The sequence below is a fragment of the Streptomyces viridifaciens genome, from assembly GCF_001888885.2.
Classification (GTDB): Bacteria; Actinomycetota; Actinomycetes; order Streptomycetales; family Streptomycetaceae; genus Kitasatospora; species Kitasatospora aureofaciens.
On record NZ_CP090841.1, the window covers coordinates 5,430,493 to 5,487,373 of the forward strand.

General features: G+C 73.0%; 51 protein-coding genes and 1 riboswitch (2 of these 52 running past the window's edge). Of the genes, 36 read left to right on the forward strand and 15 right to left on the reverse strand.

Annotated features, from left to right (window positions below):
- The 3 genes from BOQ63_RS31465 to thiO form a co-directional block, all read right to left on the reverse strand.
- On the reverse strand, positions 1 to 9 hold the 5' portion of the coding sequence (locus BOQ63_RS31465) for a thiazole synthase (RefSeq protein WP_030282842.1). Its footprint begins 798 nt before the window's first position; 9 of the gene's 807 nt are visible here — the first part of the coding sequence; the start codon lies at positions 7 to 9; the stop codon falls past the left edge of the window.
- Between the two features lie 3 nt (positions 10 to 12).
- Entirely contained in the window at positions 13 to 252 is a 240-nt protein-coding gene (gene thiS / locus BOQ63_RS31470; protein WP_030282844.1) for a sulfur carrier protein ThiS, read from the reverse strand.
- Positions 249 to 1,433 (reverse strand): glycine oxidase ThiO, encoded by a 1,185-nt coding sequence (gene thiO / locus BOQ63_RS31475; protein ID WP_030282846.1) that lies wholly within the window; start codon positions 1,431 to 1,433, stop codon positions 249 to 251. The genes thiS and thiO overlap by 4 nt, the downstream gene beginning before the upstream one ends.
- A riboswitch (TPP riboswitch) is annotated at positions 1,428 to 1,540 on the reverse strand. It overlaps the preceding gene by 6 nt.
- Before the next feature lie 95 nt (positions 1,541 to 1,635).
- Between thiO and BOQ63_RS31480 the strand changes: the two genes are divergently transcribed.
- Genes BOQ63_RS31480 through thiE form a run of 3 tightly spaced genes read left to right on the forward strand, consistent with a single transcriptional unit; the run spans position 1,636 to position 3,899 of the window.
- Complete coding sequence (locus BOQ63_RS31480) at positions 1,636 to 2,850, forward strand: NAD(P)/FAD-dependent oxidoreductase (RefSeq protein WP_150476191.1); 1,215 nt, start codon at positions 1,636 to 1,638, stop codon at positions 2,848 to 2,850.
- A 33-nt stretch (positions 2,851 to 2,883) separates the two neighbouring features.
- Positions 2,884 to 3,249: an Rv2175c family DNA-binding protein gene (locus BOQ63_RS31485; protein WP_030282851.1), complete on the forward strand. Its 366-nt coding sequence runs from the start codon at positions 2,884 to 2,886 to the stop codon at positions 3,247 to 3,249.
- Positions 3,249 to 3,899, forward strand: a complete 651-nt coding sequence (gene thiE, locus BOQ63_RS31490; RefSeq protein ID WP_030282852.1) for a thiamine phosphate synthase — start codon at positions 3,249 to 3,251, stop codon at positions 3,897 to 3,899. Before BOQ63_RS31485 ends, thiE begins: the two co-directional genes overlap by 1 nt.
- A 21-nt stretch (positions 3,900 to 3,920) precedes the next feature.
- Here thiE and BOQ63_RS31495 read toward each other — a convergent pair whose 3' ends face one another.
- A complete protein-coding gene (locus BOQ63_RS31495) occupies positions 3,921 to 5,027 on the reverse strand; it encodes a polyprenyl synthetase family protein (RefSeq protein WP_030282854.1) in 1,107 nt (368 codons plus the stop codon).
- 184 nt (positions 5,028 to 5,211) lie between these two features.
- On the opposite strand from BOQ63_RS31495, the gene metF reads away from it, so the two are divergent.
- Together metF and BOQ63_RS31505 are read left to right on the forward strand one after the other, a co-directional pair.
- Positions 5,212 to 6,129 (forward strand): methylenetetrahydrofolate reductase [NAD(P)H], encoded by a 918-nt coding sequence (gene metF / locus BOQ63_RS31500; protein ID WP_030282856.1) that lies wholly within the window; start codon positions 5,212 to 5,214, stop codon positions 6,127 to 6,129.
- Positions 6,130 to 6,292: 163 nt separating this feature from the next.
- Entirely contained in the window at positions 6,293 to 7,183 is an 891-nt protein-coding gene (locus tag BOQ63_RS31505; RefSeq protein ID WP_072655338.1) for a hypothetical protein, read from the forward strand.
- Positions 7,184 to 7,193: 10 nt separating this feature from the next.
- Here the strand turns inward: BOQ63_RS31505 and BOQ63_RS31510 are convergent, their stop codons facing one another.
- Positions 7,194 to 8,693, reverse strand: coding sequence for a phytoene desaturase family protein (locus BOQ63_RS31510; protein ID WP_072655339.1), 1,500 nt, complete (start codon positions 8,691 to 8,693; stop codon positions 7,194 to 7,196).
- 22 nt (positions 8,694 to 8,715) lie between these two features.
- Positions 8,716 to 9,333: a DUF4126 domain-containing protein gene (locus BOQ63_RS31515; RefSeq protein ID WP_030282862.1), complete on the reverse strand. Its 618-nt coding sequence runs from the start codon at positions 9,331 to 9,333 to the stop codon at positions 8,716 to 8,718.
- Positions 9,334 to 9,914: 581 nt separating this feature from the next.
- Here BOQ63_RS31515 and BOQ63_RS31520 point away from each other — a divergent pair.
- From BOQ63_RS31520 to BOQ63_RS31530, 3 genes are all read left to right on the forward strand, one after another.
- Positions 9,915 to 10,496 carry an SAV_6107 family HEPN domain-containing protein gene (locus BOQ63_RS31520; protein WP_050366823.1) on the forward strand — a complete coding sequence of 194 codons (582 nt, stop codon included), beginning with the start codon at positions 9,915 to 9,917 and terminating at the stop codon, positions 10,494 to 10,496.
- A gap of 45 nt (positions 10,497 to 10,541) precedes the next feature.
- A complete protein-coding gene (locus BOQ63_RS31525; protein WP_079183833.1) occupies positions 10,542 to 11,294 on the forward strand; it encodes a methyltransferase domain-containing protein in 753 nt (250 codons plus the stop codon).
- A gap of 443 nt (positions 11,295 to 11,737) precedes the next feature.
- Positions 11,738 to 12,127, forward strand: coding sequence for an SCO2097 family morphological protein (locus tag BOQ63_RS31530; protein ID WP_030282866.1), 390 nt, complete (start codon positions 11,738 to 11,740; stop codon positions 12,125 to 12,127).
- A gap of 118 nt (positions 12,128 to 12,245) precedes the next feature.
- Here the strand turns inward: BOQ63_RS31530 and BOQ63_RS31535 are convergent, their stop codons facing one another.
- The 4 genes from BOQ63_RS31535 to BOQ63_RS31550 all read right to left on the reverse strand — a co-directional run bounded on the left by BOQ63_RS31535 (position 12,246) and on the right by BOQ63_RS31550 (position 17,825).
- Positions 12,246 to 14,684 (reverse strand): transglutaminase TgpA family protein, encoded by a 2,439-nt coding sequence (locus BOQ63_RS31535; RefSeq protein WP_150476192.1) that lies wholly within the window; start codon positions 14,682 to 14,684, stop codon positions 12,246 to 12,248.
- On the reverse strand, positions 14,681 to 16,003 hold the full coding sequence (locus tag BOQ63_RS31540) for a DUF58 domain-containing protein (protein ID WP_223886088.1): 1,323 nt from the start codon (positions 16,001 to 16,003) through the stop codon (positions 14,681 to 14,683). The genes BOQ63_RS31535 and BOQ63_RS31540 overlap by 4 nt, the downstream gene beginning before the upstream one ends.
- A 1-nt stretch (position 16,004) precedes the next feature.
- Complete coding sequence (locus BOQ63_RS31545) at positions 16,005 to 16,976, reverse strand: AAA family ATPase (protein WP_037829251.1); 972 nt, start codon at positions 16,974 to 16,976, stop codon at positions 16,005 to 16,007.
- Between the two features lie 306 nt (positions 16,977 to 17,282).
- Entirely contained in the window at positions 17,283 to 17,825 is a 543-nt protein-coding gene (locus BOQ63_RS31550; RefSeq protein ID WP_030282876.1) for a beta-class carbonic anhydrase, read from the reverse strand.
- A gap of 540 nt (positions 17,826 to 18,365) precedes the next feature.
- Here BOQ63_RS31550 and rsmH point away from each other — a divergent pair.
- The 16 genes from rsmH to BOQ63_RS31630 all read left to right on the forward strand — a co-directional run bounded on the left by rsmH (position 18,366) and on the right by BOQ63_RS31630 (position 36,992).
- The gene (gene rsmH, locus BOQ63_RS31555; RefSeq protein WP_030282878.1) at positions 18,366 to 19,340 is read left to right on the forward strand and encodes a 16S rRNA (cytosine(1402)-N(4))-methyltransferase RsmH; all 975 of its coding nucleotides are present in this window, start codon (positions 18,366 to 18,368) and stop codon (positions 19,338 to 19,340) included.
- A 132-nt stretch (positions 19,341 to 19,472) separates the two neighbouring features.
- The gene (ftsL, locus tag BOQ63_RS31560; RefSeq protein WP_191093603.1) at positions 19,473 to 20,021 is read left to right on the forward strand and encodes a cell division protein FtsL; all 549 of its coding nucleotides are present in this window, start codon (positions 19,473 to 19,475) and stop codon (positions 20,019 to 20,021) included.
- Positions 20,018 to 22,270, forward strand: a complete 2,253-nt coding sequence (locus tag BOQ63_RS31565) for a peptidoglycan D,D-transpeptidase FtsI family protein (protein ID WP_046386218.1) — start codon at positions 20,018 to 20,020, stop codon at positions 22,268 to 22,270. Before ftsL ends, BOQ63_RS31565 begins: the two co-directional genes overlap by 4 nt.
- A gap of 6 nt (positions 22,271 to 22,276) precedes the next feature.
- Positions 22,277 to 23,929, forward strand: coding sequence for a UDP-N-acetylmuramoyl-L-alanyl-D-glutamate--2,6-diaminopimelate ligase (locus BOQ63_RS31570; protein ID WP_079183835.1), 1,653 nt, complete (start codon positions 22,277 to 22,279; stop codon positions 23,927 to 23,929).
- Positions 23,926 to 25,329 carry a UDP-N-acetylmuramoyl-tripeptide--D-alanyl-D-alanine ligase gene (locus BOQ63_RS31575; RefSeq protein WP_030282882.1) on the forward strand — a complete coding sequence of 468 codons (1,404 nt, stop codon included), beginning with the start codon at positions 23,926 to 23,928 and terminating at the stop codon, positions 25,327 to 25,329. The genes BOQ63_RS31570 and BOQ63_RS31575 overlap by 4 nt, the downstream gene beginning before the upstream one ends.
- The gene (gene mraY / locus BOQ63_RS31580; protein WP_030282883.1) at positions 25,329 to 26,390 is read left to right on the forward strand and encodes a phospho-N-acetylmuramoyl-pentapeptide-transferase; all 1,062 of its coding nucleotides are present in this window, start codon (positions 25,329 to 25,331) and stop codon (positions 26,388 to 26,390) included. The genes BOQ63_RS31575 and mraY overlap by 1 nt, the downstream gene beginning before the upstream one ends.
- Positions 26,387 to 27,841 (forward strand): UDP-N-acetylmuramoyl-L-alanine--D-glutamate ligase, encoded by a 1,455-nt coding sequence (murD, locus tag BOQ63_RS31585; RefSeq protein WP_030282885.1) that lies wholly within the window; start codon positions 26,387 to 26,389, stop codon positions 27,839 to 27,841. Before mraY ends, murD begins: the two co-directional genes overlap by 4 nt.
- Before the next feature lie 106 nt (positions 27,842 to 27,947).
- Positions 27,948 to 29,288, forward strand: a complete 1,341-nt coding sequence (ftsW, locus tag BOQ63_RS31590; protein ID WP_030597102.1) for a putative lipid II flippase FtsW — start codon at positions 27,948 to 27,950, stop codon at positions 29,286 to 29,288.
- A gap of 6 nt (positions 29,289 to 29,294) precedes the next feature.
- Positions 29,295 to 30,401 (forward strand): undecaprenyldiphospho-muramoylpentapeptide beta-N-acetylglucosaminyltransferase, encoded by a 1,107-nt coding sequence (gene murG / locus BOQ63_RS31595; protein ID WP_030282889.1) that lies wholly within the window; start codon positions 29,295 to 29,297, stop codon positions 30,399 to 30,401.
- Positions 30,394 to 31,170, forward strand: a complete 777-nt coding sequence (locus BOQ63_RS31600) for a cell division protein FtsQ/DivIB (protein WP_072655346.1) — start codon at positions 30,394 to 30,396, stop codon at positions 31,168 to 31,170. Before murG ends, BOQ63_RS31600 begins: the two co-directional genes overlap by 8 nt.
- A gap of 363 nt (positions 31,171 to 31,533) precedes the next feature.
- A complete protein-coding gene (gene ftsZ, locus BOQ63_RS31605) occupies positions 31,534 to 32,769 on the forward strand; it encodes a cell division protein FtsZ (protein ID WP_030282894.1) in 1,236 nt (411 codons plus the stop codon).
- On the forward strand, positions 32,766 to 33,497 hold the full coding sequence (gene pgeF, locus BOQ63_RS31610) for a peptidoglycan editing factor PgeF (RefSeq protein WP_030282896.1): 732 nt from the start codon (positions 32,766 to 32,768) through the stop codon (positions 33,495 to 33,497). Before ftsZ ends, pgeF begins: the two co-directional genes overlap by 4 nt.
- Positions 33,497 to 34,309: a YggS family pyridoxal phosphate-dependent enzyme gene (locus BOQ63_RS31615; protein WP_078867245.1), complete on the forward strand. Its 813-nt coding sequence runs from the start codon at positions 33,497 to 33,499 to the stop codon at positions 34,307 to 34,309. The genes pgeF and BOQ63_RS31615 overlap by 1 nt, the downstream gene beginning before the upstream one ends.
- Positions 34,310 to 34,606: 297 nt before the next feature.
- On the forward strand, positions 34,607 to 35,215 hold the full coding sequence (locus tag BOQ63_RS31620; RefSeq protein ID WP_030282899.1) for a cell division protein SepF: 609 nt from the start codon (positions 34,607 to 34,609) through the stop codon (positions 35,213 to 35,215).
- A gap of 98 nt (positions 35,216 to 35,313) precedes the next feature.
- Positions 35,314 to 35,595: a YggT family protein gene (locus BOQ63_RS31625; RefSeq protein WP_030282903.1), complete on the forward strand. Its 282-nt coding sequence runs from the start codon at positions 35,314 to 35,316 to the stop codon at positions 35,593 to 35,595.
- 59 nt (positions 35,596 to 35,654) lie between these two features.
- Positions 35,655 to 36,992: a DivIVA domain-containing protein gene (locus BOQ63_RS31630; protein WP_030282905.1), complete on the forward strand. Its 1,338-nt coding sequence runs from the start codon at positions 35,655 to 35,657 to the stop codon at positions 36,990 to 36,992.
- Between the two features lie 284 nt (positions 36,993 to 37,276).
- On the opposite strand, the gene ileS is transcribed toward BOQ63_RS31630, so the two are convergent.
- Positions 37,277 to 40,405, reverse strand: coding sequence for an isoleucine--tRNA ligase (gene ileS / locus BOQ63_RS31635; protein WP_030280369.1), 3,129 nt, complete (start codon positions 40,403 to 40,405; stop codon positions 37,277 to 37,279).
- 551 nt (positions 40,406 to 40,956) lie between these two features.
- Between ileS and BOQ63_RS31640 the strand changes: the two genes are divergently transcribed.
- The 6 genes from BOQ63_RS31640 (at position 40,957) to BOQ63_RS31665 (ending at position 47,825) form a co-directional block, all read left to right on the forward strand.
- Positions 40,957 to 41,505 (forward strand): TraR/DksA family transcriptional regulator, encoded by a 549-nt coding sequence (locus BOQ63_RS31640; RefSeq protein ID WP_094742833.1) that lies wholly within the window; start codon positions 40,957 to 40,959, stop codon positions 41,503 to 41,505.
- Positions 41,506 to 41,632: 127 nt separating this feature from the next.
- Positions 41,633 to 42,307, forward strand: a complete 675-nt coding sequence (gene lspA, locus BOQ63_RS31645) for a signal peptidase II (RefSeq protein WP_063737910.1) — start codon at positions 41,633 to 41,635, stop codon at positions 42,305 to 42,307.
- Between the two features lie 65 nt (positions 42,308 to 42,372).
- Positions 42,373 to 43,311, forward strand: a complete 939-nt coding sequence (locus tag BOQ63_RS31650) for an RluA family pseudouridine synthase (RefSeq protein WP_030280373.1) — start codon at positions 42,373 to 42,375, stop codon at positions 43,309 to 43,311.
- A 1-nt stretch (position 43,312) separates the two neighbouring features.
- Positions 43,313 to 43,774, forward strand: a complete 462-nt coding sequence (locus BOQ63_RS31655) for a GNAT family N-acetyltransferase (protein WP_030280375.1) — start codon at positions 43,313 to 43,315, stop codon at positions 43,772 to 43,774.
- A 332-nt stretch (positions 43,775 to 44,106) separates the two neighbouring features.
- Positions 44,107 to 46,926 (forward strand): alpha/beta fold hydrolase, encoded by a 2,820-nt coding sequence (locus BOQ63_RS31660; protein ID WP_043387713.1) that lies wholly within the window; start codon positions 44,107 to 44,109, stop codon positions 46,924 to 46,926.
- Positions 46,927 to 47,042: 116 nt separating this feature from the next.
- A complete protein-coding gene (locus BOQ63_RS31665) occupies positions 47,043 to 47,825 on the forward strand; it encodes an ABC transporter permease (RefSeq protein ID WP_078657088.1) in 783 nt (260 codons plus the stop codon).
- 21 nt (positions 47,826 to 47,846) lie between these two features.
- Here the strand turns inward: BOQ63_RS31665 and BOQ63_RS31670 are convergent, their stop codons facing one another.
- Positions 47,847 to 48,530, reverse strand: coding sequence for a TetR family transcriptional regulator (locus BOQ63_RS31670; RefSeq protein WP_072655348.1), 684 nt, complete (start codon positions 48,528 to 48,530; stop codon positions 47,847 to 47,849).
- 184 nt (positions 48,531 to 48,714) lie between these two features.
- Positions 48,715 to 49,977 (reverse strand): MFS transporter, encoded by a 1,263-nt coding sequence (locus BOQ63_RS31675; RefSeq protein WP_079183837.1) that lies wholly within the window; start codon positions 49,975 to 49,977, stop codon positions 48,715 to 48,717.
- Positions 49,978 to 50,130: 153 nt separating this feature from the next.
- Between BOQ63_RS31675 and BOQ63_RS31680 the strand changes: the two genes are divergently transcribed.
- Entirely contained in the window at positions 50,131 to 50,514 is a 384-nt protein-coding gene (locus BOQ63_RS31680) for an ArsR/SmtB family transcription factor (RefSeq protein ID WP_223886090.1), read from the forward strand.
- A 65-nt stretch (positions 50,515 to 50,579) separates the two neighbouring features.
- The gene (locus BOQ63_RS31685; RefSeq protein WP_318299385.1) at positions 50,580 to 51,176 is read left to right on the forward strand and encodes a dienelactone hydrolase family protein; all 597 of its coding nucleotides are present in this window, start codon (positions 50,580 to 50,582) and stop codon (positions 51,174 to 51,176) included.
- A 43-nt stretch (positions 51,177 to 51,219) separates the two neighbouring features.
- Here the strand turns inward: BOQ63_RS31685 and BOQ63_RS31690 are convergent, their stop codons facing one another.
- The gene (locus BOQ63_RS31690; protein WP_030280390.1) at positions 51,220 to 51,666 is read right to left on the reverse strand and encodes an Lrp/AsnC family transcriptional regulator; all 447 of its coding nucleotides are present in this window, start codon (positions 51,664 to 51,666) and stop codon (positions 51,220 to 51,222) included.
- Positions 51,667 to 51,759: 93 nt separating this feature from the next.
- On the opposite strand from BOQ63_RS31690, the gene BOQ63_RS31695 reads away from it, so the two are divergent.
- The 3 genes from BOQ63_RS31695 to BOQ63_RS31705 are packed head-to-tail and all read left to right on the forward strand — an operon-like array spanning position 51,760 to position 53,957.
- Positions 51,760 to 52,575, forward strand: coding sequence for an LLM class flavin-dependent oxidoreductase (locus BOQ63_RS31695; RefSeq protein ID WP_030280392.1), 816 nt, complete (start codon positions 51,760 to 51,762; stop codon positions 52,573 to 52,575).
- Positions 52,572 to 53,009, forward strand: a complete 438-nt coding sequence (locus BOQ63_RS31700; RefSeq protein ID WP_030280394.1) for a nucleoside deaminase — start codon at positions 52,572 to 52,574, stop codon at positions 53,007 to 53,009. The genes BOQ63_RS31695 and BOQ63_RS31700 overlap by 4 nt, the downstream gene beginning before the upstream one ends.
- A gap of 54 nt (positions 53,010 to 53,063) precedes the next feature.
- Complete coding sequence (locus BOQ63_RS31705; protein WP_072655351.1) at positions 53,064 to 53,957, forward strand: DUF2268 domain-containing putative Zn-dependent protease; 894 nt, start codon at positions 53,064 to 53,066, stop codon at positions 53,955 to 53,957.
- Between the two features lie 139 nt (positions 53,958 to 54,096).
- On the opposite strand, the gene BOQ63_RS31710 is transcribed toward BOQ63_RS31705, so the two are convergent.
- A complete protein-coding gene (locus tag BOQ63_RS31710) occupies positions 54,097 to 56,193 on the reverse strand; it encodes a transglycosylase domain-containing protein (protein ID WP_223886091.1) in 2,097 nt (698 codons plus the stop codon).
- A gap of 461 nt (positions 56,194 to 56,654) precedes the next feature.
- Here BOQ63_RS31710 and BOQ63_RS31715 point away from each other — a divergent pair, with 461 nt between their 5' ends.
- A protein-coding gene (locus BOQ63_RS31715; RefSeq protein ID WP_030280400.1) for a VOC family protein crosses the window boundary here: on the forward strand, positions 56,655 to 56,881 show its 5' portion. It continues 160 nt past the right edge of the window; the window shows 227 of its 387 coding nt (coding positions 1-227); its start codon is at positions 56,655 to 56,657; its stop codon lies beyond the right edge, outside the window.

Below are 56,881 nucleotides of genomic sequence, written 5' to 3' on the forward strand. Positions count from 1 at the left end.
GTCGGCCATGGTTCAGCCTCCCTGGACGGCGGTGAGGATCTCGATCCGGTCGCCGCTGTGCAGTGCCGTCGCGGACCACGAACTGCGCGGCACCACGGCCTCGTTGAGGGCGGCGGCGACACCGGTGTTGGCGGCGCTGACGGTGGCCACCAGTGCGGCGAGGGTGGTGGCGGCGGGCAGCCGTCGGGGCTCGCCGTTGACGGTCAGGGCGATGTCGGTCGGCGCGGTCTCGGCCGGAGTGGTCTCGGTCATGCGGAGGCCTTCGTGGTGGGGGCGTCGGGGGAGAACCGGGTGGGAGTGAACGGCTTTGCCAGGTCCGGGACTTCGCCGGTCGCCAGGTAGTCGGCGAGCAGGTCGGCGGTCACCGGGGTGAGCAGCACGCCGTTGCGGTAGTGGCCGGTGGCGGCGACCAGCCCGGGCAGCGAGGTCGGGCCCAGCAGCGGGGCGTTGTCCGGCGAGCCCGGGCGCAGCCCGGCCGAGGTCTCCCGCAGCGGGAGTTCGGTGATGCCCGGGACCAACTCGTGTGCGTCGCGTAGGAGTTCGTACACACCGCCGGCGGTGACGGTGGTGTCGTAGCCCTGCTCCTCGGTGGTCGCGCCGACGACCAGTTCACCGTTCTCCCGGGGCACCAGGTACAGGTGTTGGCCGCGCACCACCGCGCGGACGTTGCGGGAGAGGAACGGCCGGTAGGCGTCGGGGACCTGGAGCCGCAGCACCTGCCCCTTCACCGGGCGGACCGGGGGCAGCACCCCCTCGGGCAGGCCCGGCAGCCGGTGGCTGTGCGGCCCGGCGGCCAGCACGACCTGGTCGGCTCCCAGGCTCTCCCCGGTGCTCAGCCGGGCGCCGGTGGCGCGGCCGCCGTCGACCAGCAGCTCGGCGGCCTCGGCCCGGTGCAGCAGCACCCCCGCCCGCTCGCAGGCGGCGACCAGGGCGGCGAGCAGCCGTCGCGGATCCACCTGGTGGTCGTCCGCGACGTGCAGGCCGCCGCGCACGCCGGGGGCGAGCATCGGCTCCAGCCTGCGGGCCTCCCGGCCGGTCAGCCAGCTGGATTCCAGGCCCAGCCGCTGGTGGAAGGCGTGCAGTTCGCGCAGTTCCTCGCGGTCGTCGGAGTCCAGTGCGACGGCGATGGTGCCGCAGCGGCGGTAGCCGGTGTCCAGGCCGCCGCTCGCCTCGGTGAGTTCGGCGGCGAAGGTCCCGTACCGCTGGTTGGAGGCCGTCCCGAGGCGCAGCAGCGGCTCCTCGCCGTACTGCAGCTCGGTGACCGGGGCGAGCATCCCGGCCGCGACCCCGGCCGCGCCCCCGCCGTGGCAGGGGTCGACCACGGTCACGTTCCGCAGCCCGCGCTGCGCGGCGCGCCAGGCGACGGCGAGGCCGATGACGCCCCCGCCGATCACCAGCACGCCGGCGCGGCTGCCCGATGACGAGCGTGACAAAGCTGCTTTTCTCCCTTCGCCGGTATGACCCGGATCAGGTTCGGACGGTCGCGGGCCGTGCCAGCCCGCCTCTCAGCCCGGTTCGCCGGGCTCCCGTGTGGTGCCCCCACCTTAACGCCGGGGGGCGGCCCGGCCGAAGGGCCGTACGAGGAGTGGACGAGGGCCGGGACGGCCGCCGGGGCCCGCCCGGGCACTGAGTACAGTGACGGGCGTGGCAGAGCTGAGCGGAACGGACCAGGTGGTCGTCGTCGGAGCCGGGCTGGCCGGGGCGCAGTGCGCCCTGGAGCTGCGGCAGGGCGGGTGGCGGGGGCGGATCGCCGTGGTGGGCGAGGAGCCGCACGCGCCGTACGACCGGCCGCCGCTCTCCAAGGACGTGCTGCTCGGCAAGGCCGACGCCACCACCCTGGACATCGACTACGAGGGGCTCGGCATCGAGCTGCTCACCGGCCGCCGCGCCACCGGCCTCACCCCCGGCGTGCTGCACACCGACGGCGGCGACCTCCCGTACGACTCCCTGGTGATCGCCACCGGTGCCACTCCGCGCGTCCTGCCCGGGGCCGAGCGCGCCCACCTGCTGCACACCCTGGACGACGCCCTGGCGCTGCGCGCGCTGCTGCGTCCCGGCCTGCGGCTGGTGCTGGTCGGGGCGGGCTGGATCGGCGCCGAGGTGGCCACCGCCGCGCGCCAGGCGGGCTGCGAGGTCACCGTGGTCGAGGCCGGTCCGGCGCCGCTGCCGGGCGCGCTGCCGACCGAGATCGGCTCGGCGATGGCCGCCTGGTACGCCGAGGCCGGGGTCGAGCTGCGCTGCGGCGTCGGCGTGGCCGCCGTCGAGCCCGGGGCGGTGCTGCTGGCGGACGGCTCCCGTCTGCCGGCCGACGAGGTGGTGGTCGGCATCGGCGCCCGGCCCGCGACCGGCTGGCTGGCCGGTTCGGGCGTCGAGCTGGACGCCTCCGGCGCGGTCCTGGTGGACGGGCGGCTGCGCACCACCCTGCCCGGGGTGTTCGCGGCCGGGGACTGCGTCAGCTACCCGTCGGCCCGCTCCGGCGCCCGGCTGGCCGTCCAGCACTGGGACCACGCGCTGCAGTCGGGCGGGGCCGCGGCCGCCGCCGTGCTCGGGGCGGACGAGCCGTACGACCCGGTGCCGTACTTCTGGTCCGAGCAGTTCGGGCGGATGGTCCAGTACGCGGGCCGGCACGCCGAGGGCGACGAACTGCTGTGGCGCGGCAGCCCGCAGGACGCCGGCTGGTCGGTGCTGTGGCTGCGCGACGGGGTGCCCGGCGCGCTGCTCGCGGTGGACCGGCCGCGCGACCTCACCCAGGGCCGGAAGCTGATCGAGCGGGGGGCGGCGCTGGACCGGGCCCTGGCGGCGGACCCGTCGGTCGCGCTCAAGTCGGCGCTCAGGGGGGCCACCGCTTAGCGCCGGGCCGCGCCGAGGTGGCAGTCTGGTGGCGTGAGCGAGATCGAAAGCAAGATTGAAGCCCTGGTCCCCGAGTGGATGTACCTCCCCGACATCTCCGAGCAGTGGGGGGTGCTGGTCACCGAGGTCCGGAACATGGTCAAGAAGGGCGAGCTGATCGCCGTCCGGCGGGGGCCGAACAAGTCGCTGCAGGTCCCTGCGGCGTTCATCGACGGCCCGGGCCTGGTCAAGCACCTGCCCGGCACCCTGACCGTGCTGCGCGACTGCGGGTACAACGACGTGGAGATCCTGGAGTGGCTCTTCACCGAGGACCCGTCGCTGCCCGGCAGCCCGATCCAGGCGCTGCGGGAGAACCGTGGCACCGAGGTCAAGCGTCGCGCCCAGGCGATGCTGATCTGATGGCGACGGACCCACTGCGCGCCCGCCTGGCCGACGCCCGGCTCTACCTGTGCACCGACGCCCGCCGCGAGCAGGGCGACCTGGCCGAGTTCCTGGACGCGGCGCTGGCCGGCGGGGTGGACATCGTCCAGCTCCGCGACAAGGGCCTGGAGGCCAAGCAGGAGCTCGCGGCGCTGGAGGTCTTCGCCGACGCCTGCCGCCGCCACGGCAAGCTGCTGTCCGTCAACGACCGGGCCGACGTCGCCCACGCGGCCCGGCCGGACGTGCTGCACCTCGGCCAGGACGACCTGCCGGTGCCGGCCGCCCGGGCGATCCTCGGCGAGGACGTGCTGATCGGACGCTCCTGCCACGCCGAGTCCGAGGTGGACGCGGCGGTCGCCGAGCCGGGCGTGGACTACTTCTGCACCGGCCCGGTCTGGCCGACCCCGACCAAGCCGGGCCGCCCGGCGCCGGGCCTCGGCCTGGTGTCGTACGCGGCGAAGCAGGCCACCGACCGCCCGTGGTTCGCGATCGGCGGGATCGATCTCGGCACCGTGGACGAGGTGCTGGCCGCCGGCGCCCGCCGGATCGTCGTGGTCCGGGCCATCACCGCGGCGGACGACCCGCGGGCCGCCGCCGCCGAGCTCGCCCGCCGGGTGCGCGCGGCTTAGCGCCCTTCGGGGCCGCCGCCGTCAGTACTTGCGGACGGTGGCGGCCTCGGCCAGCGCCAGCAGCACCGTACGGGCCCGCTCGTCGGCGAGCGGCGCCGCCGCCAGCGCGGCCAGCGACTGGCCCATCAGCTCCTCGATCCGCTGCTCCACCAGCTCGGGCGCGCCACTGCGGGCGACCAGCCCGCGCAGCTCGGCGACCTCCTCGGCGGCCAGGTCCGGCGCGCCGAGCCGGGCGTCCAGGTGCCGGGCGTCGGCCTGCGGCAGGGAGCGCATCGCGTGGGCGACCAGCAGGGTGCGCTTGCCCTCGCGCAGGTCGTCCCCGGCGGGCTTGCCGGTGACGGCCGGGTCCCCGAAGACGCCGAGCAGGTCGTCCCGCAGCTGGAAGGCCTCGCCCAGCGGCAGCCCGAACGCCCCGAGCGCCTCGACCAGCTCCGGCCCGGCCCCGGCGAGCAGGGCGCCGACCTGCAGCGGCCGCTCGATGGTGTACTTCGCCGACTTGTAGTGCAGGACGGTCCGCGCCCGCTCCAACGCGCCCTCGTCGGCCGAGTCGCCGGCCACCGGCTCCAGCACGTCCAGGTACTGGCCGAGCATGACCTCGGTGCGCATCAGGTCGAACACCGGCTTGGCGGCCAGCACGGCGGCCGGGTCCAGGCCCGAGCGCAGGAACAGCTCGTCGCACCAGATCAGCAGCAGGTCGCCGAGCAGCACCGCGGCGGAGGCGCCGTACTGCTCGCGGTCGCCGCGCCAGCCGCTGTCCCGGTGCAGCGCCTCGAAGCGGCGGTGGACCGAGGGCAGGCCGCGGCGGGTGTCGCTGCGGTCCATCAGGTCGTCGTGCACCAGGGCGCTGGCCTGCAGCAGCTCCAGTGCGGCCGCCGCGTTGGCGATCCCCTCGCCCCCGGCCGCACCGCCGGCGGCGCGCCAGCCCCAGTAGCAGAAGGCCGGGCGCAGCCGCTTGCCGCCGTCCAGCAGGAAGTCGCGCAGGGCGTCGGCGGCGGGCACCAGCTGCGGCGAGATCTTGCCGAGCAGCGCGGACTGGCCGTCCATGAACGCGGCGAGGGCGGCGTTGACGCGCGTGCGGACGTCCTCCACGTCAATGGGGTTGGCCGGCCGGTTGCTGGACGAGGTCACGATGAGGCTCCGCTGGTTCGCTGGGGGTGCAGCAAGCGTAGCGGGGCGGCCGGGAACGGGCGTGCGAGCGGGCCGGTGGGGCCCGGGAGGCCGGACGGAACGGAACCGGAAGGGCGTCCACTACTTGTCCCGAATCGTGGAATCGAGTTGTCCGGCCCCTTCGGGGGCCGGATAACCTGCCAGCATGGCACTCGGCATCGCTTCCACGAGACCGGACCGCGCACTCACGGTCCGCGAGCTCCTGGCGGCCGGAAAGCGCTCCTTCTCCTTCGAGTTCATGCCGCCCCGCACCGAGGTCGGCGAGCAGAAGCTCTGGGACGCCATCCGTCGACTCGAACCGCTGGACCCGAACTTCGTCTGCATGACGTACGGCGCCGGCGGCTCCTCGCGCGAGCGCACCGTCAACATGGTCGGCCGGATCGCCACCGAGACCACGCTCACCCCGGTCGCCCACCTGACCGCGGTGGACCACTCGATCGCCGAACTGCGCAACATCATCGGCCAGTACGCCGACCAGGGAGTGCGGAACGTCCTGGCGGTCCGGGGCGACCCGCCCGGCGACCCGATGGGCGAGTGGGTCCGTCACCCGGAGGGCGTCACCTACGCGTACGAGCTGGTGGAGCTGATCAAGGGCATCGGCGACTTCTGCGTCGGCGTCGCGGCCTCGCCCAACATGCACCCGCGCTCGACCGACTGGGACGAGGACATCCGGCACTTCACCGCCAAGATCCGCTCCGGCGCCGACTACGCGATCACCCAGATGTTCTTCGAGGTGGACGACTACCTGCGGTTCCGCGACCGGGTCACCGCTGCGGGCTGCGAGACGCCGATCATCCCGGAGATCATGCCGGTCACCAACGCCAAGCAGCTGGAGCGCTTCCCCCAGCTCAGCGGCTCCGCCTTCCCGGCCGACCTGGAGGCCCGGCTGCGGGCCGTCGTCGACGACCCGGCGGCGCTGCGGGCGATCGGCATGGAGCACGCCACCGCGATGGCCGAACGGCTGCTCGCCGAGGGCGCGCCCGGCCTGCACTTCATCACGCTCAACCACTCGACGGCGACGCTGGAGATCTACCAGAACCTGGGGCTGCACCAGCGCCCGTAGGGCCGCGTTCACGAGCCCGTCATCGTTTCGCGGTGGCGGGCTCGGTCGTGTGCGGCCGGTGCCGTCGACGGCGGGAACGCGATGCGGTACCCCGGCCGTTGAACCGGTACAGTCGCCGCACACGCGCGGCGCGCGCGGGCACGCGACTGGAGGTAGCGCGCGGATGGGCATCGGATACCTGCTGCTGTACGTCGCGTTGGCGGTGGTGGCGCTCTGGCTGGTGGCCGAGGTGCTGCTGCAGAACCGGGCGCCGCTGCACTGGCGGGTGCTCGCCCTGGCCGGCTTCCTCGGCGTCGCCGTCGGGATGGGCCTCGGCTCGGTCGTGGTGATCGGCGCCGGAGCGGGCCTGTTCGCGGTCGGCCAGGCCTTCGTCACCCTGTCGGTCAAGAAGGGCTACCAGGCCGGCTGGTCCCTGCGGAAGGCCGACGGCAGCCTGCCCGGGCCGCTCGCCAAGGTGCCCCTGCTCGGCGCCCTGACCGGCGGCGCGGCGGTCGCGGCCACCGCGGCCGCGGAGGAGAAGCGGGTCGGCGAGGTCAGCGCGGTCGAGGAGGCCCCGGCCCCGGTCGCGGCTCCCGTCGAGGAGCCGGAGGCGGGGTCGGTGCCGGGCACCGAGGAGACCCCGGTCGAGCAGACCGCCGCCTTCGAGATGCAGGAGCTGGCCCAGGACGGCATCTACGCCCCCGCCTACTACGAACAGCAGCAGGCCCAGCAGCCGCAGGACCCGTACGCCGCGGCCTACCAGTCCGGCTACGACCAGCAGCAGTGGCAGACCCAGCAGCAGCCCGCCTACGCCTACGACCAGCAGGACCCCTACGGCGGCTACTCGCAGCAGCAGGACCCGTACGGCGGCTACCAGCAGCAGCCCCAGGACCCGTACCAGGGCTACCCGCAGCAGGCCTGGGACCCGAACGCCCAGCAGCACCAGAACCAGCAGCAGAACCAGCAGCACTGGCAGCCCCAGCCGGACCAGCAGGGCCACGGCATCCCGCAGCAGCCGGCCTACGACCGGAGCGGCTACGGCCACCAGCAGCAGAACACCTGGCACCAGGGCTGAGGAGCGCCTCCTACGCCGGGCCGATGAGGTTGGCCGTGATGCAGGCCGACATGCCGACCCGGGCGAGCCCGCCACCGGGGTGGGCGGCGCCGCCGATCAGGTAGTGGCCCGGGTACTCCTCCGTGGCGGCCTGGAGGTAGGCACCGCGGGCGCCGGGCAGGGCCGGGCGGGGGACGGAGCCGAAGAGGGAGCCGTGCTCGCGCCGGGTGTCGGCCGGGGTGCGGACCACCCGCCACAGCACGCGCTCGCCGAGGCCGAGACCGGCCGCGTCCGCGTGGGCGAGCAGCCGGTCGGCGAACCGGTCGGCGGCGCCGGGGGCCGCCCAGTCGTAGGCCCTGGTGGAGGGGACGGTCGCGGTCAGGACGGCGGTGTGGTGGCCCGCCGGGTGCAGCGAGGGGTCGTCCGGTCGGAGCACCTGGACGGTCGGGCGTTCGGCGAGCGGGGCGCCCCGGTCGAAGATCCCGGCCCGTTCGGCGGCCGGATCGGCCGCGTGGACGACGGTGCGGTGCACGGTGCCCGCCGGGCGCTCCCCGCGCAGGGCCAGCAGCACCACGAACCGGCCGGGGATGTCGTCGGCGTGGTGCGCCGAGGCCGGCCGGTCGTCCGGGGTCCCGGCCGTGCCGGTCAGCTCGTGGTGCCGCACGTTGGCGTCCAGTGCGCAGATGACGACGTCCGCCTCGACCGGGCCCGCGGTGGTGTCGATCCCGCGGGCGCGGCCGTCCGCGGTGAGCACCTCCTCGCACCGGGTGTCGAAACGGAACTCGACCTTGCGCTGCTCGCAGCGGCGGTACACCGCGTCCGCCAGCGCGCGCAGGCCCCCCTTGACGTACCAGACGCCGAAGGACTGCTCCATGTACGGGAGCACGGTGGCCGATGCCGGGGTGCTCCGCGGGTCGAAGCCGAAGCGCAGCGCGTGCTCGGCCAGCAGGGCGGTCAGGCCCGGGTGGCCGCCGAGCTCTCGGGCGGCGACGTCGGAGAGCGTCCATCGGCCGGTGGGCCGCAGCCGGGCCAGGCCGCGCCGGGGCGGGACGGGGTACGGGTCGGTGTGCAGCGGCGTGGGGTCGGCCGGGAGCGGCTCCTCCAGCAGGGGGCGGCGGGTGGCCTCCCAGACCGTCCGGCCGCGGTTGATCATCGCGTTCCAGCGCTCGCCCGAGCCGGCCCCGAAGGCGGCGTCCAGGGCCTGGCCCACGCCGCCGCGGGAGGCGTTGGGCAGGGCGAGGTCACTGCCGTCCGGGAACAGATGCCGGCTCTCCGGGTCGACCGGCGCCAGGTCGACCAGGTCCTCCAGCGGCTCCCGGCCGGTCTTCAGTGCGAGGTCGCGGTAGACCGCCGGCAGGGTGAGCAGGCCCGGCCCGGTGTCGAAGGCGAAACCGTCGCGCTCGTACCGGCCGACCATGCCGCCGTACGTGCCGCTCGCCTCGCAGACCGTCACCCGGTGACCGAGGGTCGCCAGCCGGGAGGCCGCCGCGAGCCCGCTCATTCCTGCGCCGATGATGACGATCCGTGCCATGGCACCCGATCCTAGGGCGCCGCTAGCGCCGGCCTGCGAAAGCCCCCTCGGCGGCCGCCTTGGCTGCCCTGCGCTCGCGGCGGCGGGCCCGGAACGCCCGGACCCGGCTGATCGCCAGCCGGACCAGCAACAGGCCGACCGCCAGCAGCACCGCGGCGATCGAGGCGGCCACCCACGGGTGGAAGATCGCCAGGGTGACCAGGCCGGCCACCGAGAGGTCCTCCAGCAGGCTGACCACGATGTTGCTGGCCGGTTCGGGCGAGGTGTTGACGGCCATCCGCAGCGAGGCCTTGACCAGGTGGGTGACCAGGGCCGTGGTGCCGCCCATCGCCCCGGCCGCGACCTCGCTGAGCGAGCCCGGGTCGTTGCCCGCGATCAGCACGCCGACGACGGCGCCGGCGATCGGCCGGATCACGGTGTGCACGGCGTCCCACACAGTGTCCACGTACGGGATCTTGTCGGCGACCGCCTCCAGCAGGAACAGCACGGCCGCCGCGGCCAGCACGTCGGTGCGCTCCAACGCGTGCGGCACCGACTCCGCCCCGGCGAACCGGCCCAGCAGGCCGAGCAGCAGCACCACCGCGTACGCGTTGATGCCGCTGGCCAGACCACTGGTGAAGATCAGCGGCAGGACCGTCATCGCGTCCCCCTCCTCGCTCTCCCGGGTGCTCCGGCCCCGGCCGGGACCGCCCGGCCCCGGCCGTACCGTACCGGGACCCGGGACGCCGCGGACCACCGCCGCGGTTCCGCGCCCGGCGGGAACGGGGCCGACTGAGTACGGGTACTCAGATCCGCGGTTGAGTACGTCAGCGGATGGCCTCCGACCTGCTGGGACGGGAGAGTGGTGGCACCCGGGAGGACGGCGCGTCGGGCGCCGGCCGCCCGGGTGGCGGATCCGTCCGTTCCCCCGGCCGGGAGGGCTCGGGGGGACGGCTGCCGGATCCGCGAACGGGCGCCGGTCTCGGGCCCCGCACCGCCGGCACGGGGCGGCGGAGCGGGCAGGGGGGAGGCCGGTCACCGAACGGGGGAGAACGGGGGGAGTTCGCCACCGCCGCCCGGTGGGAGGTGGGCGGGGCGACGGCAGACGGCGGCGGCGCGGACCGGGGGGACCGCGTCCGCCGCCGGTACGCCCGTTCCCGGGGCCGGATTGTCAGTGGTGCGGTTCACGATGGGAGAGCACGGACCACCCGGTCCGCGCGCTGCCTCGGAACGGGGGAGACCATGACCATCAGCCATCCTGAGCCCGTCACCGCCCGCCTCCACTCCGCCGCCCTCCCGCACGTCCCCGGCCCCGCCGGTGTCCGCCCCGCCGGGCGGGACGTCCACCCGGTGCTGCGCCGGACCGCCGCGCCGCCCGCCGCCCTCGACCTGCTCGCCGACGCGCACCGGACGCTGGCCCGCGCCCGCGCGCTGGAGGACCCGCTGGAGCGCTACGCCACCGCCCACCTGGCCGCGCTGCGCACGGTGGCGGCCGTACTGGCCGTCCGCGGACGGCCGGAGAAGAACCCGCGACGGCGCAAGGCCATCCGCAGCGCCTGGGAGGTGCTGCCCGAGGTGGCCCCCGAACTGTCCGAATGGGCGCTCTACTACGGCGCCGGAGCCCGCCGCCGGGCCGCCGCGGAGGCCGGCATCCGAAGCGCCGCCACCACCCGCGACGCGGACGACCTGATCCGCAACTCGGCCCTGTTCCTGCGCCTGGTCGAGCGCCTGCTCGGCCTGCACCCGGCCCCGCCCGCACCCCGGCTGCCGCTCGACGGCGAGGAGCCGGGCGGGGCGGGCGAAGCCGCCACCCGTCAGGCATAAGGTGGAGACAACCTGATCGATCTGCACGTGCCAAGGAGCCCCACCTTGTACCCGACGCGTCCCCGCAGCGCCCTGCGTACCGCCGTGGTCTGGGAGGTGGTGCGGACAGCCCTGGAGAAGCGGGCGGCCGAGCTGGACCAGCCGGTGCTGGACGTGGTGGACACCGGCGGCGGCACCGGCAACTTCGCCGTGCCGGTGGCCAAGCTCGGCCACCGGGTCACCGTGGTCGACCCGAGCCCGGACGCCCTGTTCGCGCTGGATCGCCGGGCCGCCGAGGCCGGGGTGACGGACCTGGTCCGGGCCGTCCAGGGCGACACCCAGACGCTGCCCGAGCTGGTCGCCCCCGGCACGGTGGACGCGGTGCTCTGCCACGGCGTGCTGGAGGTCGTGGACGACCCGGCCGAGGCGCTGGGCAGCCTGGCCGCCACCCTGCGCAAGGGCGGCCTGGTCAGCCTGCTGGCCGCCAACCGCAACGGCGCGGTGCTGGCCCGAGCGCTGGCCGGCCACTTCACCGAGGCCCGTACGGTGCTCTCCGCCGTCGACGGCCGCTGGGGCGAGCAGGACCCGATGCCGCGCCGCTTCACCGGCGAGGAGCTGGGCCGGCTGGCCGAGGGCGCGGGCCTGCGGGTCGAGTCGGTGCACGGGGTGCGGGTCTTCGCCGACCTGGTGCCCGGGATCCTGGTGGACACCGAGCCGGGTGCCATGGAGGCGCTGCTGAAGCTGGAGGAGGCCGCCGCCGCGCAGCCCGCCTTCCACGCCGTGGCCACCCAGCTGCACCTGCTGGCCACCCTGGCCTGAGCCCCCCTCGCGGAGCGCTCCTGAACACCCTGGGACCCCCGCCCGCCGCCGTACGGTTCGCACCCCGTACGGCGGCGGTTCGCTTCCCGGACGGCCGTCGGACTCCCTCCCCCCGCACGGGCGCGCCCGCGAAGCTCCCCAGCTCCGGACCGATTCCATCGGACCGGGCACTTGTCCGAGTCGTCCGGCGTTCAGCAGGGTGCGGCCCCGCCCGGTCGAAGTGGCCCGGCCCACGCGGCGCAGACCACCCCGTAACGGGCCCACGGACCGTATGATCTGGGTAAAGCCGGAAAGCATGACAGCCGGACGCGTGGGGCATATGGACGACACGGGCCGGGTCCCCCGCACGGGCGTCCCACCGCATGCCCAAGGCTGATTGGACTGGCCTCCCCGACCGGGGTGGCGGACCGGTCGCACCCGCGACCGACGAGTAGGAGGACTCCGTGCCGCTCTCGGAGCACGAGCAGCGACTGCTCGACCAGATGGAGCGAGCGCTGTATGCCGAAGATCCCAAATTCGCGTCGGCGCTCGAGGGAACCGGGCTGCGCACCTACACCCGTCGGCGGGTCTACCTGGCCGTCGCCGGATTCGTGGTGGGGGTCGGCCTGCTGATGGGCGGCATGGTCGTTCCGGACCAAATCTGGGTCAGCGTCGTGGGGTTCCTGGTGATGCTCGGGTGCGCGGTGTTCGCCGTGACCGGCTGGCGCCGCGGGCCCTCGAGCCAGGGCTCCGGCCCCCGCCAGGCCGCCGCCCCGCGCCGCAAGGCCGGGATGATGGACCGGGTGGAGCAGCGCTGGCAGCGCCGCCGGGACGAGCAGACCGGCGGCTTCTGAGCCGTACGAGTCAGGGCGGGGAGAACAGGACCGCGTCAGGGCCACTGAGGACCGTTGCGAACGAGAGCCGGGGCGGGGCAGTCGATCGACTGCCCCGCCCCGGCTCTCGTATGTCCCGTCAGGCCCCGGGACCGGACCGCTTGCGCCGGGTGAACACCCGCCGCACCGGCCCGGTGACCGCCTCCACGGCCCGGCCGGTGCGCGTGGCGACGGCCGTCCGGGCCGCCCGCACCGCGTCGGAGATCCGCCACCACAGCTGGGCCGAGGACGGCGGCAGCAGCAGCGCCCGGATCCGGCCGCGGCGGCCGGCGTCGGCCTGCAGTGCGCGCCGGGCGGTGCGGACGTCGGCGGCCAGCGGCGCCGTGGTGACCTGCCCGGCCGGGGCGTAGAGCACCCGCTCGGTGGCCAGCGCCAGTCGTCCGGCGGCGGCCGCCGCCTCCGCGTCCAGGTGCGCCGTCTCGGTGATCCGCCGGGCGGCCGAGCGCGGAGTGCGTGACTCGTCCGGGGGAATTCCGAGGTCCCAGGCGGAGTCGACCAGCTCGTCCCAGGCGGCCAGCACCTGGGCGTCGGTGAGCTCGGTCGGGCCGTCCCCGCCGGGCCGGCGCCGCCCACCACCGCCGAGCCGGCGACGGCGTACGGCGGTGCGCCAGAACATCGGGATGAGCAGCAGGGCGATCAGTGCCAGCACCACCCCCAGGGTGCCGAGCACCTGCCCGGACAGCAGCCAGGACTCCTCGGCGGCCTGGCTGACGGCCTTGCCCTTGGGGCCGCAGTCGCCCAGCTGGCGCTGCTTGGCGGTGCAGTCCGAGCTGCTGGACGGCGCCGGGGCGGCGGCCGCGCTGGTCGCCGCGACGGTCGGCTGCTGGGTGGGCGCAGTGGTCGGGGCGCTGGACGCCTCGGTGTACCGGGCCGGGACGCCCCGGCTCGGGGTCGGTTCGAAGCGCATCCAGCCGTAGCCGGAGAAGTACAGCTCGGGCCAGGCGTGGTACATCCGGCCGGTGACCGAGTAGTTCTTGCCGTCCTTGGTGTCGCCGGGGGTGAAGCCGACCGCGACCCGGGCCGGGATCTTCAGCACCCGGGCCATCGCCGCCATGGTGGAGGCGAAGTGCACGCAGAAGCCCCGGCGGTCGCGCAGGAAGACGGCGATCGCGTTGCTGCCGGTGCCGCCCTCGACCGAGGTGTCGTACTTGAACTGCGGGCCGGTGAACCAGTTCACCAGGGCCGTCGCCCGGTCGTAGTCGGTGCGGGCGTTGGCGGTGACGGCCCTGGCCTGGTCGGCGACCACCGACGGCAGGTCGGAGGGGAGGGCGGTGTAGTGCTCCCGGACGTCCTGGGGCGCGGGCGGCGCGGCGCGCAGTTCGTCGGCGGTGGGCCGCAGGTCCAGCGCGCTGACCTGGTAGTGCAGCCCGCGGATCGGCTTGTCGTTGGCCGGTACCACGGTGCGGGTCATCGGGTCGAGCTTCCAGTCGTCGCGCTCGGGGACCTTGACCGAGGCGGCCGGGTACGGCATCGGCAGCCAGCTCTTCTCCAGCTGGTCGCTGACCCGGAAGTCGCCCTCGATGTGGGGGACGTTGGGGTCGTGCAGGCCCTCGGGGGCGGGCAGGGTGGCCGGGAGGGCGGTGACCACGGTGCTGCTGAGCTTCCAGTTGGTGCCGTCGAACTGGTCCAGCGAGCCGGTGCGCAGGTAGGTCTGCTCGGCGAGGTCGCTGTCCAGGGTGTAGCTGAGCAGCTCGTTGTTGCTCGGCTTGGTGATCGCGGACTCCAGGCTGACCAGCGGGTCGAGGCTGGTCGCCACGGTGCCCCCGGTGCCGCCGCCGGACGACCCGCCGGAGCCGGAGTCCAGCAGTCCGAGGTCCCAGCGGGGCAGGAAGACCGGCAGCAGCAGCGCCAGCGCCAGCGCCAGGACGCCGACCTGCTGGCCGCCCAGGCTGACCTGGCTGGAGGTCACCGTGCCGCGTGCGCCGCCGCGGAAGACCCGGCCCCAGCGGGAGACCCGGTCCTGGCCCTCGGCGAACAGCAGCGCCAGGTAGCCGGCCGCGGCGAGGCAGAACCAGACCCAGCTGCCGTGCTCCCCGGCCAGGCCGTTGCCGATCGAGAACAGCGCCAGCAGCGGCAGGCCGGCCAGCGCCGCCCGCCGGTAGGTCACCGCGATGGTGTCCACCAGCACGGCGATCAGGCCGACCGCGGAGACCAGGATCAGCCGCAGGCCGGCCGTCGGCGGGGCCGGGATGGCGTACTGCCCGATGTCGTCGACGCCGGAGGAGAACACCCGGCCCAGCACGCGCAGCGCGTCCGCCCCGGGGAGCACACCCGCGGTCATCCCGGAGCCGGCGAAGCCGATCAGCATCAGCAGGAGCAGCACCAGCAGCTGGGCCACCGGCACCGACCAGCGGTACAGCGGGGAGCGGCGCATGCCCACGCCGACCGCCGAGACCACCCCGACGACCAGGACGGCGTGGGTGAGCCAGCTGCGGGTGGTCAGCAGCGGCAGCATGCACAGCGAGGCGAGGGCGGTGGCCAGCGCCGAGTAAACGGTCAGTTTGGCCCGGGTGGTCACGCGCCGGCCTCTTCTCGGTAGGGGGCGGTGGTCTTGGCGCCGTCGGCGGCCCGCCACAGGTCCGGCAGGGAGTCGCCGGCCCGGACCGGCAGGACCGTCCAGCCGGCCGCGCGCAGCTCGCGGACCCGGTCGCGGAACGGGTCGCCGCCGGTGTCGGGGGCGATCATCCGCAGGCCGGCCCAGGTGCCGGTGTCGAGGAGGAAGGCGATGGCCCCGCCGGTGCGGCTGCGCAGCCGGGCCAGCCGGGCGGCCTGCGCCCCGTCCAGGTCGCCGAGGACGGCGACCAGCAGGCCCTCACCGCCGGCCCGCAGCGGCTCCTCGGCGCGGGAGAGCCCGGCGCCGTCGGACAGGTCGGCGACCGCGAGGGCGTCCAGGATCAGCCCGGAGGTGTCGGCGGCGAGGTTCTGGCCGCCGGTGCCCGGCCCGGGCACCCACTGCCCGGTGTCGGTGAGCAGCTGGGTCTGGTAGCCGCGCTCCAGCAGGTGCACGGCGACGGAGGCAGCGCAGCTGACCGCCCACTCGAAGGAGGAGGCCGGGCCGCTGCCCCGGTGGCCCACCTCGCGGGTGTCCAGCAGGACGGTGGCGCGGGCCTTCTGCGGCTGCTCCTCGCGGCGAACCATCAGCTCGCCGTACCGGGCGGTGGAGCGCCAGTGCACCCGGCGCAGGTCGTCGCCGGGACGGTACTCGCGCAGGATCACGTCGTCGTCCCCGGCCAGCGCCAGCGTACGGGCGTGGCTCTCGCCCTGGCCGATCCACTCGCCGGTCAGCCGCACCTGCGGCAGCGCCTGGACCTGCGGGACGACGGTGAGCACGTCGGAGGCGGAGAAGCCGCGGTTGACCTCGCACATCCCGAACGGGTCGGACAGCCGCAGCTGCAGCGGCCCGAGCGGGTAACGGCCGCGCATGTCGGAGCGGACCCGGTAGGAGACCTCGCGGAAGCCGCGCGGCTCCACCCGGTCCAGCACGAAGCGCGGGCGCGGCCCGAGCACGTACGGCACCTTGTCCTCCAGGAGCAGCAGCCCGGTGGGCACCCGGGAGACGTTGTCCACCCGCAGGTGGACGCGGGCCTCCTGGCCGGCGATCGCCCGGTGCGGGCTGAGCCGGCGTCCGCTGGCCACCCGGTAGCGGGTGTTGGCCACCACCAGGGCGGCGGCCAGCGGCAGCGCGGCGAGCAGCACGCCGACCCGCAGCAGCGCGTCCTGGTCGAGCACGTAGGCGCAGACCACCGCCGTCAGACCGGCCGCCAGGAAGGAGCGGCCCCGGGTGGTGAGGCCGCGCAGCCCGGCCCGCAGTCCGCCGGTCTGATCGGATGAGGCCACCTCAGCCCCTCCGGACGGCCGGGCCGCCCTGGGGACGCGGCAGCGGCAGCCGGGCGACCAGGTCGGTCACGATCTGCTCGGCGCTGCGGCGGCCGAGCTGGGTCTCGGCGGTCGGCATCAGGCGGTGGGCGAGGACCGGGACGGCCAGGCGCTGGATGTCGTCCGGGGTGACGTAGTCGCGCCCGTCCAGCGCGGCGGCGGCGCGGGCGGCCCGGACCAGGTGCAGGGTGGCGCGCGGCGAGGCGCCCAGCCGCAGTTCCGGGCTGGTGCGGGTGGCGCCGACCAGGTCGACGGCGTAGCGGCGGACCGGGTCGGCGATGTGCACGGTGCGGACCAGCTCGACCAGCTTGAGGATGTCGGCGGCGTGCGCGACCGGCTGGAGGTCGTCCAGCGGGTTGGCGCCGCCGTGCACGTCGAGCATCGCGAACTCGGCCTCGGGGCTGGGGTAGCCGATCGAGATCCGGGCCATGAAGCGGTCCCGCTGGGCCTCCGGGAGGGGGTAGGTGCCCTCCATCTCGACCGGGTTCTGGGTGGCCACCACCATGAACGGCGAGGGCAGCTCGTAGCTGGTGCCGTCGATGGTGACCTGGCGCTCCTCCATGGACTCCAGTAGCGCGGACTGGGTCTTGGGCGAGGCGCGGTTGATCTCGTCGCCGACCACGATCTGGGCGAAGATCGCGCCCGGGCGGAACTCGAAGTCGTGCCGCTGCTGGTCGTAGATGTTGGTGCCGGTGACGTCCGAGGGCAGCAGGTCGGGGGTGAACTGGATGCGGCGCACGGTGCAGTCCACGGACCTGGCGAGCGCCTTGGCCAGCATGGTCTTGCCGACGCCGGGTACGTCCTCCAGCAGCAGGTGGCCCTCGGCGAGCAGCACGGTCAGGGCGATCCGGACCGCCTCCGGCTTGCCCTCGATCACGCTCTCGACGTTGGCGCGGACCCGGTCCACGACCGCGGCGAGCTCGGGGAGCCCGATCCGCTGGTGCCCGTTCGCCCTCTGTTCGCCCCCCGCAGGACTGCCGAGACCGGCCTGATCGCTGTAGCTCGTCACCCGTTTACGCTCCCTGGCACGCTGCGCCCGCCCCACCCGAGGCCGGACCCCACCCCATGCTTGACGCGACCGCCCCGGGGGCGGTTCCGATGGAGGATCCGGCGCCGGGTTGGCGGCCTGCGGCCCGGCCGCCCCAGGTGGTTCGGGGTCTGACCGGCAGGCGCATTCTCCCCCGCGCGGCGGCCAGAAGTCACCATTCGGCCGCCGCCGAATGCCGGCGGGCGGAACGCGTCAGCGGATCTCGCGCAGCAGCCCGGTGTGGACGTCGAAGACGAAGCCGCGGACGTCGTCGGTGTGCAGCAGGAAGGGGGAGGTGCGGACCCGCTGCATGGACTGGCGGACGTCGCCGTCCAGGTCGACGAAGGACTCCACCGCCCACTGCGGGCGCTGGCCGACCTCCAGCTCCAGTTCGCGGCGGAAGTCCTCGGTGAGCCCGAGCAGGCCGCAGCCGGTGTGGTGGATCAGCGCGATCGAGCGGGTGCCCAGGGCGCGCTGGCTGATGGTCAGGGACCGGATGGTGTCGTCGGTGACGACCCCGCCGGCGTTGCGGATGACGTGGGCGTCGCCCAGTTCGAGGCCGAGCGCCGCGAACAGGTCGAGGCGGGCGTCCATGCAGGCCACCACGGCGATCTGCTGGACGGGGCGGGCGTCCATGCCGCCGTCCCGGAAGGTCACCGCGTACGCGCGGTTGGCCGTGACGAAGCGGTCGATGATGGTCGGTCTCGGGGAGTCGGCAGCGGCGTTCGGCGTTGGTCCGTCGGGAGTCACTGTCATGGTGGCGACGTTAGTGCGAACCGGGGCCGCACGGTGGGGCTGAGGGCTACAGAACGCGCCGCTGTGATCGAGCGCATAGCGACAACGGCACGGTTTGTCCGGTCTGGTCCCGGAGTGGGTTCGTGCCCGGTCGCTCGACGGGGCGCGCGGCGGTCGCCGGGGGCCCCCGGCCGGCGGCCCCGCCGGGCCGCCCCCATGGCCCGCGACCTGCGGTGATCCGTACCGCCGCCCGGGTGGTGCGCCGGAGCGGACCATTGACTCGAAGGGCCCGCGCGATAGAGTTGCGGCGCGTTGGAGCACACCCGCCGGAACCCGTCAACCGGGCGTCGTCCGTGCGGTGTGGCCCGTCCGATGCGGCCCGTGGCCTCCACCCGCTCCGTGTTCACCTGGCGCACCTTCCCCGGTGCCGGGCGGTCACGACCTTCCCCCTGAGCGGGCGGGGACCACGGGCCGCGTCGTCGTGCCGACGGGCGGTGGGCGAGAATGGTCGGAGCTCCCGGACGACGGGCTGCTCCGCACCGAGGAAGGGCGCCACCGCGCATGACCACCAACGAACCGGGTCCCAAGCACGTTCCGGTGATGCTGCAGCGGTGCATGGACGCGTTGGCCCCGGCGATCTCGCGGCCCGGCGCCGTGGTGGTGGACGCCACCCTCGGCCTCGGCGGTCACAGCGAGGCGCTGCTGACCCAGTTCCCGGAGGTCCGGCTGATCGCGGTGGACCGCGACCCGCAGGCGCTGAAGCTGTCCGGTGAGCGGCTGGCCCCGTTCGGGGACCGGGCGACCCTGGTGCACGCGGTGTACGACGAGATCCCCGAGGTGCTGGAGCGGCTGGGCATCGACCGGGTGGACGGCGTGCTGTTCGACCTCGGCGTCTCCTCGATGCAGCTGGACGAGGCCGACCGCGGCTTCGCCTACGCGCAGGACGCGCCGCTGGACATGCGGATGGACCAGACCCGGGGGATCAGCGCGGCGGAGGTGCTGAACACCTACAGCCACGGCGACCTGGCCCGGATCCTCAAGGTGTACGGCGAGGAGCGGTTCGCCGGGAAGATCGCCTCGGTCATCCTGCGGGAGCGGGCCAAGGAACCGTTCACCAACAGCGCGCGTCTGGTCGAGTTGGTGCGCAACGCCATTCCGGCGGCGACCCGCCGGACCGGCGGGAACCCGGCCAAGCGGACCTTCCAGGCGCTGCGGATCGAGGTCAACGGCGAGTTGGAGGTCCTGGACCGGGCGATCCCGGCCGCGCTGGACGTCCTCGCGCTCGGCGGCCGGATGGTGGTGATGTCGTACCAGTCGCTGGAGGACCGGCTGGTGAAGCAGTACTTCGCGGCCGGGGCGACCAGCACCGCCCCGCCGGGGCTCCCGTTCGTCCCGGAGGAGCATCAGCCCTGGCTCAAACTGATCACCCGCGGTGCCGAGCTGGCCACCGAGGAGGAGATCGAGGAGAACCGGCGCGCCGCGCCCGTGCGGCTGCGGGTGGCGGAGAGGATCAGGGACCGAAGCAAGCGGGGCTGAGGATCGGTTCCGGCGGGGTCCGAAGGGCGGAGGAGAGCAGTGGGGCCGGTGGCCGGTGAGGTCCGGGCGGGGCGGGGAGGACTCCCCGGGCAGGGCAGGGCGCGGATCACGGTCCGGCCGGGGCGGCGCCCGGTGCGGGGGCGCACGCCGTTCGCGGTGCTCGTGGTGGTGCTGCTGGCGGCGGGGCTGCTCGGGCTGCTGGCGCTGAACACGGCTCTCAACGAGGGCTCCTTCGAACTGTCCCGGCTGCAGAAGCAGACCACCAAGGCGACCGACGAGCAGCAGAGCCTCCAGCTCGAGATCGACCAGAGTTCGGCGCCGGACGCGCTGGCCAAGCGGGCCGGCGAGCTGGGCATGGTCCCGGCCGGTGGGATGGCCTTCCTGGACGTGCCGAACGGCGGCAAGGTGGTCGGCACGCCCGGCCCGGCGCAGGACAGCCCGCCGGTGAAGAAGTCGACGGTCGATCCGTGGCCGGTGAAGCCCTCGCCCGGGGCCCAGGGCCCGGCGCAGGCCCAGCCCCCGGCGCAGTCCTCGGCCCAGCCGAGCGGCTCCCCGAGCCCCCAGCCGTCGACGCAGCAGGCGCCCGCGCCGCCGACCCCGGCGGCCTCGGCCGGGGACTCGGTGATCCAGCTCAACCCGGTGTCACCCGCGCCGGCCCAGCACGGGGGTGGTACCCGATGACGACGCCTCGTCAGCCGTCCGGTTCTGGCTCCGGTTCCGGATCGGGCTCCGGCCGTCGGCAGCCGCCGCGCGCCGGTGCGGCCCGGCCCGCCGCCGGGCGCGGCCAGCCCGCGAAGGGCCAGAGCGCCGCCCGCGGCCAGGCCGCCAAGCCTCAGGCCCCGAAGGGTCAGCCGGCGAAACCCCAGCCCGCGAAGGCCCAGCCCGTGCGGAGCCAGTCCGCCAAGGCGCAGCCCGCCAAGTCCGCCGCCGTGGGCCGTACCCCGCGCGCGCCGCAGCAGCGCCGCCCGGAGGGCCGTCCGCCGGCCCGCAGCCAGGCGGCGGTGCGGCCGCGCCCGAAGTCCCGGCTGCCGCAGCGCCCGAGACCGCTGAAGCTGGCCGAGCCGAAGCGCCGGCTGCGGGTGATCACGGTGGCGCTGTCGCTGGTGTTCTCGGTCTTCGCCGGGCGGCTGGTGCAGCTGCAGCTGGTGGACGCCGACGCGCTGGCCGCCGACGCCAACACCAACCGCTACCAGAACATCCCGATCACCGCCGAGCGCGGCTCGATAATGTCCTCCGACGGCGTCGCGCTGGCCGCCACCGTGGACGCGTACGACATCACCGCCGACCCGGCGATGTTCACCCCCGCGGCGACCGGCATCCCGGACGCGCCGGAGCAGGCGGCCGCCCTGCTGTCGCCGATCATCGGCGTCGCCAAGGACCGGATCGCCGCCGACCTCCACACCCCCAAGACCCGCTACAAGCGGCTCGCCTCCCAGCAGACCCCGGCCGCCAAGAACCAGATCAGCGACCTCAAGTCGAGCCTGGAGAAGCAGGCCGGCTCGCGCGCCTGCCAGGCCCAGAAGAAGCTGCTCGGCAAGCCCGCCGACCAGGGCGGGCGCACCCGGGTGGACAACGAGTGCGCCAACCCGCTGGCCGGGGTGTTCAACCGGGAGACCCAGAAGCGGATCTACCCGGCCGACGGGCTGGCCGCCAACCTCGTCGGCTTCGTCAACGGCGAGGGCGAGGGCGCCGGCGGGCTGGAGCTGCAGTACCAGAAGCAGCTGGCCGGCAAGGACGGCCACAGCAGCTACGCCCAGGCGGGCGGCCGGCTGGTGCCCACCGCCGGCGGCTCGATGGACCCGGCCGTGCCCGGCAGCGACGTCAAGCTGACCATCAACCGGGACGTCCAGTGGGCGGCCCAGCGGGCGATCACCGACCAGGTGGCCAACTCCGGCGCGGAGAAGGGCTACGTGGTGGTCCAGGACGTGAAGACCGGCCAGGTCATCGCGATGGCCAGCGCGCCCGGCTTCAACCCCAACGACCTGAGCCTCTCCAAGCAGTCCCAGATGGGCAACCCGGCCCTGGTGGACGCCTACGAGCCGGGCAGCACCGCCAAGCTGATGAGCCTGGCCGCCGTCCTGGACTCGGGGAAGGCCAACTGGGACACCAGGGTCACCGTGCCCAACCGGCTGGTCCGGGCCGGGCAGCAGTTCAAGGACGATGTCGAGCACGGCGACTGGTACCTGACCCTGGCCGGGGTGCTTGCCAAGTCCTCCAACATCGGCACCATCGAGGCGGTCGAGACCCTCGGCGACGGTGACCAGCTGAAGGCCAACCAGATCCTCGACGGCTACATGCGCAAGTTCGGGGTGGCCCGGCCGACCGGCCTGAACTTCCCCGGCGAGACTCCCGGGATGCTCAAGAAACCGGAGGACCTGGTCGCCTCGGAGAAGTACAACATCTCCTTCGGCCAGGGCCCGCTGCAGATGAACGCGTTGCAGGCGACCTCGGTGTACTCGACCATCGCCAACGGCGGGGTCCGGGTCGCGCCCAGCATCGTCCAGGGCATTACCGGGCCGGACGGCAAGTACACCGCGACCCCGCCCGGCGAGCAGACCCGGGTGGTCAGCGAGGAAACCGCGAAGACCCTCACCTCGATGCTGGAGTCGGTCGTCGACGACGAGCAGGGCACCGGCGGCAAGGCCGCCATCCCCGGCTACCGGGTCGCCGGGAAGACCGGCACCGCCAACCGGGGCGCCGCCGACGGCAAGGGCTACGACGGCTACACCGCCTCCTTCATCGGCTTCGCCCCGGCCGACGCCCCCCGCTACACCGTCTCCTGCACCCTCCAGGGGCCGGTCAACGGCCACTTCGGGGGACAGCTGTGCGGCCCGGTGTTCAAGCAGGTGATGGAGTTCACCCTGAAGACCATGCAGGTCCCGCCGAGCGGCAGCCAGGCGCCGAACCTGCCCGTCGAGTGGAAGCCGTGAGCGAGGATGAGCAACCAGCGGGCCGGTCTGGACAGCGGCGCGGAGGAGGCCCGGTTTGGCCCTGGGCACCCTTCGGCGGATAGCCTTCCCGCCGTGCCGAAACCCGATCAAACCACCGTGAGTCCGCCCCGCCCGACCGGGACCGCCGCCCTGCCGCTCGCCGAGCTGGCCGGCCGGCTGGGTCTGCCGCCCGTCGAGGGCGGCGCCGTCACCGGTGTCACCCACGACTCCCGCGCGGTGCGCCCCGGTGACGTGTACGTGGCCTTCCCGGGCGCCAACCACCACGGCGCGGCCTTCGCCGGCAAGGCCGCGGAGGCCGGCGCGGTGGCCGTGCTGACCGATCCGGCGGGCGCCGAGCTGGCCGCCCCGACCGGCCTGCCGCTGCTGGTCGTCGACCGGCCGCGGGCCCGGATGGGCGAGCTGGCCGCGATCGTCTACGGCCACCCGTCCGAGCGGCTGCTGATGATCGGGCTGACCGGCACCAACGGCAAGACCACCACCTCGTACCTGGTCGAGGGCGGTCTGCGTGGCGCCGGGCGCAGCCCGGGCGTGATCGGCACCGTCGAGATGCGGGTCGGCCAGGAGCGGATCAAGAGCGAGCGCACCACCCCCGAGGCCACCGACCTGCACGCGATCCTCGGCGTGATGGCCGAGCGCGGCGCGGACGCGGTGACCATGGAGGTCTCCAGCCACGCCCTGGTCTTCGGCCGCACCGACGGGGTGGCGTACGACGTCGCGCTGTTCAACAACCTCACCCCCGAGCACCTCGACTTCCACCCGGACATGGAGGACTACTTCCAGGCGAAGGCCCGGCTCTTCCAGCCCGGCAAGTCCCGCCACGGCGTGGTCAACCTGGACGACGGGTACGGGCGCCGGCTCGCCGCCGAGGCGAAGATCCCGGTGACCACCTTCTCCGCGACCGGCGACGCCGGTGCGCACTGGCGGGCCCTGGACGTCCAGCTCGGCCCGACCGGCTCCACCTTCCGGGTGGTCGGCCCGGACGGCGCCGGGGCGGATGCCTCCGTCCCGCTGCCCGGCCCGTTCAACGTCGCCAACGCGCTGGCCGCGATCACCGTGCTGGTCACCGCCGGGCTGCCGCTGGAGCGGGCCGTGGCCGGTGTCGCCGCCGTGGCCGGCGTGCCGGGCAGGCTGGAGCGGGTGGACGCCGGACAGCCGTTCGTCGCCGTGGTGGACTACGCCCACAAGCCGGACGCTCTGGAGGCCGTCCTCGGATCGCTGCGCGAGGTCACCAAGGGCCGGCTGCACGTCGTCGTCGGCTGTGGCGGCGACCGTGACCCGCACAAGCGCGGCCCGATGGGCGCCATCGCCGCCCGGCTCGCCGACACCGCCCTGCTGACCAGCGACAACCCGCGCAGCGAGGACCCGCTGACGATCCTCGCCAGCATGCTGACCGGCGCCGCCGCGGTGCCCGAGGCCGAGCGCGGGGACGTCCTGGTCGTGCCCGACCGGGCCGAGGCGATCGAGCACGCGGTGGCCCGCGCCCAGGCGGGGGACACCGTGCTGGTGGCCGGAAAGGGCCACGAGCTCGGCCAGTACGTACGAGACGAGATCCGCCCCTTCGACGACCGGGAGGTGCTGCGCGAATCCATCGCGCGGACCACGGCCGCGCGGGGCGACCGAGGAGTAGAGCAGCAGTGATCGCACTGACCCTCGCCGAGGTGGCCGCCGCCGTCGGAGGCACCCTGGACGGCGCCGACCCGGACACCGTGGTCACCGGCCCGGTCGAGGTCGACTCGCGGAAGGTGAGCCCCGGCGGCCTGTTCGCGGCCTTCGTCGGCGAGAACGTGGACGGCCACGACTACGCCGCCACGGCGGTCGAGGCCGGCGCCGTCGCGGTGCTGGCCTCCCGCCCGGTCGGCGTGCCCGCCGTCCTGGTCGACAGTGTGGTGGAGGCGCTCGGCAGGCTGGCCCGGACCGTGGTCGCCCGCGCCGAGGGCACCGCCGTGGTCGCGCTGACCGGCTCGGCCGGCAAGACCAGCACCAAGGACCTGATCGCCCAGCTGCTCCGGCGCCACGGCGAGACCGTCTTCCCGCCCGGCTCGTTGAACAACGAGATCGGCCACCCGATGACCGCGCTGCGGGTCGAGGAGAGCACCCGGCACCTGGTGATGGAGATGGGCGCCCGGCACAAGGGCGACATCGAGTACCTCACCTCGATCACCCCGCCGCGGATCGGCCTGGTGCTCAACGTCGGCACCGCCCACGTCGGCGAGTTCGGCTCCCAGGAGGCGATCGCCGAGGCCAAGGGCGAGCTGGTCGAGGCGCTGCCCGCCGACGGCGCCGCGATCCTGAACGCGGACGACCGGCTGGTGCGCGCGATGGCCTCGCGCACCAAGGCGAAGGTGGTCCTGTTCGGGGAGTCCCCGGACGCCCACGTCCGGGCGACCGACGTTCGCCTGGACGCCACCGGTCGGCCGTCGTTCACGCTCACCACCCCGGCCGGTTCCGCGCCCGTGCAGCTGCGCCTGTACGGTGAGCACCACGTCTCGAACGCCCTCGCCGCCGCCGCGGTGGCGACGGAGCTCGGGATGACCGTCGACGACACCGCGGCAGCCCTGGGCGAGGCGGGTGCGCTGTCCCGCTGGCGCATGGAGGTCGTCGACCGGGCCGATGGTGTCACCGTCGTCAACGACGCCTACAACGCGAACCCCGACTCGATGCGGGCCGCGCTGCGGGCGCTGGTCTCGATGGGCGGCCGCGGTCCGGAGCGCCGCCGCACCTGGGCGGTGCTCGGCGAGATGCGGGAGCTCGGCGAGGACAGCCTGGCCGAGCACGACGCCATCGGGCGGCTCGCCGTCCGGCTGGACGTCACCAAGCTGGTGGCGGTCGGCGGACGCGAGGCGGCCTGCATGGAACTCGGCGCGAGGAACGAAGGTTCGTGGGGTGAGGAGTCGGTGCTGGTGTCCGACGCGGACGCGGCGGTCGAACTGCTGCGCAGTCAGCTTCGGCCGGGGGATGTGGTCCTGGTGAAGGCGTCCCGTTCGGTGGGGCTGGAGAAGGTGGCCGAGGCCCTCCTGGCGGACGGTGCTGCCCGATGATGAAGCAGATCCTCTTCTCCGGGATGATCGGCCTGATCCTCTCGCTGGTCGGCACGCCCGCCCTGATCAAGCTGCTCGCCCGGCAGGGCTACGGCCAGTACATCCGTGACGACGGCCCCAAGGCGCACCACAGCAAGAAGGGCACGCCCACCATGGGCGGCATCGCCTTCATCCTGGCGACCCTGATCGCGTACTTCGCCACGAAGGCGATAACGGGCGACACCCCGACCGCCTCGGGGCTGCTGGTGCTCTTCCTGACCGCGGGCCTCGGCCTGGTGGGCTTCCTGGACGACTACATCAAGGTCGTCAAGCGCCGCTCGCTCGGCCTGCGGGCCAAGGCGAAGCTGGCCGGCCAGTCGATCGTCGGTCTGGTGTTCGCCGTCCTGGCGCTGCAGTTCCACGACGACCGGGGACTGAGCCCGGCCTCCGAGAAGCTGTCCTTCGTCCGCGACTTCAGCTGGTCGATCGGCCCGGTGCTGTTCGTCATCTTCGCGTACTTCATGATCGCGGCGACCTCCAACGGCGTGAACCTGACGGACGGTCTCGACGGCCTCGCCACCGGCGCCTCGGTGATGGCCTTCGGCGCCTACACCTTCATCGGCGTCTGGGAGTACACCCAGAGCTGCGCCTACTTCATCTCCGCCACCGGCGCCTGCTACGACGTGCGCGACCCACTGGACCTCGCGGTGGTCGCCTCGGCCCTGATGGGCTCCTGCTTCGGCTTCCTGTGGTGGAACACCTCGCCCGCCAAGATCTTCATGGGTGACACCGGCTCGCTCGCCCTCGGCGGCGCCCTGGCCGGCCTCGCGATCTGCTCGCGCACCGAGCTGCTGCTGATCATGCTCGGCGGCCTGTTCATGATCATCACCCTGTCGGTGATCATCCAGGTCGGCTCCTTCCGGATGACCGGCAAGCGCGTCTTCAAGATGGCACCACTGCAGCACCACTTCGAACTCAAGGGCTGGAGCGAGGTCCTGGTCGTGGTCCGCTTCTGGATCATCCAGGGCCTGTGCGTGGCCGTCGGCCTCGGCCTCTTCTACGCGGGATACCGGACCGGATGACGAACCCCCAGATGATCGAGTCACAGCTCAATGACCTGCCCGTGGTGGTCGCGGGCCTCGGCGTCTCGGGCATCAGCGCCGCGCGCGTCCTGAACGGCCTCGGCGCCCGCGTCACCGTGGTGGACGGCGGCGGCGGCGAGGGCCTCAGGGCCCGCGCCGCCGAGCTGGAGGCGCTCGGCGTCGCGGTGCGCCTGGGCGACGGCGCGAGCCTGCCCGAGGGCACCGAACTGGTCGTCACCTCGCCCGGCTGGGCGCCCGACAGCCCGCTGTTCGCCGCCGCCGAGGCGGCCGGGGTGCCGGTCTGGGGCGACGTCGAGCTGGCCTGGCGGCTGCGCAAGCCGCTGCCGGGCACCGGCGAGCCCGCCCCCTGGCTGGCCGTCACCGGCACCAACGGCAAGACCACCACCGTCCAGATGCTCGCCTCGATCCTCACCGCGGCCGGCAAGCGCACCGCCGCCGTCGGCAACGTCGGGGTCTCGGTGCTGGACGCGGTGCTCGCCGAGGAGCCGTACGACGTGCTCGCCGTCGAGCTCTCCAGCTACCAGCTGCACTGGGCGCCCTCGCTGCGCCCGTACTCGGCGGCGGTGCTCAACCTGGCCCCGGACCACCTCGACTGGCACGGCTCGATGGAGGCGTACGCCGCCGACAAGGGCCGGATCTACGAGGGCAACGTGGTGGCCTGCGTGTACAACCTGGCCGACCCGGCCACCGAGGCGCTGGTCCGGGAGGCCGACGTCGAGGAGGGCTGCCGGGCGATCGGTTTCGGCCTCGGCGCGCCCGGCCCGTCGAACTTCGGCGTGGTGGACGGCCTCCTGGTCGACCGCGCCTTCGTCGAGGACCGGGCCAGGAACGCGGCCGAGCTGGGCGCCGTCGAGGACGTCAACCCGCCGGCCCCGCACAACATCGCCAACGCGCTCGCCGCGGCGGCGCTGGCCCGGGCGTACGGGGTCGAGCCGAAGGCCGTCCGGGAGGGCCTGCGGGCCTTCCGCCCGGACGCCCACCGGATCGCCGAGGTCGGTACGGTCCGCGAGGTCACGTACATCGACGACTCCAAGGCCACCAACACCCACGCCGCCGCGGCCTCGCTGGCGGCCTACCGGCCGATCGTCTGGATCGCCGGGGGACTGGCCAAGGGCGCGACCTTCGACGACCTGGTCCAGGGCGCGGCCGAGCGGCTGCGGGCGGTCGTGCTGATCGGGCAGGACCGGGCGCTGATCCGCGAGGCGCTGGAGCGACACGCTCCGGATGTGCCGGTGATCGATGCGGCCGAGGGCCAGACTGGCGCGGTGGCGATGACCGCGGTCGTTCGAACGGCCGCATCGCTCGCCCGATCGGGTGACACGGTGCTGCTGGCTCCGGCCTGCGCGTCGATGGACATGTTCACCAACTACGGCGAGCGCGGCGACCTCTTCGCGGCGGCCGTCCGGGAGCTGGCCGACTCCGGCGAGTGAGCCTGGGCCGAGCCCTGGGCCTCGGCGCGGAGCGGTCCGGAGGCGAACGGGCCTCGGAGAGAAGGAGCGGAGCGCGGTGGCGGGGCAGGGCAGGGCGGATTCCGGCGTGACGAAGCAGGACGCCGCCGAGCCGTGGCGAGTGATCTCCGCCACCACGACCAAGTACAAGTCGGCCGGTCCGCTGGGACGGTTGCGGGCCTTCCGGGCCCGCGTCCGGTACTGGCTGGACCGGCCGCTCACGCCCTACCTGCTGGTGGTCGGGACCACCCTGCTGCTGGTCGTGCTCGGCCTGATGATGGTCTTCTCGGCCTCGCAGATCCTGGCGCTGAACCAGCACCACACCGCGCAGTACTACTTCCTCAAGCAGCTGATCGCGGCCATCCTCGGCCTGGTCCTGCTGATCGGTTTCGCCTCCGTCCCGGTGGCGGTGCTGCGGGTGATCGTCTACCCGGTGATGTTCGGGGTGATCGGCGCGCTGGCGCTGGTCGCCGTGCCCGGTATCGGGGTGCGGATCAACGGCAACCAGAACTGGCTGGATTTCGGCTTCTTCCAGTTCCAGCCGTCCGAGTTCGCCAAGCTCGCACTGGTGCTCTGGGGCGCCGACCTGCTCGCCCGCAAGCAGAAGGCCGGCACCCTCACCTCCTGGAAGCACCTGCTGGTGCCGCTGGTGCCGGGCGCCCTGCTGCTGCTCGCGCTGATCATGATCGGCGGCGACATGGGCACCTCGATGATCCTGGTGGCCATGGTGTTCGCGCTGCTGTGGATGGTCGGCGCACCGCTGCGGCTGTTCGTGGCCACCCTCGGGGTGGCGGTCGTGGTCTGCACCGCCCTGGTGATCACCGTCCCGCACCGGGCCGAGCGGCTGGGCTGCATCGGCGTCACCAAGCTCGATCCGGAGGGCGCCTGCTTCCAGGCCCTGCACGGCGTGTACTCGTTCGCGCTCGGCGGCGGATTCGGCACCGGCCTGGGCGCCGGCGTGGAGAAGTGGGGCCAGCTGCCCGAGGCGCACACCGACTTCATCTTCGCCGCGACCGGCGAGGAACTGGGCCTGGTGGGGACGCTGTCGGTGATCGGTCTCTTTGCGGCACTAGGCTACGCGGGTATCCGTGTGGCCATCGGTACGAAGGATCCCTTCGTCAGGTACGCCGCGGGAGCCGCCACCACCTGGATCATGGCGCAGGCCATGATCAACCTGGGGTCGGCGCTGGGACTGCTGCCCATCGCGGGGGTCCCGCTCCCGCTGTTCTCCTACGGCGGTTCCGCCATGCTGTCGGCCATGTCCGCGATCGGGGTGCTGCTGTGCCTGGCACGCAGCTCCTCGGGCGCGAAGGCGGCCCTGGCCGCCCGGAGCAAGAACTCCCGGATCAGGAAGCGACTGGCCCGGGTGCTGCCACGACGACGAACCACAGCGCGCCCGGCCCCCGGGCCGGCACGCAGGGAGCGGTGAATTTCGGTGCATGTCGTACTCGCCGGCGGGGGGACCGCCGGTCACATCGAGCCGGCCATGGCCCTCGCGGACGCCCTCCGCAGGCACGACCCGTCCATCGGGATCACCGCCCTGGGCACCGAGAAGGGGCTGGAGACCCGCCTGGTACCCGAGCGCGGCTACCAGCTGGAGCTCATTCCGGCCGTCCCGCTGCCCCGCAAGCCCACCCCCGAGCTGATCACCGTCCCCGGCCGGCTGCGCGGCACCGTGCGGGCCGCCCAGGAGATCATCGAGCGGGTCAACGCCGACGCCGTGGTCGGTTTCGGCGGCTACGTCGCGATGCCCGCGTACCTGGCCGCCAAGCGGGCCGGGGTGCCGATCGTGGTGCACGAGGCCAACGCCCGTCCGGGTCTGGCCAACAAGATCGGCGCCCGCTACACCGACTTCGTCGCGGTCTCCACCCCGGACAGCAAGCTGCGCGACTCCCGGTACATCGGCATCCCGCTGCGCCGGACCATCGCCACCCTGGACCGCAACGCCACCCGGCCGGAGGCCCGCCAGTACTTCGGCCTCGACCAGCGGCTGCCCACCCTGCTGGTCTCCGGCGGCTCCCAGGGCGCGCGCCGGCTCAACGAGACCATCACCGCGATCGCCCCGCGACTGCAGCAGTACGGCGTGCAGATCCTGCACGCGGTCGGCCCGAAGAACGAGCTGCCGCAGGTCGCCGACGTCCCCGGGATGCCGCCGTACCGCGCGGTGCCGTACGTCGACCGGATGGACCTCGCCTACGCGGCGGCCGACCTGATGCTCTGCCGGGCCGGTGCCATGACCGTGGCCGAGCTGGCGGCCGTCGGTCTGCCCGCCGCCTTCGTACCGCTGCCGATCGGCAACGGCGAGCAGCGGCTGAACGCCCAGCCGATGGTCAAGGCCGGCGGCGGCCTGCTGGTGGACGACGCCGAGCTGACCCCGGACTGGGTGCTGCAGAACGTGCTGCCGGTGCTCACCGACCCCCAGCGGCTGTGGGACATGAGCCGCGCCGCCGCCGAGTTCGGCCGCCGGGACGCCGACGACCTGCTGGTCGGGATGGTGTACGAGGCGATCCAGGCACACCGCGGCGGTCGCCGCCGTGGCTGACGGCCGGCTCGCCGACCCGTTGGAGGAGGAGCTGGAGGGGGAGGAGTCCGCTCCCCGCCTCCGGCTCTCCCGGCGGGGCATCGTGGTGCTGAGCGTGCTCGGCGCAGCGGTGCTGGGCGTGCTGGCCTGGGTGGTGTTCTTCTCGTCGGTGCTGGACGTGCGCGACGTCGCCGTCCAGGGCTCGACGGACGACAAGCTGACGGCGGACCAGGTCCGCGGCGCGGTCGGCGGGCTGGCCGACGGCCCGCTGGCCCGGGTCGACCTGGACGCCGTCCGGCACCGGGTGGAGGCGATCCCCCGGGTGGCGAAGGCCGAGGTCTGGCGGGGCTGGCCGCACACCCTGCAGGTCAAGGTGGTGCAGCGGACCGCGGTGGCCGCCGTCAAGGGGGACGACGGCCAGTTCACCCAGGTGGATGCCGCCGGCGTGAGCTTCGCCACCGAGGCGACCCCGCCGCAGGGCGTGCCGGTGGTGGAACTGCGCCTCAGCCAGCCCGCGAAGGACGTGGACGGAGTGATCTCCCGGGCGCAGCTGGTGCAGGGCGCGGTGGCGGTGGCCGCCGGGCTCCCGCCGGAGATCGCCAAGCGGGCCGGATCGCTCCTCGTGCATTCCTACGACGACATCGAACTGCAGCTCAGCGGGGGTGCGACGGTGCGTTGGGGGAGTCCCGAACAGACCGACCGGAAGGCCCGGGTGCTGCTGGCGCTGATGAAGCAGAAGGGCACCGTGTTCGACGTGACCGCGCCGGAGGCGCCGGCGGTGTCGGGTTGATCCGCTAGATTCTGTGCCCGAGGGAGGGGTTGACGCCTCGAAGTGTCGGCCCGACCCTTGGTGGTCACCCCGGTTTCCATTGCCGGCCGATGATCACATAGGCTCAAAAGAAAAAGGGAAGCTCGGCGTGTTCGTTGAAACGCGTGCCCGGAGCCACCTAGTGTCCTGTGTCACCAGACTGTGTCCGTTGGTGATGTGACGGAGGCACAGGACTAACCCTAAAGGTCAAGTTTAGGGTTGGGGTCGGCGGTCGGCATTTCGGACATTCAGTCAGAAACCAGGCTCCCTACCCATCGACATCCGTCGGTACGGCCCACCGTCGGGCCGCACCGACCCGGAAATTCGAGGCGAGAGGCCTTCGACGTGGCAGCACCGCAGAACTACCTCGCAGTCATCAAGGTCGTCGGAATCGGCGGCGGTGGTGTCAACGCCATCAACCGGATGATCGAGGTCGGTCTCAAGGGCGTCGAGTTCATCGCGATCAACACCGATGCGCAGGCCCTCCTCATGAGCGACGCCGACGTCAAGCTCGATGTGGGCCGTGAACTCACCCGGGGCCTCGGCGCCGGCGCCAACCCCGAGGTCGGCCGCAAGGCCGCCGAGGACCACCGCGAGGAGATCGAGGAGGTCCTCAAGGGGGCCGACATGGTCTTCGTGACCGCCGGCGAGGGCGGTGGCACGGGCACGGGCGGCGCGCCCGTCGTCGCCAACATCGCCCGCTCGCTGGGCGCCCTGACCATCGGCGTGGTCACCCGCCCCTTCACCTTCGAGGGCCGTCGCCGGGCCAACCAGGCCGAGGACGGCATCGCCGCCCTGCGCGAAGAGGTCGACACCCTCATCGTGATCCCCAACGACCGGCTGCTGTCCATCTCGGACCGCCAGGTCAGTGTGCTCGACGCGTTCCGCTCGGCGGACCAGGTCCTGCTCTCCGGTGTCCAGGGCATCACCGACCTGATCACCACCCCGGGTCTGATCAACCTCGACTTCGCCGACGTCAAGTCCGTCATGTCGGACGCCGGTTCGGCGCTCATGGGCATCGGCTCGGCCCGCGGCGAGGACCGTGCCAAGGCGGCCGCCGTGATGGCGATCTCCTCGCCGCTGCTGGAGGCCTCGATCGACGGCGCCCGCGGCGTGCTGCTGTCCATCTCGGGCGGCTCCGACCTCGGCCTGTTCGAGATCAACGAGTCGGCCCAGCTGGTCAGCGAGGCCGCCCACCCCGAGGCGAACATCATCTTCGGTGCGGTCATCGACGACGCGCTCGGCGACGAGGTGCGGGTCACCGTCATCGCGGCCGGCTTCGACGGCGGTCAGCCGCCGGCGATCGTCCGCGACCCGGTGGTGAAGTCCACCACCCCCGCCGCCCCGGCCACCCCGCCGGCCGCCCCGGAGCGCCCGGCCGGCCGTCCGTCGTACGGGAGCATCGGCTCGGTGACGTCCCGGTCCGAGGGGGAGGCCCAGGCCGCCCCGACGCGTTCGGCCGAGACCCAGGCCGCCACGACCACCGCCGCTTCGGTGCCGCCGCAGGTGCAGCAGTCGACCCGGCAGCCGTTCGTGGAGAGCCCGGCCGAGGAGCTCGACGTCCCGGATTTCCTTAAGTGATCGATCACGCTGTCCGCGCGGGTGCTCACTTCGCCTTCACCGATCGGTGGGGCGGGGTGAGCACTTCGCCGTACGGGGAGCTCAACCTCGGCGGCGCGGTCGGGGACGACCCGGAGGCCGTCCGGGAGAACCGGGAGATCGCGGCCCGGGAGCTGGGGCTGAACCCGGCCGACGTGGTCTGGATGAACCAGGTGCACGGCGCCGAGGTGGCCGTGGTGACCGAGCGCCAGCCGCTGGGCGAGGCCCCGACGGTGGACGCGGTGGTCACCGACCGGCCGCTCGCGCTCGCGGTGCTGACTGCGGACTGCACCCCGGTGCTGCTGGCCGACCCGGTGGCGGGCGTGGTGGGCGCGGCCCACGCGGGCCGGCCCGGACTGGCGGCCGGAGTGGTGGCCGCGGCCGTCAGTGCGATGGTCGAACTGGGGGCCGAGCCGGCGCGGATCACCGCCGCCACCGGCCCCGCGGTCTGCGGTCGGTGCTACGAGGTGCCGGCCCAGCTGCGCGCCGAGGTCGCCGGGGTCGTCCCGGCGGCCTTCGCCGAGACCTCCTGGGGGACCCCGGCGCTGGACGTGCCGGAGGGAGTCGCGGCCCAGCTGGCCGCGGCAGGGGTCACCGAGCTGGTGCGTTCCCCGGTCTGCACCCTCGAATCCGCCGATCACTTCTCCTATCGCCGCGAGCAGCGCACGGGCCGGCTCGCGAGCTACGTCTGGTTGGGCTCTGATCACTGATGACGAACGACATCTACGGACCGTTCCCGGGGAGCGCCGCGTTCTCGCAGGCTCTGACGGAGGGCCAGCTGGCCCGGTACGAGGAACTCGGCACCAACCTCGAAGTGGTCGAGCGGCGGATCGCGGACGCCTGTGCGGCCGCCGGACGTCCGCGCGAGGACGTCACCCTGATCGTCGTCACCAAGACCTACCCGGCCGAGGACACCGCACTGCTGGCCGGACTGGGTGTGACGGACGTCGCGGAGAACCGGGACCAGGACGCCGCGCCCAAGGCCGAGCAGTGCAGAAACCTTCCTCTTGACTGGCACTTCGTCGGACAGCTGCAGACCAACAAGGTCCGCTCGGTCGTCCGGTACGCGAACCACGTGCACTCGGTCGACCGGCTGCGGCTGGTCGAGTCGCTCTCGGCGGCCGTGCTCAAGTCCGGGCGGCCGGAGCTCGGTTGCCTGGTGCAGGTGGCCCTCGACAAGGAAGCGTCGATCAGCGGCGCCGCCGCGGGCGGCGAGAGCGCGCACCGGGCCGGGGTCGCCCCCCAGGACGTCGCGGAACTCGCCGACGCGATCGCCGACACGCCCGGGCTTCGCCTGGACGGTGTGATGACCGTCGCTCCACTGGCCGGTCCGCTGGCCGGGAACCCGGCCCGCGCCTTCGAGCGGCTGGCGGAAATCGCAACCGCCGTACGGGCGGCCCATCCGGCTGCCACCATGGTCTCCGCAGGCATGAGCGGTGACCTTGAGCAGGCGATTGCCGCCGGAGCGACACATGTGCGCGTCGGAACGGCGGTACTCGGAGTGAGGTCACCCCTCGGGTAACGTCACCGGGTAGTAGATCAGACTGCAGGACAAAATAGGACAGAAACTAGCAGCTTTCAGAAGCGCTAGCCAACCGTGGATCGCAGCTCCGCGGCCTCCAGCCCACGGACTCTGACGGCGCGTCGCCTTGACGGGCCGTCGCGGGCCGGCCGGGGAATCCGCAGGCAGGGCCGTGGCCCCGGCCGCGGGGACGGTTCGCACGGAGCGAGCGGAGCGCGCGACCGATGGAAGGTGCGCGGCTTCGCGAAGCAGCCACCGAGCGCCAGCGAGGTGGCCATGAGCGGAGGAGACAGGAGCATGGCCGGCGCAATGCGCAAGATGGCGGTCTACCTCGGCCTCGTGGAGGACGAGACGTACGACGGCCAGGGGTACGACCCCGACGACGACTACGACGCGGACCCCGAGCCGATCCGTACCGGGCAGCGGACCGAGGACATCCCCCGGCCGGCAGCCGCTCCCGCCCCCGCTCCGGTCTCCTCGATCACCCCGCAGCCGGTCCCGGCCGCGGTGCCGATCCGGCAGGAGACCCCGAGGATGGCCCCCGTGTCGTCCATCACACCCGAACGCCGCCACAACCTGGAGAAGAGCGCACCGGTGATCATGCCCAAGGTAGTGAACGAACGAGAGCCCTACCGCATCACCACGTTGCACCCCCGGACCTACAACGAGGCCCGTACCATCGGGGAACAGTTCCGCGGCGGTACCCCCGTGATCATGAATCTGACCGAGATGGACGACACGGACGCGAAGCGACTCGTAGACTTCGCCGCTGGACTCGTCTTCGGTCTGCACGGCAGTATCGAGCGCGTGACACAGAAGGTGTTCCTGCTGTCGCCTGCTAACGTCGATGTCACGGCGGAGGACAAGGCTCGGATCGCCGAGGGTGGGTTCTTCAACCAGAGCTGACCCGGCCACGACTTTACGTGTGGATCTGATCAACAGTGGTTGGCGACAGGTGACGAGCGGCAGGCCCTAGGGCCCGGGACCGGGGAGAGGGAAACGCGATGGACATCGTGTGGGCGGTGCTCTACTACGCCCTGACCGTCTTCCTGGTGTTCCTGCTCGTTCGACTGGTCATGGACTGGGTCTTCCAGTTCGCGCGTTCGTGGCGGCCCGGCAAGGCCATGGTCCTGGTCCTGGAGGCCACGTACACTGTCACGGATCCGCCGCTCAAGCTTCTTCGGCGGTTCATTCCGCCGTTGCGTTTCGGGGGCGTGGCGCTCGACCTGTCCTTCTTCGTACTGATGATCATTGTGTATGTCCTGATCTCGCTTGTGCACCCCTAGTCGTAGGTGAGCGATGCGACAGGATGCCGGTGTGCCGACGATCACGTTGAGGTGAAGAGATGCCATTGACCCCCGAGGACGTTCGGAACAAGCAGTTCACGACCGTCCGCCTGCGTGAAGGCTATGACGAGGACGAGGTCGATGCCTTCCTCGACGAGGTCGAGGCGGAGCTGACCCGCCTCCTCCGGGAGAACGAGGACCTGCGCGCCAAGCTGGCCGCCGCGACTCGCGCCGCCGCGCAGAACCAGGCCAACATGCGGAAGGAGCCGCCGCAGGACGCCCAGCGTCCGGCCGCTCCCGTCCCGGCCGCCATATCCGGCCCGCCGGTCCCCGGCCAGCAGGGTCCGGGTGGCCAGCAGCAGATGGGCCCCGGCGGCCCGCAGCAGATGGGCCCCGGTGGTCCCCAGCAGCAGCAGATGGGCAACCAGCCGCTCGGCCTGCCCTCCGGTGCGCCGCAGCTCCCGGCCGGCCAGGGCGGTCCGATGGGCCCCGGTGGCCCGCAGCAGATGAACCAGACCATGGGCGGCCAGCAGCAGCTGGTCCAGCCGATGGGTGGTCAGATGCTCCAGCCCATGGGCGGTCCCGGTGGCCCGCAGCAGATGGGCAACCCGATGGGCCAGGGCATGGGCCAGCAGCAGCAGATGCAGCCGATGGGCGGCCCCATGGGTGGCCCGCCGCAGCAGATGGGCGGCCCGCTCGGCGGCCCGATGCAGCAGCAGGGTCCCGGTGGCGACAGCGCTGCCCGCGTCCTGGCGCTCGCCCAGCAGACCGCCGACCAGGCGATCTCCGAGGCCCGCTCCGAGGCCAACAAGATCGTCGGCGAGGCGCGCAGCCGGGCCGAGGGTCTGGAGCGCGACGCCCGGGCCAAGGCCGACGCCCTGGAGCGGGACGCGCAGGAGAAGCACCGCGTCGCGATGGGGTCGCTGGAGTCCGCGCGGGCCACGCTGGAGCGCAAGGTCGAGGACCTGCGGGCGTTCGAGCGTGAGTACCGGACGCGTCTGAAGTCGTACCTGGAGACCCAGCTGCGTCAGCTGGAGTCGCAGGCCGACGACTCGCTCGCGCCGCCGCGGATCCCCGCCACCGCGTCGCTGCCGCCGGCGGCGTCGTCGATGGCGCCGGCCGGTGGGGGCTCGATGGGCTCCGCGCCTTCCTTCGGTGGGAACCAGCCTTCGTTCGGTGGCAACTCGCCGTCGTTCGGTGGGCAGAGCTCCTTCGGAGGGAACGCGCCGGCGCCGAGCTTCGGCGGGCAGGGCGGTGGCAACAGTGGTGCGCCGCAGATGCAGCCGGCCGGGATGACCCAGCCGATGGCGGCCGTCCGGCCGCAGCCGCCGCAGCCGATGCAGCAGGCTCCGGCGCCGATGCGGGGCTTCCTGATTGACGAGGACGGCGACAACTGAGGTTGTAGCCGGGTTTGTTGAGGGCGTCCCCTGTCCGACCTCCGGGTCGGGGAGGGGGCGCCCTTTTTTGTGTTCCGTGGGGGGCTGGTGGTGGGGGCTCTCGGGAGGGTGGGTGGCGCCGGGGCGGCTCCCTCTCGCCTGGTCGGGCGAGGAGTGCGGCTTCCCGTGGGCGCGCGGGGCGCTGCCTGCGCGCCCACGAGGGGGGGTGGGCGCCGGTGAGGGGGTTGGGGAAAAAAGGAAACCGCCGCCCGGCTCGGGGGAGCTGGGCGGCGGCTTTCGGGGGGTCAGGCCTTGCGGAGTTGGAAGGCGAGGCCGAGGGATTCGTCGGTGAAGGTGTCGGAGGTCCAGTCGGCTTCGCCGGCGGCGAAGTCGGTGGCGAGGACCTCTTCGGCGACGAGGGGGCCGTGTTCGGCGATCGCTTCGGCGGTTTCCTCCGTGGTGGCGCGCCAGCGGAGGATGATGCGGTCGGCTACGTCGAGGCCGGAGTTCTTGCGGGCTTCCTGGATCTGGCGGATCGCGTCGCGGGCGATGCCGAGGCGCTTGAGTTCCGGGGTGATGGTCAGGTCGAGGGCGACGGTGGCACCGGACTCGTTGGCGACGGCCCAGCCCTCGCGCGGGGTTTCGGTGATGATCACCTCGTCGGGGGAGAGGGTGATCGTCTCGCCGTTCAGGTCGATGCTGGTCCGGCCGTCGGCGCGCAGTTCGGTGGCCAGGCGGGCGGCGTCGGTGGCGGCGACGGCCTTGGCGACGTCCTGGACGCCCTTGCCGAAGCGCTTGCCCAGGGCGCGGAAGTTGGCCTTGGCGGTGGTGTCGACGAGCGAGCCCCCGACCTCGGCGAGGGACTCCAGGGTGGAGACGTTGAGCTCCTCGGCGATCTGGGCGCGCAGGTCGGCGGGCAGCTCCTCCCAGCCCTGGGCGGCGACCAGGGCGCGGGAGAGCGGCTGGCGGGTCTTCACGCCGGACTCGGCGCGGGTGGCACGGCCCAGTTCGACCAGGCGGCGGACCAGGGCCATGTGCCGGGAGAGCTCGGTGTCGATCAGGGTCTCGTCGGCCTCGGGCCAGGTGGCCAGGTGCACCGAGGTCGGGGCGTCCGGGGTGACCGGGACGACCAGGTCCTGCCAGACCCGCTCGGTGATGAAGGGGGTGAGCGGGGCCATCAGGCGGGTGACGGTCTCCAGCGCCTCGTGCAGGGTGGCGAGCGCGGCGGCGTCGCCCTGCCAGAAGCGGCGGCGACCGCGGCGGACGTACCAGTTGGAGAGGTCGTCGACGAAGCCGGAGAGCAGCTTGCCGGCGCGCTGGGTGTCGTACGCCTCGAAGGCCGCGTCGACCTCACGGACCAGGGTGTTCAGTTCGGAGAGCACCCAGCGGTCCAGCTGCGGGCGGTCGGCCGGGGCCGGGTCGCTCGCGGAGGGGGCCCACTCGGAGGTGCGGGCGTACAGGGCCTGGAAGGCGACGGTGTTCCAGTAGGTGAGGAGGGTCTTGCGGACCACCTCCTGGATGGTGCCGTGGCCGACCCGGCGGGCCGACCAGGGCGAGCCGCCGGCCGCCATGAACCAGCGGACGGCGTCGGCGCCGTGCTGGTCCATCAGCGGGATCGGCTGGAGGATGTTGCCCAGGTGCTTGGACATCTTGCGGCCGTCCTCGGCCAGGATGTGGCCCAGGCAGACGACGTTCTCGTAGCTGTTCCTGTCGAACACCAGGGTGCCGACGGCCATCAGGGTGTAGAACCAGCCGCGGGTCTGGTCGATCGCCTCGGAGATGAACTGCGCCGGGTAGCGCTTCTCGAACAGCTCCTTGTTCTGGTACGGGTAGCCGTACTGGGCGAAGGGCATCGAGCCCGAGTCGTACCAGGCGTCGATGACCTCGGGCACGCGGGTGGCGGTGCCGCCGCAGTCGCGGCAGGCGAAGGTCACGTCGTCGATGTACGGGCGGTGCGGGTCGAGGGCGCTCTGGTCGGTGCCGGTGAGCTCGGACAGCTCGGCCAGCGAGCCGACGCAGGTGAGGTGGCCCTCCTCGCAGCGCCAGATCGGCAGCGGGGTGCCCCAGTAGCGGTTGCGGCTGAGCGCCCAGTCGATGTTGTTGTTGAGCCAGTCGCCGAAGCGGCCGTGCTTGACCGTGTCCGGGAACCAGTTGGTGGCCTCGTTCTCGCGGATCATCGCGTCCTTGACGGCGGTGGTCCGGATGTACCAGGACGGCTGCGCGTAGTAGAGCAGCGCGGTGTGGCAGCGCCAGCAGTGCGGGTAGCTGTGCTCGTACGGCAGGTGGCGGAAGAGCAGGCCGCGCTCCTTGAGGTCCGCGACCAGGGCCTCGTCGGCCTTCTTGAAGAACTGGCCGCCGACCAGCGGGACCTCGGGGGCGAAGGTGCCGTCGCCGAGCACCGGGTTGACCACCGGCAGGCCGTACTTGCGGCAGGTCGCGAGGTCGTCCGCGCCGAAGGCGGGGGACTGGTGGACGATGCCGGTGCCGTCCTCGGTGGTGACGTAGTCGGCGTTGAGGACGTAGTGGGCGTTCTCGATCTCGACCAGGTCGAAGGGGCGGCGGTAGGCCCAGCGCTCCATCTCGGCGCCGGTGAAGGACTCGCCGGTGGTCTCCCAGCCCTCGCCGAGCGCCTTGGCGACCAGCGGCTCGGCGACGACCAGCTGCTCGTTGCCGTCGGTGGCCACCACGTAGGTGACCTCCGGGTGGACGGCGGCGGCGGTGTTGGAGACCAGGGTCCACGGGGTGGTGGTCCAGACCAGCAGGGCGGCCCGGTCGGCCAGCGGGCCGCTGGTGAGCGGGAAGCGGACGTAGACCGAGGGGTCGACGACGGTCTCGTAGCCCTGGGCCAGCTCGTGGTCGGACAGGCCGGTGCCGCAGCGCGGGCACCAGGGGGCGACCCGGTGGTCCTGGACCAGCAGGCCCTTGTCGAAGATCTGCTTGAGCGACCACCAGACGGACTGGACGTACGACGGGTCCATCGTCCGGTAGGCCTCGTCGAGGTCGACCCAGTACCCCATGCGGGTGGTCAGCTCGGTGAAGGCGTCGGTGTGGCGGGTCACCGACTCGCGGCACTTGGCGTTGAACTCGGCGATGCCGTACGCCTCGATGTCCTGCTTGCCGGAGAAGCCCAGCTCCTTCTCGACGGCGAGCTCGACCGGGAGGCCGTGGCAGTCCCAGCCGGCCTTGCGGGCGACGTGGTAGCCCTTCATCGTCCGGTAGCGCGGGAAGACGTCCTTGAAGACGCGGGCCTCGATGTGGTGGGCGCCGGGCATGCCGTTGGCGGTCGGCGGGCCCTCGTAGAAGACCCACTCGGGGCGGCCCTCGGACTGCTCCAGGCTGCGCTGGAAGACCTTGTTGTCCTGCCAGAAGGAGAGGATCTGGTGTTCGAGTGCGGGGAGGTCCACCTGTGCGGGGACGGGGTTGTAGGTGGTCATCGCGGGCGTCTACCTCCGGCGGATGCTGGGACTGGATCCTCCGGAGGGACGAGACGGACCAGCCGCCCCGCGGTACCACCCTCCTTGGCCGCGGTGCTGCGTTCGCGGCCCTCTTGTTTGGGCTTGCTGCCGGGTCTAGTGGGCCACCGCGGTGGCTGTTCTTCCGGCGGCTCCGGGGTGATCTTCCCGCCGTGCACACCCCCGGGCTCGCACCGTCCCCGGGTCGCTGGTGGCTGCGTACGTCGGTACTCGTCCCATCTGCGCCTTGCAGGGCCAGTGTATCGGCCGGGCCAGACGGTTTGTCCAAGGGGATTCGGGGGAGCGGGTCCGGGGTGCGGTCCGGGCCGGTCGGCGGGGGCGATTAGGCGGGGGCGAGGTGGGCACAAGTCTGTCAGCGCGCGGGGCGTGGCGGTTGGGGCGGCTGCCTGGGTGGGATCATCGTGAGGCATCGGTATGTCATGTTGTGACCGGTTTTGATCGGGATTATCGTTCCGGCACTGGAGGCCGCCGGGAACCGGCGGCTCGATTCGTTCGTAGATGGGGTCGAAGCCATGGCTGAGAAGGCAACCGGCGCGGGTACCGCCACCAAGCGGGCACGCAAGGCCGTGGCGGCCGATCCAGGGGAGGGGACCGTGACCACTACCGCACCTCAGAAGAGCAGCGCCGACACCGTCACCGTGACGCGCGGAGCCGAGTCGGTCGACCCGGCGACACTGCCCGTCCGGCCGGGTGAGGAGGCCTGGACCTCGGACGAGGTCCACGAGTTGCACGACGAGCTGATCAACGACCTGGAGCGGCTGCGCGGCGAGATCGACGCCGCCGACGCCGCGATCGCCGGCCTGATGCGCGACTCCAACGACGGAGCCGGTGACGACCAGGTGGACGCCGGTACGAAGAACATCTCGCGGGAGAGTGAGCTGGCGCTCGCCAACAACGCGCGGGACAGCCTCGCCCAGACGGAACGCGCCCTGGCGCGGCTGGAGGGTGTCGGCTTCGGCACCTGCGAGTCCTGCGGACAGGCCATCGGCAAGGCCCGGATGCAGGCCTTCCCGCGGGCCACGCTCTGCGTGCAGTGCAAGGCCAAGCAGGAACGCCGCTGAACCGGGGCACCGAGCGGCCGACCGGCCGCGCCATCGGGGCGACGCGGGGGGTCGGGCTTGCCGTACGCTCGACCCCGTAACGTCGCCTGACTCGTCGGTACGGACGCGTTCAGGCCCTCACCGGCTCATATCGGCAGCGGAGCGGATCATCAGTACGCAAGGTTCCCCCCAGACCAGGGACGACGCCGTCCCGAACCCCGCCGATGGCGTGGAGGTGGCCGTGGCCGATTCCGTGGAGCCGACCGGGCCCGCGGAGGCGGACTCCGCGTCCGGCGCCGCCGCGGCGGACAAGCCCGCGGGCCGGCGCCGGGTCGGGGTGCTGCTGGTCGTCGCGGTGCTCGCCTTCCTGATCGACCTCGGCAGCAAGCTGCTGGTCGTCGCCAGGCTGGAGAACCATGCGGCGATCAAGGTGATCGGCGACGTCGTCACCCTCCAGGTGATCCGCAACTCCGGCGCCGCCTTCGGAATGGGGCAGGCCCTGACCGTCGTCTTCACGATGATCGCCTCGGCCGTCATCGTGGTGATCTGGCGGATCGCCCGCCGGCTGTACAGCCTCCCGTGGGCGATCGCGCTCGGGCTGCTGCTCGGCGGCGCCCTCGGCAACCTCACCGACCGGCTGTTCCGTGCGCCGGGCGTCTTCCGCGGGCACGTCGTGGACTTCATCTCGGTCCAGCACTTCGCGGTGTTCAACCTCGCGGACTCGGCGATCGTCTGCGGCGGCATCCTCGTCGTGCTGCTCTCCTTCCGGGGCAGCAACCCGGACGGGAGCGTGCACCAGCCGGCGGAGAAGGGCGAGAAGTAGGGCCCGACCCCGGGCCGGGCGGCCGGCGGGCGGGGCGCGGTCGGGTTTCCGGCATACTCGTACGGGTGAGTACCGCAGCGCAGATCCGCAGCCTCCCCGTTCCCGACGGTCTGGAGGGCGAGCGTCTCGACGCCGCCCTCGCCCGGATGTTCGGCTTCTCCCGGACCAAGGCCGCCGAGCTGGCCGCCGAGGGCAAGGTGACGCTCGACGGCGCCGTGGCCGGCAAGTCGGACCGGGTGACCGCCGGGTCCTGGCTGGAGGTCGAGATCCCCGCCCCAGCCGCCCCGGTGCGGATCGTGGCCGAGCCGGTCGACGGCATGCGGATCGTCCACGACGACGAGGACATCGTGCTGATCGACAAGCCGGTCGGCGTCGCGGCGCACCCGAGCCCCGGCTGGACCGGCCCGACCGTCATCGGCGGGCTCGCCGCGGCCGGCTACCGGATCTCGACCTCCGGTGCCGCCGAGCGGCAGGGCATCGTGCACCGGCTGGACGTCGGCACCTCGGGGCTGATGGTCGTCGCCAAGTCCGAGCGGGCCTACACCGACCTCAAGCGGCAGTTCCACGACCGGGTCACGGACAAGCGCTACCACACGCTGGTCCAGGGGCACCCGGACCCGCTGAGCGGCACGGTCGACGCGCCGATCGGCCGGCACCCCAGCTCGGACTGGAAGTGGGCGGTGACCCGCGAGGGCAAGCCGTCCGTCACCCACTACGACCTGATCGAGGCGTACCGGGCGGCCTCGCTCATGGCCATCAAGCTGGAGACCGGCCGCACCCACCAGATCCGCGTCCACATGTCCGCGCTGCGGCACCCCTGCGTGGGCGACCTGACGTACGGCGCCGACCCGACGCTGGCGAAGCGGCTCGGGCTGACCCGGCAGTGGCTGCACGCCGTGTCGCTCGGCTTCGAGCACCCGGCGGACGGGCAGTGGGTCGAGTTCAGCAGCGAGTACCCGGCCGACCTGCAGAAGGCGCTGGACGTCATCGCGTCGGAGAGCTGAGATGACGGTCTCCGTGCGGGTCGCCGAGGGGGAGGCCGACCTGGAGCAGGTGCGGGCGGTGCGGCGTGAGGTGTTCGTCGTCGAGCAGAACGTGCCGGAGGAACTGGAGTACGACGAGTACGACGCCACCTCGGTGCACGTGCTGGCGGTGGGCGCGGACGGCGCCGCGCTGGGGACCGGGCGGCTGATCTTCGGCGAGGAGGCCCTGAAGCTGACCGGAGGCGTCGAGGGGCGGGTGCTGCTCGGGCGGCTCGCGGTCCTGGCGGCGGCCCGGGGGACGGGGCTCGGGGTCGAACTGGTCCGGGCGATCGAGGCGGCCGGGCGGGAGCGCGGCGGAGTCGAGGTCGAGCTGCACGCGCAGGTGCGGGCGCTCGGGTTCTACGAGCGGCTGGGGTACGTGGCGGAGGGGCCGGTGTACGACGACGCCGGGATTCCGCACCGGACGATGACGAGGGTTTTGTAGCGGGTGGGCTCCGGCGCTCCGGCGCCTGCGGCCTCCCCCCGCTTCACACAGCGCCCCGCGCCCCTTCCGGGGCGCGGGGCGCTCGCGTCGTCGGACAGGTGGAAGATCCGCCGGAGGGCCTGGTCGACGATCCGGCCGACCGCCCGGGTGGCGGCGACGGTGACGAGCAGGATGAGCGGCGGCCGGAGCACAGGGGCCTTCTCGGGGTGTCGTCCGGGCCGGGGGAGAGCCGGGTGAGCCGTGCGATACCGGGATTGAACGGGGCGAACCGGGCGGAAAGGGCCGATGGCTTTATCGGACGCCTACCCGGACGACGGATACGATCAGCCCCCATGGAGTTCGGTGGGGCATGGCGCCGGTGGCGCGGCCGGGGTACGTCGGTGCGGCGCAGGGTGCTGGCCGGGGCGGTGGCCCTGGTGGCGGTCGCCGGGGTCGGCACGGCGACGGTGGCGTCCGGCAGTGAACAGGCGGTCCATCAGGAGGACCGGTTCCTCGGCATGCCGGAGACGCCCGGCAGCACCCAGCAGGTCCAGCTGGACACCTCCTTCTTCACCACCGGCACCAGCCCGCGACCGGCCGTCCTGCTCGCGCACGGCTTCGGCGGCTCCAAGGAGGGCGAGCGGGACCGCGCCGAGCAGCTGGCCCGGCAGGGCTACGCGGTGCTGACCTGGTCGGCGCGCGGCTTCGGACACTCCGGCGGGAAGATCGGCCTGAACGCGCCCGACCGCGAGGTCGAGGACGTCAGGCACCTGGTGGACTGGCTGGCCCAGCGCCCCGAGGTGGAGCTCGACGGGCCCGGCGACCCGCGGGTCGGCATCACCGGGGCGTCGTACGGCGGGGCGATCTCGCTGCTGGCCTCGGCGTACGACCGCCGGATCGACGCGGTGGCCACCCAGATCACCTGGTGGAACCTGGCCGACGCGCTGTTCCCGCAGGGGGTGGACGGCTCGGGCGCGGCGGACGGCGTGTTCAAGAAGCTGTGGGCCGGGATCTTCTTCACCACCGGCTCGGCTGCCCCCGGTTCGGCGGGCGGTCTCGGGCCCTCGGGCGGTGCGCCGCGCAGCGGGGCGAACCCGGACGCCGGAAAGCCGGATCCGGCGGTGGCGGACGGGCAGGTCGGGTGCGGGCGGTTCCTGGAGTCGCTGTGCCAGATGTACGACCGGGTCGCGACCGCCGGCCACGCCGACCCGGAGGCCGTGGCACTGCTGGACAGGTCCAGCCCGTCCTCGGTGGCGGCGCAGCTCAAGGCGCCCACCCTGGTGGTGCAGGGGCAGCAGGACTCGCTGTTCCCGCTGGACCAGGGCGACCGGATCGCCCGGGCGGTGGCGGCCAACGGCGCGCCCGTCTCGGTGGACTGGTTCGCGGGCGGGCACGACGGCGGCACGGACACCAGCGCCCGGGTGGACGACCGGGTGACCGCCTGGTTCGACCACTACCTGAAGGGGCTCGGCAACGACACCGGCCCGGGCTTCCGGGTCACCCGGACCGGCGGCGTCGACTCGACCGGCTTCCAGGCCGTGCTGCGTGGCGCCGACGCCGACCGCTACCCGGGGCTCGGCGGCACCGGAACGCGGTCCGTCGAGCTGGCGGGTGGGGAGAGGACCGTCGCCAACCCGCCCGGCGGGGCGCCGCCCGGGATCTCGACGCTGCCGGGGATCGGCGCGCTGAGCCAGGCGGCCGCGCTCGGGGCCGGGCTGTCGCTGGACTTCCCCGGGCAGAACGCCGCCTTCGACTCGGCGCCGCTGGACACCTCGCTGCACCTGACCGGACAGCCGACCGTGCCGGTGCGGGTGAAGGCGGACCGGCCGGACGCGGTGCTGTTCGCGAAGGTGTACGACGTCGGCCCGGACGGCAAGGCGGTGCTGCCGGAGCAGCTCGCGGCTCCGCTGCGGGTGACGGGCGCGGACGAGGGGAAGACGGTGACGGTCCGGCTGCCCGCCGTGGACCACGACTTCCCGGCCGGGCACCGGCTGCGGCTGGTGCTGGCCTCCACCGACCTCGCGTACGCCTCGCCGAACGAGCCGGCCACCTACCGGGTGGCCGTGGCCGGGGCGCTCGCCGCGCCGACGGTGCGGGAGCTGGTCACGGAGGCGGCTCCGCTGCCCGCGCGGACCTGGATGCTGCCGGTGGCGGCCGTGGTGGTGGCCGCGGGGCTGGTGCTGGTGCCGTGGGCGCGGCGGCGGCGTTCGGTGGCCGGTACGTCCTCGGGCCCCGAGTTCGATCCGGAACTGGCCGGGGTGCCGCTGCGGATCAGCGGGCTGAGCAAGCGCTACAAGGGTTCCCAGGACCGTTACGCCGTAAGGGACTTGGGCTTCCGGGTGGAGCAGGGCCAGGTGCTCGGCCTGCTCGGGCCGAACGGCGCGGGCAAGACCACCACGCTGCGGATGCTGATGGGCCTGATCCGGCCGGACGCCGGGGAGATCCGGGTCTTCGGGCACCTGATCCGCCCCGGGGCGCCGGTGCTCTCGCGGGTCGGCGCCTTCGTGGAGGGCGCGGGCTTCCTGCCGCACCTCACCGGGCGGGCCAACCTGCGGCTGTACTGGCAGGCCACCGGGCGCCCGGAGGCCGACGCGCGCTTCGACGAGGCGCTGGCCATCGCCGGGCTCGGCGAGGCGCTGGACCGCGCGGTGCGCACGTACTCCCAGGGCATGCGGCAGCGGCTCGCCATCGCGCAGGCGATGCTCGGGATGCCGGACCTGCTGATCCTGGACGAGCCGACCAACGGACTGGACCCGCCGCAGATCCGCGAGATGCGCGAGGTGATGATCCGGTACGCGGCGGGCGGGCGGACCGTCATCGTCTCCAGCCACCTGCTGGCCGAGGTCGAGCAGAGCTGCACCGACCTGGTGGTGATGGACCGCGGGCAGCTGGTGACGGCCGGGCCGGTCGGTGAGATCGTCGGCGCCGGTGAGCTGCTGATGATCGGGGTGGCCGCGTCCTACGCCCCGGAGTCGGTGGTCGAGAAGGTCGGCGCGCTGGCCGGGGTCGGCTCGGCGGAGGCCGTCGGGGGCGGGCTGCTGGTCCGGCTGGACGGGCTCGCGGCGAGCGAGCTGCTGGCGGAGCTGGTGCGGCTGGGGGTGCCGGTGGAGAGCGCCGGGCCGCAGCGGCGGTTGGAGGACGCGTTCCTGTCATTGATCGGAGGTGCGGCGTGAGCGCTGGTGTTACTACGGATGGGGTCTCCTCGGACCACGCTGGGTCGGACCACGCCGGGGCGGACCATGCCGAGGGGTACCGTCCGGGCCGGACGCTGCCGCTGCGGGTGGAGGCGATGCGTCAGCTGCGCCGTCGCCGCACGCTGGTGATCGGCGGGGTACTGGCCGCGATGCCGTTCGTCATCCTGGCGGCGTTCCAGATCGGCGGCACCCCGGGGCGTCCGGACCGGACCACCTTCATCGACCTGGCCACCGCCTCCGGGGCCAACTTCGCGGTCACCATGCTGTTCGTGGGCACCGGTTTCATGCTGGTGATCCCGGTCGCGCTGTTCTGCGGGGACACGGTGGCCTCGGAGGCCAGCTGGTCCTCGCTGCGCTACCTGCTGGCCGCGCCGGTGCCGCGGGCGCGGCTGCTGGCCCGCAAGTTCGCGGTCGGGCTGGCGTTCTCGGCGGTGGCGATCGTCATGCTGCCCGCGATCGGGCTGGTGGTGGGGACGGTGGCGTACGGCTGGGGTGACCTGAAGCTGCCCGCCGGGGCCAGCCTGCCGGCCGGGGAGGCGCTGCCCCGGATCGCGATCGCGGTGGCGTTCGTGTTCCTGAGCGAGCTGGTGATCGCCGCGCTGGCGTTCTGGCTCTCGACGGCGACGGACGCGCCGCTCGGGGCGGTCGGCGGGGCGGTGTTCCTGTCGATCATCACCGGGGTGCTGGACGCGGTCACCGCACTGGGCGACCTGCGGGAGTGGCTTCCGGCGCACTGGCAGTACGCCTGGGCGGACGCCCTGCAGCCGCAGCTGGAGTGGGGCGGCATGCTGCAGGGGGTCTCGTTGTCGCTGTCGTACGCGGTGGTGCTGCTGGCGCTGGCGTTCCGCGGGTTCGCTCGCAAGGACGTGGTGTCTTAGCGGGGCGCTCCGGTGGGCCCGTCAGGGGAGGGCGGGGGTCGGGGCCGGGTCGGCGGACAGGGCGGTGAAGAGCAGCCGCCACAGGGGCTCACCGCTGCGGGGGGCGGGGCTGGTGTCGGCGGGGCTGTTGGCGGCGACGGTGTTCGCGGTGCCGCCGCAGTCGGCGGTGCTGTTGTCCGGGGTGGTGTTGTCCGCGGTGCGCTCGGCCGTGGTCAGCAGCCCCCGGATCACGGTCAGCAGCAGTTCGGCGACCAGGGGCGGGCAGTGGTCGGGGAAGCCGCTGTCGCGCTGGGCGCGGCGGACCAGGTCGGTCAGGGCGTCGTGCATCTCGGCGAGGACGTCGCAGCGGGCGGGGGCGAGGTCGGGGTGGTCGACCGCGAGCCGGAGCGCGGCCCGTAGCCGCACGTCCGAGCGCAGCCGGTCCGTGAAGCCCACCACGACGCCTTGGAGCACCTCGGCGGCGTCGGCGCCCGGGATGTCGTACGCGGCGTGCAGGCTCGTCCAGGTGTGGCGGGACTCGTCGATCAGGGCCCGGGCCAGCGAGCGCTTCGAGGGGAAGTGGCCGTAGAGCGCGCCCTTGGTCATGCCGATGCGTTCGGCCACGGTGTTCAGCGTGGTGCTGGCGTAGCCCTGAACGGCGAACACCTCGGCCGCGGCCGTCAGGACCTTCTCCCGTGTGCGTCGTGCCCGCTCCTGCTTGGCCATGGCCCTGCCCTCCGTCGTTGCCTGGAACCCATACATACCATCGGGATGGAATGTTGCTGCAAGGCCTTCCTTTGCAGTTTGAATGTCCCTGCTGATGGTTCTGGCATAGGGGGACAAAAAACATACCTATAGGAATCTTGCGAACAGGTGAGCGACGCGGCGGTCCGGGTCTGCGGGCGGCCCGTCAGACGGGGTCCGTCACCGTGCGCCCGGTGGCGAGGACCACCAGGCCGCCGAGGGTGGCGAGGCCCAGCAGGACGGCGGCGAAGACGGTGGCGCCGCTGGTCAGGCCCACCGCGTCGCTGAGGTAGCCGGCCGAGACCGGCAGCAGTCCGGCCGGGACGTAACCGCCCACGTTGAACGCGGCGTTGGCCTCGGCGAGGCGCTGCGGCGGGATGCCGGCGTTGAGCAGCGACAGGCCGCCGAGCTGGTCCATGCCCTGGCCCGCCCCGGCCAGCAGCGCGGCGAGGACGAGCACTGCCACCGCCTCGGTGTGCACGGCCACGGCCAGGGTGACCATGCTCAGCGCGGTGGCCGCTGCGCCGGCGGTCAGGACGGTGCGGCGGCGCAGCCTCTGGACGGCGAACTGCACTCCGGTGGCGGCGAGGAACATCGCGAAGGCCATGGCGCCGGCGACGATCCGGTTGGTGGTGCCGAGCAGACCGGACAGCAGCGAGGGGCCGAGCGAGAGCACGAACGAGGTGGCGGTGATGCCGGGCGCGAACACCGCGATGCCGAGGGCGAGTTGACGGCCGTTGCCGCGCGGGACGCCGGGCACCCGTATCCAGGCGCCCCGGCCGCCGCCCTCGGGCCGGCGCACCGGCATCCGCAGCACGACCAGCACCGCCCCGGCCAGGACCGCGGCCTCGACGACGAAGACGGTGGTGGTCGGCGCGGGCGCCAGCTCGGAGAGCACTCCGGCCAGCAGCGGGCCCAGGCCGGCGCCGAAGACCATCGCACAGGAGGCCAGCAGGGCGGCGGTCCGCTTGCGCTCGGGCCCGGCGACGTCGGTGACCGCGGCCATCCCGGCCGAGACCACGGCGCCGACCGCGATGCCGGTGAACAGCCGCGCCACGATCAGTGCGGCGACGCTGGTGGCGGTCCCGAAGATCAGGCAGGCGGTGAGGCCGAGCGCCAGGGCGGGCAGCAGGACGGGCTTGCGGCCGACCCGGTCGGAGGCCACTCCGGAGACCAGCAGTGAGCCGATCAGGCCGACGATGTAGAAGGCGAACACCACGGTCAGGGTGCCCTTGGAGAAGCCGATGTCGTGCTGCCACAGCACGTACAGAGGGGTGGCGGCGTTGGAGAGCACGAACACGGCGGTGACCGGGTAGGCGGCCAGCCAGATCCACCACAGGGGTGCGGATGCGGTGGGGGGTGCGGGTGCGGTGGGGGCCGGCCGGTGCGGTTCCGTCGGCCGGTCGGGGGTGGTCCGGGTCGCGGGCATGACTGTTCCCTCCCGAGGTGCGCTGCTGGTCCGCAGCAGTACGAGTTGAGTCGAACTTAGCATGCAGTACGATTTGAGTCGTACTGATTGCTGATGCCGAGTCACGGCGCCGCACGCGCCGACGAAGCCTTGGGAACGTGAGGAGTCGAGGAGTTGACCAGGCCCGTGACCACGGCCGGTGCACCCGCCGTCAAGGTGCTCCCCGAGCCGGCCGACCTGCCGGCGCCGCTGCCCGAGCCGGGCATCGACGAACTGCGGCTGGAGACCGTCCTCGGAGCGCTCAGCGACCCGCTGCGGCTGACCATCGTCCGGAAGCTGCTGCTGGAGTCCGAGGACTTCGACCACTCCTGCGGGTGGTTCGGGCTCGACCGGCCCAAGTCCTCGCTCACCCACCACTTCAGGGCGTTGCGCGAGGCCGGGATCACCCGGCAGCGCCAGTACGGGCTGGAGCGGCGCAGCCACGTACGGGTCGAGGACCTCGACGCCCGCTTCCCCGGGCTGCTCGACCTGGTGGCCGCCTGGACCCCGCAGGGCTGACGCGCCGCCTCGGGCGTGGTACCGGGGTGCGGTGCGGGATCATGGGTGGGTATCCCTGACCTCGTTTGCCGAAGGACCCGACCGTGGCCCAGATCGTCCTCTTCCACTCCTCGCACGGCCTGAACCCGGCCGTGCGCGGCGCCGCCGACCGGCTGCGCGCCGCTGGGCACACCGTGCACACGCCGGACCTGTTCGAGGGGCGCACCTTCGACGACTCCGAGGCCTCCCGGACCTACCAGGAGGAGGTCGGCGGCGGGGACGAGCTGCTCCGGCGCGCGGTGACCGCCTCCGCCCCGCTGTCCGAGGGCGGGCTGGTGTACGCCGGGATCGGGCTCGGCGGCGCGATCGCGCAGAACCTGGCGCTGGCGGACGAGAAGGCGCGCGGACTGCTGCTCCTGCACGGCACCTCGGACCTGCGTGAGGACGCGGTGACCGGCGTCCCGGTGCAGCTGCACATGGCGGAGCCGGACCCGCACGAGCCGGAGGACTGGCTGAACGCCTGGTACCTGCGGATGCGGCGGGCGGGCGCGGAGGTCGAGGTGCACCGCTACCAGGGCGCCGGGCACCTGTTCACCGACCCGGACCTGGACGACTACGACGCGGAGGCGGCGGAGCGGGCCTGGGCGGCGGCGCTGGACTTCCTCGTGGACCTGGAGGAGTAGCGGCCCGCCGGCTCCCGCCGCGGCCCCGGAGGGAATGGGCGGTCTACGGCCGGACCGGGCCGCGGCGGGGGAGGGTCTGGCTGTAGACGACGCTGGTGGTGGTGGAGCCGAAGCCGGCGAGGGAGTCCACCAGGGTCTCCAGGTGCTCCATGGAGGTCGCGGCGATCTTGAGGGTGTAGCAGTCGTCGCCGGTGGTGCGCAGGCACTCCAGGATCTCGCGGCGCCGGGCGAGCAGCTCGTGCAGCGGCTGGTGGCGGTTGCCCGGGTACTTCAGCCGGACGACGGCGAGCACCGGGTAGCCGACCTTGGCCAGGTCGACGGTGGCGTGGTAGCCGGTGATGACGCCCAGCGACTCCAGGTTCCGCACCCGCTCGGTGGTGGCGGACGCGCTCAGGTTGACGCGTCGGCCCAGCTCGCTGAGGGAGATCCGGCCCTCCTGCTGGAGCTGTTCGATGATCGCCCAGTCGGTCTCGTCGAGATTCGCGGCCATCCGGCGATATTACCGGGACATTCGCGGCGGGAAGCCGTCTCTGCCGGGAGGATCGGGTTCCCCGCGCGATGTGCCCGGGAATAGCCTCGTGGCATGCAACTTGGCGTCAACGTACCGAACTTCGGGCCCGGAACCGACCCCGGACTGTTGCGCGACTGGGCGCGGGTCGTCGAGGGGCTCGGGTTCGACCTGGTGATGGTGTCCGACCACGTCGCCGTGACGGCGGACGTGGCCGAGCGCTACCCGGAACCCTTCTACGACCCCTTCGCGACGCTGTCCTGGCTGGCCGGAGTGACCGACGGACGGCTGCGGCTGGGCACGACCGTCCTGGTGCTGCCGTACCGCAACCCGCTGCTGGTGGCGCGGATGTCCAGCAGCCTGCACCGGCTCAGCGGCGGCCAGTTCGTGCTCGGCGTCGGCCTCGGCTGGGCGCGGCAGGAGTTCGAGGCGCTCGGGGTGCCGTTCGGCGCGCGGGGCCGGCTGACGGACGAGTACCTGTGGGCCGTGCGGGAGTCCTGGGTGAAGCAGGGCGACGGCGCCGCCGCTCCCGTGTGGGTCGGGGGCCACAGCGAGGCGGCGATCCGACGGGCGGCGGAGCTCGGCGACGCCTGGCACCCGCTGCGGCTGCCCGTGGAGCGGATGCGGTCGGTGCTGGAGCGGCACGAGCTGCCCGGCTTCGCGCCGCGGGTCGCCCTGCGGCTGACGGACGAACCGGTGCCCGGCCCGGACCGGCCCGCCGGGGTCGGCGACCTGGAACAGGTGGTGGCCGACTTGCGGGAACTGCAAGGACTCGGGGCCGAGGCCGTGGTGCTGGACCCGTACCACGGCGACCCGGAGGAGACCCGGCGGCCCGAGACCGCCTGGCGGGCGCTGACGGCGGTGTCCGAGGCGTGGAGGAGGAGTTCGTGATCACGACGGCTGACGAGGCGCTGCTGCGGCGCGCGATCGGGATCGCCGCGAGGGCCGTGGAACTCGGGGACGCGCCGTACGGCTCGCTGCTGGCCGGACCGGACGGGACGGTGCTGGCCGAGGCGCACAACACCGTCCGGCGGGACGACGACATCACGGCGCACCCGGAACTCAAGCTCGCCCGCTGGGCCGCCCGGGTGCTCGACGAGGAGGCGGCCGCGCGTGCCACCCTGTACACCAGCTGCCAGCCGTGCGGCATGTGCGCGGGGGCACTGGTCCGCTCGGGCATCGGGCGGGTCGTGTACGCGCTGGCGACCGAGCAACTGGTCGAGCTCAACCCGGCCTCGGGGGCCTGGCCGGTGGTGGCGCACGACGGGCCGGCGCTGTTCGACGAGGCGCGGGGGCCGATCGAGGCGTACTACCGGGAGGGCTGAACGCGGGGGCGGGAGTTGACCCTCACGTGACGTGAGGTCCTACGGTCTCGGGGCATGGAGATCGTGGTTCATGACACGGCGAGCGCGATGCTCGAACTGCTGCGGCGACCGGTCGGCGAGCGGGCCGGCGCATTGCGGGAGATGTACCGGCCGCTGGAGGGCGCGATGTCCCGGGTGATGGGGCCGGTGGATCTGGTGGGGCTGCACCAGGCGATGGGGAGCGGGTTCCGGCTCGACCGGGACGACGAGCGGTACCTGCCCGCGGTGCGGCGGATGCGGGAGGAGGGGGTGTGGAGCAGGGTCGAGGAGTCGGTCCGGGCCGCGTGGCAGCGGATCGACGCCGCGGTGCCGGGTGTGCGGCACGCCGAGACGGTGCACGTGGTGCTGGTGCTCGGCAACCCGGACGACGAGCACCTGACCGTCCGCAGCGGCGGCTACTTCGGGATGGGCGGGATCCCCGGGGCGATCCAGCTGGTGATATGGCCGACCGAGACGAGCCTGGCGAAGATCGGTCACGCCGCGGCGCACGAGGTCCACCACAACGTCCGGTACGCCAACGTGGTGTGGGACCCGGCGACGGTCACCGTCGGCGAGCAGGTCGTGGCGGAGGGCCTGGCCGAGGCCTTCGTACGGGAGTTGGCGGGGGAGGACGCCCTGGGCCCGTGGTCGACGGCGCTCACCGGCCCCGAGTTGGACGGCGCGTACGAGCGGATCACGGCCGCGATCGACGTGACGGGGATGGGGAACCTGCCGCCGTACGTCTTCGGGGACGCGACCGCGCTGCGGCTGGGGCACGAGCCGGTCGGGCTGCCGGACTTCGCCGGGTACGGTGCCGGGCTGCGGATCGCCGACGCGCACCTGGCGGCCTCGGGGCTGTCCGCCGCGCAGAGCGTGGCGCTGCCGGTGGGCGAGGTACTGGCCAACGCGGGGGTGCGGACCGGGGCGTGAGGGGGGAGACGGGTCGGTCGGCGGGGCGCGCGAGGGGACGCCCCGGCGGCTGCGCCGCCCTGGTCCCGGATGCTTCACCGGTGCTCCACCCCGCCGAGCCGGTGCTCGGCGGGGTGAAGTGCCGTGGGGGTGGGGCCGGTCAGTGCTGGGAGCCGGAGGGGGTGGTGCTCGGGGCGTCGGTGCTTCCGGTGGGGCTTCCGGTGGTGCTCGGGTCGGGCTTGGTGACCGGGTCGGGGATGTCGGCCATCGGCAGGGACTGCTTGGGCGTGCCGCGCAGGGCGTCGTTCATGGCGACCCGCCAGATCGGGCCGGGGCCGTCGGCGCCGAACACCTCGGTGTGGTAGTCCCCGTTGATGGTGATGTCGCGCATCTCGACGCCGCCCGCCGGGCCGCCGAGCCAGACGGCGGTGGCCAGCTGCGGGGTGTAGCCGTCGAACCAGGCGGCCCTCTTGTGGTCGGAGGTGCCGGTCTTGCCCGCGATCTGCCGGTTGTCCTCCAGGTGGAGCTCCGAGCCGGTGCCGCCGTCCTTGGTCACGCCGTTCAGGACGGTGTTCATCTCCTGTGCCGTCGTCTCGGAGAAGGCCCGCTCGCAGTGGCCGGCCGGGACGGGGACGTCCTTGCCGTCCACGGTGGTGATCTTGGTGATGGCGATCGGGTCGCAGTGGGTGCCTTCGGCGGCGAAGGTGGCGTACACGCCCGCCATGGTCAGCGGGCTCATCTCCTCCACGCCCAGGGCCATCGCGGGGACCTCCTCCAGTGGCTTGCCGCTGGCCTTGGCGGTGATGCCGAGCTTGTTGGCCATCTGCTTGACCGCGCAGAGGCCGATCTCCTGCTCCATCAGCACGAAGTAGGTGTTGACCGACCGGGCCATCGCCTCCTTCAGCTGGTACGTGCCCTTCTCGCTCGCGGACTCGTTGGGCACCACTGTCCTGGGCCTGGTCTCGTTGCGCCAAGTCCCCTCGCAGGTCTTCATGGTCGGGTACTCGATCTTGTTCGGGGTCGTGTACTCCTGGACCGGCGGCAGTCCCGCCTCCAGCGCCGCGGCCGCGACGACCGGCTTGAACGTGGAGCCGGGCTGGAAGCCGTTGCCGCCGCCCATCGCGGCGTCGACGTTGAGGTTGACGACGGTCTGGTTCTTGGTCGTGTCCAGGCCGTACGGGCGGGTCTGGGCCATGGCGAGGATCTTGCCGGTGCCCGGCTCGACCATGCTGGCGGCGGCGGAGACGGTGTCGGTGACGGCCACCTTGCTGCTCACCGCGTTCTGGGCGGCGGCCTGCTTGTCCGGGTCGAGGGTGGTGTGGATGTTCAGGCCGCCGGTGTCCCAGAGCTTCTTGCGGTCCTCGGCGCTCTTGCCGAAGGCCGGGTCCTGCTTGACGACGTTGCGGACGTAGTCGCAGAAGAAGCCCATGCCTGCCTTGGCGGTGATGCAACCGTTGTGCGGCTCCTTGTACTTGAGGCCCAGTGGGGCGGCCTTGGCCTCCTTCGCCTGGCCGGCGGTGATGTGCCTGTTCTCCAGCATCTTGTCGATGACGGTGTCCCGGCGCTTCTGCGCGGCCTGAGGGTGCAGCTTCGGGTCGTACTGCGACGGGTTCTGGACGAGGCCGGCGAGGGTGGCGGCCTCGGCGATGGTCAGGTCCTTGTTGTCCTTGCTGAAGTAGCGCTGGGAGGCGGCCTCCACGCCGTAGGCGCCGTTCCCGTAGTACGTGATGTTGAGGTAGTTGGTGAGGATCTGGTCCTTGGGCAGGTCCTCCTCCAGCTTGATCGCGATCTTGAGCTCCTGGATCTTGCGGCCCAGGGTCTTGCGCTGGGCCTCCAGGACGGCGCCCTTGTTGTCGCCGGCCTTCTCCACGTTGACGTTCTTCACGTACTGCTGGGTGAGGGTGGAGGCGCCCTGGGAGGCGGTGCCGCTCTCCGCGTTCTTGCTCAGTGCGCGGAGGACGCCCTTGAGGTCGACGGCGCCGTGCTCGTAGAAGCGGGCGTCCTCGATGTCGACCTGGGCCTGGCGCATGTACGGCGACATCTGGTCGGGGGGCAGGACGGTGCGGTCGCGCTCGTAGACCTTCGCGATCAGGCCGCCCTTGGCGTCGAAGATCTGGGTGGCCTGGGTGAGCGGCGGGGTCTTGAAGTCGTCGGGAATGTCGTCGAAGCCCTCCGCCGTGCTCTTGGCGGTCAGTCCGATGCCACCGGCGACCGGTAGGGCGAGGCCCGCCAGCAGCACGCCTGACACGACGCTCACCCCTACGAAGGTCGCACCGGAGCGGGCCAGCCGGAGCGGCGTCCTGCGGGGCGGGCGGGGGTCGGCGGCGTGGTCGTCGGAGGAATTCCGTATCGGAGAGGGATTCGATTCCATTCCGGAATGCTAACTCCCGGTCCTTGTGGGGCGAACGATTTTCCGGGGGCAAGTGTCACGGGTTTGCAACAGGGGTGGAATTCGGCTTCGAGGAAATTGTCCGTGTGCGAACTCAATGAATGCGGAAGAATTCGGAGCTCTGCTGAATGCGCACTCGCTGAGGCCCCCTGGAGTGCGTCGCCCCTCCCCCTTCCGTGGTCCGTCATCACTTTGATGCGGTGAGTGGGGCGAAACGTTGCACCCATCCGCGCGGCGGCGTGTCCATCGGGCCGGCGGGGTGCCCGGAAAGCCCTGGCCTGGGGGCAATTGGAATGCGGGGACGTGGGATTGCTGGTTGGGTGCAGCGCATGAGCGACGAGAGCGGGGCGCCCGCGCGGTTCAAGGATCTGGCACTGGACGCACGGGACCACGAGGGGTTGGCGGACTGGTGGTGCGCGGCGATCGGGTACGTGCGCAGGCAGTCGATCGACGGGGTGGAACTGCCGGACGGATGGGGTGTTCCGATCGTGGATCCGGGCGGGAATGGACCGCTGATCTGGATCAATCCGGTGGCGGAGGCGAAAACGGTCAAGAA

Bases quoted from the DNA above. Each gene is read 5' to 3' on its own strand.
- thiS (WP_030282844.1), bottom strand. From the start codon at position 252: ATGACCGAGACCACTCCGGCCGAGACCGCGCCGACCGACATCGCCCTG.
- thiE (WP_030282852.1), top strand. From the start codon at position 3,249: ATGGCGACGGACCCACTGCGCGCCCGCCTGGCCGACGCCCGGCTCTAC.
- metF (WP_030282856.1), top strand. From the start codon at position 5,212: ATGGCACTCGGCATCGCTTCCACGAGACCGGACCGCGCACTCACGGTC.
- BOQ63_RS31505 (WP_072655338.1), top strand. From the start codon at position 6,293: ATGGGCATCGGATACCTGCTGCTGTACGTCGCGTTGGCGGTGGTGGCG.
- BOQ63_RS31510 (WP_072655339.1), bottom strand. From the start codon at position 8,693: ATGGCACGGATCGTCATCATCGGCGCAGGAATGAGCGGGCTCGCGGCG.
- BOQ63_RS31515 (WP_030282862.1), bottom strand. From the start codon at position 9,333: ATGACGGTCCTGCCGCTGATCTTCACCAGTGGTCTGGCCAGCGGCATC.
- BOQ63_RS31520 (WP_050366823.1), top strand. From the start codon at position 9,915: ATGACCATCAGCCATCCTGAGCCCGTCACCGCCCGCCTCCACTCCGCC.
- BOQ63_RS31550 (WP_030282876.1), bottom strand. From the start codon at position 17,825: ATGACAGTGACTCCCGACGGACCAACGCCGAACGCCGCTGCCGACTCC.
- rsmH (WP_030282878.1), top strand. From the start codon at position 18,366: ATGACCACCAACGAACCGGGTCCCAAGCACGTTCCGGTGATGCTGCAG.
- BOQ63_RS31565 (WP_046386218.1), top strand. From the start codon at position 20,018: ATGACGACGCCTCGTCAGCCGTCCGGTTCTGGCTCCGGTTCCGGATCG.
- BOQ63_RS31570 (WP_079183835.1), top strand. From the start codon at position 22,277: ATGAGCAACCAGCGGGCCGGTCTGGACAGCGGCGCGGAGGAGGCCCGG.
- mraY (WP_030282883.1), top strand. From the start codon at position 25,329: ATGAAGCAGATCCTCTTCTCCGGGATGATCGGCCTGATCCTCTCGCTG.
- murD (WP_030282885.1), top strand. From the start codon at position 26,387: ATGACGAACCCCCAGATGATCGAGTCACAGCTCAATGACCTGCCCGTG.
- BOQ63_RS31615 (WP_078867245.1), top strand. From the start codon at position 33,497: ATGACGAACGACATCTACGGACCGTTCCCGGGGAGCGCCGCGTTCTCG.
- BOQ63_RS31620 (WP_030282899.1), top strand. From the start codon at position 34,607: ATGGCCGGCGCAATGCGCAAGATGGCGGTCTACCTCGGCCTCGTGGAG.
- BOQ63_RS31625 (WP_030282903.1), top strand. From the start codon at position 35,314: ATGGACATCGTGTGGGCGGTGCTCTACTACGCCCTGACCGTCTTCCTG.
- BOQ63_RS31630 (WP_030282905.1), top strand. From the start codon at position 35,655: ATGCCATTGACCCCCGAGGACGTTCGGAACAAGCAGTTCACGACCGTC.
- ileS (WP_030280369.1), bottom strand. From the start codon at position 40,405: ATGACCACCTACAACCCCGTCCCCGCACAGGTGGACCTCCCCGCACTC.
- BOQ63_RS31640 (WP_094742833.1), top strand. From the start codon at position 40,957: ATGGCTGAGAAGGCAACCGGCGCGGGTACCGCCACCAAGCGGGCACGC.
- BOQ63_RS31655 (WP_030280375.1), top strand. From the start codon at position 43,313: ATGACGGTCTCCGTGCGGGTCGCCGAGGGGGAGGCCGACCTGGAGCAG.
- BOQ63_RS31660 (WP_043387713.1), top strand. From the start codon at position 44,107: ATGGAGTTCGGTGGGGCATGGCGCCGGTGGCGCGGCCGGGGTACGTCG.
- BOQ63_RS31665 (WP_078657088.1), top strand. From the start codon at position 47,043: ATGCGTCAGCTGCGCCGTCGCCGCACGCTGGTGATCGGCGGGGTACTG.
- BOQ63_RS31670 (WP_072655348.1), bottom strand. From the start codon at position 48,530: ATGGCCAAGCAGGAGCGGGCACGACGCACACGGGAGAAGGTCCTGACG.
- BOQ63_RS31675 (WP_079183837.1), bottom strand. From the start codon at position 49,977: ATGCCCGCGACCCGGACCACCCCCGACCGGCCGACGGAACCGCACCGG.
- BOQ63_RS31690 (WP_030280390.1), bottom strand. From the start codon at position 51,666: ATGGCCGCGAATCTCGACGAGACCGACTGGGCGATCATCGAACAGCTC.
- BOQ63_RS31695 (WP_030280392.1), top strand. From the start codon at position 51,760: ATGCAACTTGGCGTCAACGTACCGAACTTCGGGCCCGGAACCGACCCC.
- BOQ63_RS31705 (WP_072655351.1), top strand. From the start codon at position 53,064: ATGGAGATCGTGGTTCATGACACGGCGAGCGCGATGCTCGAACTGCTG.